Origin of the sequence: Pseudoalteromonas sp. OF5H-5 (genome assembly GCF_021530695.1) — a bacterium.
GTDB lineage: Bacteria > Pseudomonadota > Gammaproteobacteria > Enterobacterales > Alteromonadaceae > Pseudoalteromonas.
In genome coordinates this window covers 173,014-230,684 of record NZ_JAKGBF010000007.1, presented here as the reverse complement: position 1 = coordinate 230,684, position 57,671 = coordinate 173,014, and the positions used below count along the sequence as shown (strand labels likewise).

Here is a 57,671-nt window from a genome sequence, read left to right as displayed (position 1 = left end):
CGAATAACGTTGATTTTGCAGCGCTTGCTGAGCAAAAAGTGAACTTAGTCGTTATTCGGAGCGAAATGAATTACAAAGACTCGTTACGCCCAGGTGATGAGTTTTATGTTGAAGTCGCACTCGAACGTGAAAGCAGAGTAAAGTTCGCATTTAAGCAAAAAGTAATAAGAGCGCATGACGATAAGCTAATGCTTGATGCGGTGGTAACAGGGACTTCGGTGAATGAGCGCGGTAGACCGTTTTTACCAGACGCTATTACGCACTTATTTGAAGAGCAGCAATTTGTGAAATAGTTGGTGTTAAAATATTCAGGTAAGACAATTTTACAGAATTTTACTGCAATTTTTGTGTCTTGAAACGTTATAATAAACTTAGGGCATAAAATAGATGGTTTACCATGAAATTCATCAGCATAATCGGCGCAATAATGGCGCTAAGTGGATGTATATCGACAGGGAAGGTAGACACGGAAGCGCTTAAGTATTCCGCTTGGCAGTTACAGAGTATAAATGGTCAACATATTACGCAGTTACAATCAGACGCTGGACTTGGTGAAAAGCCTATTGATATTCGTTTTATCGATGCACTGCAGGTCAACGGTTTTGCGGGTTGTAATCGCTTTTTTGGCGAAGGCGAAATTGTCGAAGGGCAGCTAAAAGTTAAAAACTTAGGCATGACGCGTAAATACTGTGGTGAAGAAATCGCTCAGGTTGAATCACAGCTTATCAACCAATTACAAATTGGTGTATTGCTTGAAGTAAATGCTAATAAGTTGACCTTGAAAGGAAAACCTCAGTTTAGTTTTATTAAACAATAAGCTGAAAATAAGAATTCCAGTGTCAGTGCTTGCGAGCTTTCGTGTTAGCAAGTAGACTGGCGCTAATTCGTTACTTGTCGGAGTGCCTTGAGTTTTTGCAGCAAATTTGTGTGCAGATATTCGGGCTGAGATCGCATTTTGCGGGATCCGTGGACCTGATCAGGTTAATGCCTGCGTAGGGAACAAGACAGCAAACGCGTTGCGTTTGTCTGTAGCAATAGTGGTTTATTGCTATCCACCTTACCCGAGGACTATCCTCGTCTCTCTCCTTTTGGAGATCTGACAAGACACCTTTGTATGAAAATAAGAGGGACGTCATGTCAAACAATAGTAGCAAGCTAAGTCGTCGTGAAGCGCGAGCAGCCGCGGCAGAATTTATCCATAACCTTAAAGGCCAACCTTTTCCAAACTCACATAAAGTTTATGTGGAGGGAGAACAAGCAGGCGTACGCGTTGGTATGCGTGAAATCACGCTAAGTGATTCGTTTGTTGGTGGCACCGAAGAAAATCCGGTATTTGAATCAAACGATCCCATTCGTGTTTATGATACTTCAGGTCCATACACAGATCCTGAAGTGCCGGTTGACGTTCGTGTTGGTCTTCCTAAATTTAGAGAGCAGTGGATAGTTGAGCGCGATGATACCGAAATGCTAGAGTCGGTGACGTCACAGTTTTCTCAGCAGCGTATGGCGGATGAAGGGCTTGACCATATTCGCTTTGAACATTTACCTAAAATTCGCCGTGCTAAGGCGGGTAAAAATGTCACGCAAATGCACTACGCCCGTCAAGGCATAGTGACGCCTGAAATGGAATATGTAGCGATCCGTGAAAATATGGGACGCGCTAAGTTGCGTGAAGAATTGCTCGCGCAGCAACATAAAGGCCAATCGTTTGGAGCCAGTATTCCTGAGTTTATTACGCCTGAATTTGTGCGTGATGAAATTGCCCGTGGTCGTGCTGTACTGCCAAACAATATTAATCACCCTGAGACCGAGCCGATGATCATCGGACGTAACTTCCTAGTAAAAGTTAACGCCAATATCGGTAACTCATCAGTGACTTCTTCTATCGAAGAAGAAGTAGAAAAAATGGTATGGTCGACCCGTTGGGGTGCAGATACCGTAATGGATCTGTCGACAGGGCGCTACATTCATGAAACCCGCGAGTGGGTGGTACGTAACTCTCCAGTGCCTATCGGTACGGTTCCAATCTATCAGGCACTAGAAAAAGTAAATGGTGTTGCTGAAGATCTAACGTGGGAGATCTTCCGCGATACCTTGATTGAGCAAGCTGAGCAAGGCGTGGATTACTTTACTATCCACGCGGGAGTACTACTGCGTTACGTGCCGATGACGGCAAAACGCGTGACGGGTATTGTGTCTCGCGGTGGTTCAATTATGGCGAAGTGGTGTTTAGCGCATCATAAAGAAAACTTCCTCTACACGCACTTTGAAGACATCTGTGAAATCTTAAAGCAATACGATGTTTGTTTCTCGTTAGGTGATGGCTTGCGTCCGGGTTCTATTGCCGATGCCAATGACGAAGCACAATTTAGTGAACTGCGTACCCTTGGTGAGTTGACTAAGCTTGCGTGGAAACACGATGTTCAGGTCTTTATTGAAGGCCCAGGACACGTGCCGATGCATATGATCAAAGAGAATATGGAAGAGCAGCTAAAGCACTGCGATGAAGCACCGTTTTACACGCTTGGCCCACTCACAACTGATATCGCTCCGGGTTATGATCACTTCACTTCAGGGATCGGTGCGGCGCAAATTGCGTGGTATGGCTGTGCGATGCTGTGCTATGTGACACCAAAAGAACACTTAGGCTTACCGAATAAAGAAGATGTAAAAGAAGGTTTGATCACCTACAAAATCGCGGCGCATGCAGCGGATTTGGCGAAAGGCCATCCCGGTGCTCAAGTTCGTGACAATGCGCTGTCTAAAGCACGCTTTGAGTTCCGCTGGCACGATCAGTTTAATCTCGGTCTAGATCCAGAGCGTGCTCGTGAATATCACGATGAGACCTTGCCACAAGAGTCGGGCAAAGTCGCTCACTTCTGCTCTATGTGTGGTCCCAAATTCTGCTCGATGAAGATCACCCAAGATGTACGCGACTATGCGAAAGCGTTAGAAGCGCGAGGCATCGACCCTAATAATGTAGGCGAAGAGATCAGCATTAAAATGGTGGATGTTGAAGCCGAGATGAAAGCAAAATCGGAAGAGTTTAAGCAATCAGGCTCTGAGCTTTACCACAAAGCGATATGACCTATCCCATCATAGCCACCTTGATCCCCGTCGGGTGGCTAATTTTAGGAGTGTAGCTATGTCTACTCAAGCACGTGTTGCTATCTTGGGTTTTGGCTTAACTGGGCGCATCGCTGCATTGATGCTCGCTGAGCGTTATCAAATCAGCGTGTTTGAACAAGCAAAGCAAGGTACGGAGAGCTCAGCAGGTAGTGTGGCGGCGGCCATGTTAGCGCCCTTGGCTGAGTCTGTGATATGCGATGAAGCGTTGGCGCTGCAAGGGCTGGAGTCCATGAAACTTTGGCCACAACTACTGGCGAAACTGGAAAACCCGGTATTTTTCCAGCAGCAAGGCTCTCTTATTGTGGCACATGGTCAAGACCGTGGTGATTTAGTGAGTTTTCAGCAGCGCTTAAAACCGTTAAAAGATCATAGCGCGGAAGTGGTAAATGGTACTCGGATCGCGCAATTGGAACCAGAGCTTGGCGGTGTCTTCCATCAAGGCTTGTATTTACCTTGCGAAGGCCAGCTTGATAATCAGGCGTTTTATCAAAGTAGTGCGGCAACATTGACGAAGCAAGGTGTAGAGATTAACTACGGTGTTCATTGTGACGAAGCGCAAAAGGCGCAGCTTAGTCAAGCGTATGACTGGGTGATTGATTGTCGCGGTCTTGGTGCGAAAGCAACGTGTAATGGGCTTCGTGGCGTGCGTGGCGAAGTGGCGAGAATTTATGCCCCAGAAGTGACCTTGACTCGACCTGTGCGCTTGATGCACCCAAGATACCCCATTTACATTGCGCCAAAACCAGATCATCAGTTTGTTATTGGTGCGACGGAAATTGAGTCGCAAGATAATGGTGAGATAACGGTACGTTCTACACTCGAATTACTCTCTGCTGCTTATTCGGTTCATCGTGGGTTTGCCGAAGCGCGAGTATTGTCTTTATTAGCAGGACTTAGACCTGCGTTTAAAGATAATCACCCCAAAATTGAACAACAAGGTAATGTGATCAGTATCAATGGTCTATACAGACACGGTTATTTGCTGGCACCGCTTATCGTGAAACAAGCACTATCTAAGGAGTTATTATGAAAGTCGAATTTAATGGCGAAACGATTAATATCAACCGCGAGCAAAATATTCAGGAATTTATTGAAGCCAGAGGTGCCAAACCGCCTTTTGCCGTCGCGCTTAATGGTACTTTTGTTTCCCGTACGGAGTTGCCAAGCGTGACATTGAGCGATGGTGATAAGATTGAGCTTTTATCGCCAATTCAAGGGGGATAAACATGCAGTCTTTGACTGATACTAAGCTCACTATTTATGGTGAACAATTTACTAGCCGCATGTTAATTGGCTCGGCACTTTATCCTTCTCCGGAGGTAATGCAGGCAGCCATCGCCACCTCGGGTGCTGAGATTGTTACTGTGTCGCTGAGACGCCAGCAAACTAAGCAGGCGGGTGATGACTTTTGGTCGCTTATCAAAGAGATGGGACTACGAGTCTTACCAAACACGGCTGGCTGCCATAGCGTAAAAGAAGCGGTGACCTTGGCGCAGATGTGCCGGGAAGTGTTTGCCACGGATTGGATTAAACTTGAACTTATTGGTGATGAATATAACTTACAGCCAGACCCAATTGCATTGCTCGAAGCCACCGAAATTTTGCTAAAAGACGGTTTTAAGGTATTGCCCTATTGTACTGATGATTTGGTGCTGTGTCAGCGTTTGGATGCGCTGGGATGCGAGGTTTTAATGCCTTGGGGCGCGCCAATTGGTACGGGAAAAGGGCTGTTAAATCCATATAACCTGCAAACCATTCGCACACGTTTGCCCCATCAAACCTTGATTGTTGACGCGGGACTCGGTTTGCCGTCTCATGCTTGCCAAGCACTTGAGCTGGGTTATGATGCCGTATTATTAAATTCGGCAGTGGCAGGGGCGGGCTGTCCTATCACCATGGCAAAAGCGTTTGAAGCCAGCACGGTTGCAGGGCGTCTGTCTTATTTGGCAAAAGCAATGCCACAAAAAGAGGTGGCATCACCTTCTACGCCAACCTTAGGCATGCCTTTTTGGCACACAAACTAACTTGAATTGCGGATAACTATATAAGGAGTTCTCTTTGTCACATATCGTTTGGAGTATTGCGGGTTCTGATTCTGGCGGCGGCGCTGGTATTCAAGCGGATATCAAAGCAACGCAGAGCTTTAATGTTCATTGTTGTACCGTAGTAACTGCGTTGACGGCGCAAAATAGTTTAGGGGTGGAGGCGTTAAACCCGGTTTCGACCACGGTTATCGAATCTCAGCTGACGGCGCTTTCGCAAGATATGCCTGCAACGGTGATAAAGATTGGCATGCTCGCCAATGTTCAGCAGATCCAACTAATTGCTGAACACCTCGTTCATTACAAAGCAACGTGGGCAAAACCGCCGCTTGTGGTTTATGACCCAGTAGCTATCGCGACGAGCGGGGATGCATTAACCGAAGAAGACACGGTGGATGCGTTAAAAACCCATTTATTACCGCTGGTGGATATCATTACACCCAATACACACGAAACTCAGCTGCTGACAGGCGTGTATTTGATAGGTCCTGATGCGGTAAAAGAGGCTGCTGCCAAATTGCGTGAATTTGGTGCAAAGTCGGTGATCATTAAAGGCGGTCATTGGGATTACCCAAAAGGCTACTGCATTGATTATGGCTTAGCGGGAGATACCGAGTATTGGCTTGGCAATGAGAAAATTCAAACACCGCACAGCCATGGTACTGGATGTAGTTTATCGTCAGTGATCGCGGCATGTATGGCCAAGGAGTATCCATTTAAAGATGCTTTTATTCTCGCTAAAGCATACATCAATGCAGGGCTAAAAGCGGCGATACGTTATGGCGAAGGTGTGGGGCCTGTTGCGCATACGAGTTTCCCAATTGATCTCAATGATTACCCACAAGTGATAGAGGCGGGCTCTTGGCTTGCTGATGAACTAGAGTTTGCATTACCTGAGGAATTTAATTTTGCCGCAGGCTTTGCCAACATTGACGACCCTATTGGGCTTTATGCCGTGGTAAACAGCGCTGATTGGGTGGAAAAATGCCTCGCTGTTGGGGTTGATACGGTGCAGCTGAGAATTAAAGATCCAGAGCAAGCTAATCTCGAAGCTGAAATACAAACCGCCATTGCACTTGGACAAAAATACGATGCGAAGGTGTTTATTAACGACTACTGGCAGTTAGCGATTAAACACGGCGCTTATGGAATTCATTTGGGCCAAGAGGATATCGATAAAGCTAATCTTGTTGCCATCCAAGAGGCAGGGCTGCGCTTAGGTATTTCGACCCATGGTTTTTATGAAATGCTCCGGGCACATAATTATCGCCCAAGTTATTTGGCTTTTGGTGCTATCTACCCAACCACGACTAAAGACATGACCGGCCAAATCCAAGGGCTGGAAAAGCTGACACATTTTGTACTTTTGATGCAAAGCAGCTATCCAACCGTCGCTATTGGAGGCATTGATCTTAGTCGCGTGCCTGAAGTGGCTGCAACTGGCGTATCTAGTATCGCGGTTGTTAGAGCTATCACAGAAGCCCAAGACCCAGAGCAAGCTGTACTTGAATTAAAGCAAGCTATGGCGCGGCATGACTGAACTCAATGACAAAGAGCGGCTAAGGTATAGTCGCCATTTGCTGTTAAAAGAGGTTGGTGAGCAAGGCCAACTCGCATTGAAACAGGCGCATGTGGCTGTGATTGGCTGCGGTGGGTTGGGAAGTCCCGCGTTGTTTTACTTAGCGGCGAGTGGCATTGGTAAGCTTACTTTTGTTGATGACGACGACGTGGAATTGTCTAACTTACAAAGGCAAATTCTGTATAAGGTGAACCACCTTGGTCAGCAAAAAGCCAAAGCAGCAGGAAAGGTGCTGGCAAGTCTTAATAACGAGATCACACTAGTACCAATAAATGCGAGATTGACTGATAAGAACGTCGCCGAGTTACTCCGTGATGCCGATATTGTCTTGGATTGCAGCGATAACTTTACTACCCGTTATTTGCTCAATAGTTATTGTCATCAAGTGAGCAAGGTGTTGATCGCTGGCGCCGCGATTGCCACACAAGGCCAACTCATGTGCTTTGATTTTAGGGCTGAGTCACCTTGTTATGCTTGCGTTTTCCCTGAGGGTTCGCAAACACCAGTGGAGAGTTGTGACAACTTTGGCGTCATTAGTCCATTACTGGGTGTGATCGGCGCGCAGCAAGCTTTATTGACCATAAACGTGCTACTTGGACATCACCAAGGGAGCGTATTTTGTACGCTAGATGGTATGAGTTTGCAGCAAAAGCAGTATGGGCTCAGTAAAAACCCCGAGTGTGAATGTTGTGGCTTGAGATAGTTTCAAGCCACTAATACAGTAGTCTACTCTGCTATTTTTGCGAAAGGGGTACCCATGCGTGTGACGGTCTCTGGGTTTTGACCATCTAAGAACTCTGCCTTATTTGCCCCCCACGCTAAAATCACGGTAGAGCCAAGTTTAAAGCGACCCATCTCTTCGCCTTTTTTCAGCGTTATCGCGTTGTCACCTTCTGCTGGATATGTCCAAGTAAAGACATCTCTTCCGGCCGGTGGTGTCACTGTACCGGCCCAAATCGTCTCAATGCTAGCAACGATAGTTGCACCAACCAATACCATAGAAAGCGGGCCAATTTCAGTGTCAAAAATAGCAACAACTCGCTCGTTACGAGCAAATAAATTAGGCACATTTTGCGCAGTAAGTGGATTTACTGAGAATAAGTCGCCCGGTACATAAATCATTTTACGAAGTGTGCCATCAACCGGCATGTGGATACGGTGATAATCCTTCGGTGCTAGATAAATCGTTGCAAACTTACCACCAACATAAGGTGCAACGTCTTCTTCTTTACCGCCTAGCAGCGTCTGTAAGCTGTAGTTGTGACCCTTAGCTTGGATAATTTGACCATCGACGACATCACCAAGTTGGCTGATTGCACCATCAACTGGGTGGGCAAGGATATCGCTATCTTCTGCCAAAGGACGGATCCCCGGCTTCAGTGGACGGGTAAAAAACTCGTTAAAGGTTTTGTAGTGAGCTGGATCTTCGTGCAATGCCTCGCTCATGTCGATTTTATATTGTTTGATAAACAGCTTAATTAGCTTTGTGGTTAAGGCGCCAGCTTCTGCTGCGGCAAGCTTACCAACCAAACGAGAAACCGCATGTTTAGGTAATGCATATTGCATGGCAATTTTTAGTTTATCCAAATTCACTTTTAACAGTTCCTAATTATTAGTCTTGTCACTTTCGGTTTTTGTATTGCGAAGTGACTATAGGGCTCAAGTCATTGAGCCAATTTAGCAAATATTATCAGACTCTCGGCGCGCGCGCACCTGCGCGGCCATCAGCCATAGATTCTAAAATACGATGGTAACTTTCAAAACGTAATTCGCTGATTTTACCTTCATCTACGGCTTCACGAAGTAAACATCCCGGATCGTTCAGGTGTTTACAGTCTCTAAAGCGGCAGCCGCCAATAAATTCCCTAAATTCTTTAAAGCACCAAGTGACGCGTTCCACGTCTAAGTGCCATAGGCCGAACTCACGGATCCCTGGGCTGTCGATCAGGTTTCCACCGGACGGCAAGTGGTGTAAGCGCGATACTGTGGTTGTATGTTGCCCTAAGCCGCTATTTTCGGAGACTTCTTTGGTGAGAATATCTGCATTGGGCAGTACCGTATTGACCAACGTTGATTTGCCAACCCCTGATTGACCAACAAAAATATTATTTTTGTCCTCAAGCATGTGTTTTAACTCGTCAATGCCTTCGCCTGATTTTGTACTGACTAACAGTACGCGATAGCCAAGCTCACGATATATATCTAAGACTTCATCAATATATTCGAGGCTTTCTTGGTCAAGCAAATCAATTTTATTGAGTAATAAAATCGGCTCTATCCCCATATCCTCACAAGCGACTAAGTAGCGATCGATGATTTGAGGGGTAAATTCCGGCACAACGGCCGACACCATCAATATTTGGTCAATATTCGCAGCGACAACTTTCACACCGTCATAAAAATCTGGACGAGTGAGTTGCGTGCGCCTTTCATGCACAGCCTCAATTACGCCGGCTAAGTCACCATCACTGACCTTGGCACGACGAAAAATGACTTCATCACCGCAAACTAAGCTTGTTACGGTACGACGGATATTGCAACGCAAAACCTCTTGGTCTGTGGTTTCTATATCCGCATGTTGGCCGAAGCGGCTGATCACCACTGCGGCTTCTGTTGGCCCTAAGTTGTCGTTTTGCCATGAAACATCAGATACTTCTGTCTCTTTCGCTTTATCGATTCGCTTCTGATGATTGGCTCTAATCCGACGGGATTGGCCCTTACTGAGTTTCTTTTTCTTTGCCATGTTTATAATCTGTTTAAGCTTTGGCGTGCAGAGCGTTCAAATTTAGGCTATAAATCAATAAAACGCCGCGCATGGTAAAAAAAGCTTTAGGTCGAGTGTTTAAACTAATATGATATATCTAATTGCATTGGATCTAAAGGAAAGTACCGCTAAGGTAAAGTATGACTTTTCATGAATCAAACTTGATCTGGCTCGATCTAGAGATGACGGGGCTAGAACCGAAAACAGATAAAATCTTAGAAATCGCGACGGTGATCACAGATGGTGATCTCAATGTTTTAGCTGAAGGTCCAGTAGTGGCAATTCATCAAAGTGATGAGCTGTTGGACAATATGGATGAGTGGTGCACCAATCAACATGGTCGCTCAGGTCTGACTGCTCGCTGTAAGGCGAGTAAGTTCACGGAAGCAGATGCAGTTAAGCAAACACTAGATTTCCTTAAAGAGTGGGTGCCGCCAGGTGCTTCTCCAATGTGTGGTAACTCTATTGGTCAAGACCGTAGATTCCTCAACAAATACATGCCAGAGCTAGAAGCTTATTTCCACTATCGCAATTTGGACGTCAGTACGATAAAAGAACTTGCGAGACGCTGGAAGCCTGAGCTACTAGGTGAGATCAAAAAGAAAAGCTCTCACTTAGCACTGGATGATATCAAAGACTCCATCATGGAGCTGAAAGTTTACCAAGAAAAATTCTTCAAAGTTTAAAAAACACTTGCAAAGCAAATTTTATCTTGTAGAATCCTGCCCCGCTTGAGATGACAAGCCTTGCGGGGTTTCTTGAGCATTATTAAAGCAGTATAAGCTCAGCTGTTATAGGTAAAACGCGACCTAGCGTAGTTACCGAACAATACAGAGCTAAATATTGTGATGCGGCACTAGCTCAGCTGCTACAGGTAAAGACGCGACCTAGCGTAGTTACCGACAAATCCAGAGCTAAATATGTGATGCGGCACTAGCTCAGCTGGTAGAGCGCGACCTTGCCAAGGTCGAGGTCACGAGTTCGAACCTCGTGTGCCGCTCCAAACACTTGCTTTAGGTGTATAAACTAAAAATGAAATGCGGCACTAGCTCAGCTGCTACAGGTAAGGACGCGACCTTGCGTTATTATCGACAACATAATGAGCTAAATATTGTGATGCGGCACTAGCTCAGCTGGTAGAGCGCGACCTTGCCAAGGTCGAGGTCACGAGTTCGAACCTCGTGTGCCGCTCCAAACACTTACTTTAGGTGTATAAACTAAAAATGAAATGCGGCACTAGCTCAGCTGCAGTAGGTAATCAACGCGACCTTGCGTAATTACCGACAATATAATGAGCTAAATATTGTGATGCGGCACTAGCTCAGCTGCTACAGGTAAGGACGCGACCTTGCGTTATTATCGACAACATAATGAGCTAACTATGGAATGCGGCACTAGCTCAGCTGCAGTAGGTAATCAACGCGACCCTGCGTAGTTACCGACAAATCCAGAGCTAAATATTGTGATGCGGCACTAGCTCAGCTGGTAGAGCGCGACCTTGCCAAGGTCGAGGTCACGAGTTCGAACCTCGTGTGCCGCTCCAAACACTTGCTTTAGGTGTATAAACTAAAAATGAAATGCGGCACTAGCTCAGCTGCTACAGGTAAGGACGCGACCTTGCGTAATTCCCGACAACATAATGAGCTAAATATTGTGATGCGGCACTAGCTCAGCTGCTAAAACGTTAGACGCGACCTCAAGGTTGCGCCCAGCGGAAAACTAAGAGCTATATCGGAATGCGGCACTAGCTCAGCTGGTAGAGCGCGACCTTGCCAAGGTCGAGGTCACGAGTTCGAACCTCGTGTGCCGCTCCAAACACTTACTTTAGGTGTATAAACTAAAAAATGTGATGCGGCACAGGCTCAGCTGCTACAGGTGAAGACGCGACCTAGCGTAGTTACCGACAAATCCAGAGCTAAATATGTGATGCGGCACTAGCTCAGCTGCAGTAGGTAATCAACGCGACCTTGCGTAATTACCGACAATATAATGAGCTAACTATGGAATGCGGCACTAGCTCAGCTGGTAGAGCGCGACCTTGCCAAGGTCGAGGTCACGAGTTCGAACCTCGTGTGCCGCTCCAACTCTCCTAAATATCCTTGTTTTTCAATCACTCTAAAAAAACCTTGCAGATATAGTCTTATTCCACCAACTTTTCATAACAAACTGATTGCTTAATTTTAATGCTACGCGTAAAATACGCGCTCTTTCGGCCTTACTATTATCGTTCCTTGCCTTACCCCGACTGGCCGAAACGGGACAAGGCTATACTAACCGTAAGGAATATCCATGCGTCATTACGAAATCGTATTCATGGTTCACCCAGACCAAAGTGAGCAAGTACCTGGTATGATCGAGCGTTATACTGGTGCTATCACTGAAGCTGGCGGTACTATTCACCGTCTAGAAGACTGGGGTCGTCGTCAACTGGCTTACCCAATCGAAAAGCTTCACAAAGCACACTATGTTCTATTGAACGTTGAAGCACCAACTGAAGTAATCAACGAGCTTGAAACTTCTTTCCGCTACAACGATGCAGTGCTTCGTAACCTAGTTATGCGTACTAAAAACGCGGTAACTGAAGCGTCTCCTCTTGCAAAAGAAGAGAAAAAAGAAGCAGCTTCTGCTTAATCGTTGTTGATTTCGGATTTGACTAACCTTTCGAGGTAATGGTGAGTAATCAGGTTGACCTGTATACCAATCAATATCTGCTTTCGGGCGTGATTTGTAAAACACCTAAATTTAGTCAAAGCCCAGCTGGGATCCCACATTGCATATTTGTACTTGAGCACAAATCAATGCAATTAGAGGCTGACCTAACTCGAAATGCCTACGTGCGTATTCAAGTGGTTGCCAGTGGAGAACAGTTCCGAAACCAAACTGAGCATTTATACGTTGGGCAAGCATTACAAGTTCGCGGTTTTATAAATCGCCACGAGAGCCGAAATGGCTTGAGTCAGCTGGTATTGCACGCACAACATATTGAAAGAATTAATTGAGGAAATTACTCATGGCACGTTATTTCAGACGTCGTAAGTTCTGCCGTTTTAAAGCGGAAGGCGTACAACAAATTGATTACAAAGATCTGGCTACTCTTAGAAACTACGTAACAGAAAGTGGCAAAATCGTACCTAGCCGTATCACAGGTACTAGCGCTAAATACCAGCGTCAGCTAGCAACTGCTATCAAGCGTGCTCGCTACCTAGCCCTTCTTCCATACACTGACTTACACAAGTAAGCAGCTGATTACTAGTTTTTAAAAGGTGTAGAGACATGCAAGTTATTCTACTAGACAAAATTGCAAACCTAGGTAGCCTAGGTGATCAGGTTAATGTTAAATCTGGCTTCGCACGTAACTTCTTATTCCCTAAGGGTAAAGCAGTTCCTGCAACTAAATCTAACATTGAAACTTTCGAAGCACGTCGCGCTGAGCTTGAAGCGAAAATCGCTGAAGAGCTAGTTGCTGCACAGGCACGCGCTGAAAAACTAGAAGCACTAGCTGAAGTAACTCTAGTTTCTAAAGCGGGTGACGAAGGTAAGCTATTCGGTTCTATCGGTACTCGCGATATTGCTGATGCTATCTCTGCAGTAGGTGTTGAGGTATCTAAGTCAGAAGTTCGTCTACCTCTTGGTACTATCCGTGAGACTGGCGAGTTCGATGTAGCTATCCAAGTACACTCTGACGTTACAGCTACGATCAAAGTAATCGTAATTGCTGAAGCTTAATTTTTAATTGAGCTTAAATTAAAAAAGCCGTGTATTTTTATGCACGGCTTTTTATTCACTTAATTTTCCTAAATGAACCCGAATTTCGGACAGTAAAAACCTAGTTAACAGATATTCTTAATGCTATTGGTTTTGTTGGTATCTAACTCTTAGGTTGAATTAAGTAACCCCTCGAAGAAAATCATAATAATAATCTTATTCATACCAATTTAAGGTGTGACATGGATGATCCTCTCGCTCAAAGTTTGCCTTATATCAAAAGGTAATACTGTTGTAATGTGGTGTAATAAGTTTCCTTTTTAGAAACTTTCGCTCCATGTTATGTTTACATATTATAGGTTAATCCTTTTCTTTGTCTTTTGTCTGTCATAAAGTGGAATAAAATGACAGCGCTATCAATTTAGTGGTGGAATAATTAAATGTCGGTAAATAAAGGTTTTACGCTTACAGAGCTATTAATTGCGGTTGCAATAGTGGCGATCACAGCCAGCGTGGCATATCCGTCATATGTGGAATACGTTCAGGATGGACGTCGTTCGCAAGCACAACAGCAAATGTTGGAAATGGCAGGTGTGATTGAGCGCATATATAGCCGTAATAGTGGCTACCCTGATGCGAGTTTACTTACAGACCTGCCTGAGTCTAAATTCTACACGTTTAAATATATTCCCACTGATAAACCAAATGGCGCAGTTGGGCAATACCGTAACTTGGGGTATCAATTTACAGCCACGCCAATAGCGGGAAAAGCACAAGCGGCTGACAGGTGTGGTGTACTAAGTATCAACCATCTTAGTGAACAGGGACCGAAGAACAATGACTGCTGGCAATAGATATTTAGGGTTTACCCTGCTTGAGCTGCTTATTTCCATGGCAATACTTGCAATTTTAGCTTCGATAGCTGCGCCAAGTTTTATAAAGCAAATTCAGCAAGACAGACTCACGACGCATGCTAATCAACTGCAGGCAGTATATCGCTTGGCCCGCAGTGAAGCGGTTCGACGAGAGCAGCAGGTGTCACTGGTCGTAGAGGACAGCGACTGGGTTGTGAAAACCAATGAAAATGGCCAATTGACCGAAGTAGGGCGGTTTTCTATTAAACATAGCTCGATAGAAGTGGCACTTGCCGACCAAGTTGTGCGTGAAAGTGGCGAAGTGCTGGCAACAAACAATATATTGATTACCGACAACATTGCCAATACTCAGGATTATCGTTTATGTGTGTTGGTCAGCGGTCAAAGTTGGTTAGCTGAGGCGGAACAAAATTGCAGTTAAGTAAGGGGTTTTCTCTCATTGAGGTCGTGGTGTCGATGTTGGTGGCTGGGTTAATGTTGCTTGGTTTGGCTGCGACGCAGCTTAAGTCATTACAGTTTGCCTCCAATAGCTTTCAATACACAATGGCGTTAATTCATGGTCAAAACGCAATTGAGAGAATATGGCCGTTGTTATGTGAATTGCAACATAACAACAATGATATGACGCTCGCCAATCCACTTATTCAACAGCTGCATCCTGCGGATAGTCGCTTTACGTTAGTGTTGCCTGCGACCTATAGCAATAACATGCAGCTTACGGTGAGCTGGGAAGATAAGCGAGTAAAAAACCCTGCTGAAAACCAAATTTCTTTAACTACCAGTTACCCAGAGGTTGCGGACACTTGTTCTCTGCCGGCAGGAGGGGGCTCATGAAACAGATAAATGGGTATACCTTACTGGAACTCATGGTTGCTATGGTTGTGGGGTTGGTATTGGTTATGGGGATTGCAACGTCGTACACGTCGATAAAAGAAACGGTGACGACAAGCCAGCAGCTTGCAACATCGCAAGAGATTGTTCGCTATACCAATCGAGTGATGATGCGCAGCATCAAGCAAACTCAGGAAGTCCCTACTGTGACGGCGACCGATATTACGATCCGCCAATTGGCAAGGGTCCCCGCTTGTGATGGCAGTGTCCCCATGGTTGACTACAGTGAGCGCTATTTTTTACAAGATGGGTATTTAGTGTGCGATCGCGGCACGGGTGATATCAATCTTTTGAAGGGGGTAACTGGACTCACATTTGCAACCGATGCCAGTGGTCAGTTAATTACAGTCACAATACAGGGTAGTAGTTTTCCGACACAATATGGTGCAGGCATACAGATGAATTTTTACGCTGGATTAGGTAGCTAATACAATGAAACAACAACAAGGTTTTACACTGGTTAAAGTGATGCTGCTCGGCGGCATGGCTAGCGTTGTGGTATTCGCTTCCCTCAAGGAAGGTGTTGTACAAGAAAGATTAAGTGGTAACTTCCAAAAAGACATTAATGCAAGATTAGTGGCTGAACAAGGGATCAGAGAATATCGTCAAAAGCTGGATGCGGCGTTAAGTGGCAATCCGCAAGACGTCAATGCGCTGATAAATGGTATAAACAAAACGGGTAGCGGTGCAGTTCCTGATTCGCAATATCAGATCTCGGTTAATGCCAATGGCAATGAGTTTGAAATCGAAAGCTTAGGTCAACGTCATGGTGAGCACGCGAACCATCGGCTAGTTGCGCGCTTTGAGTTGCAGCCAGCGGCGAAAGAGTCCATATTCCAAAATGCGGTTACTGGCTGTAAAGGGGTGAATCTATCTGGTAGTGGCTCTGTCGATAGCTATGACTCATCGAAAGGCACTTACGAAGAAACAAAAAGCCATGATGGTGATGTACACACTGTGGTAGGCGATGCAGATGTGGTGCTATCAGGCCACTCTCCGATTAAAGGTGATGTTGAAGCTTCTGGTGTGATTTACTTAAAAGGCTCTTCACCGATTTTGGGTGACGTTAGGTCAAATACCGGGGTAGATATTTCGCCGTCATCGAGTGGTATTCGAGTGGAAGGTAATGTCTATAGCCGCGGCTTTTTCACGCATAGAGGCGGAAAGATCCAAGGTTATGTACGTGCAATGGGTGACGCGAAAATGGAGTGGGGCGCTGAGATCCTCAACCAAAATGGCGATGCGTTCGATATTCAATATACTGGCAGCGGTCAATTTAAAGATACTGGCTTGCAAGTTCAAGATGGTGTGCATTACTCCGATGCTAAATTTAGAGTCGCAGACTTAGTGGTTGAACCGGTAAAAGTGTACGATCCAGATTCTCCCGACTATGACCCTGCAAAGCCAAATAAAGAATGTGATCCTTTGGCGTTGCCTTTTAATATGGATAGCATTATCGATCCTCGTAATCGATTCACTCCTCTAAATGTAGGCGCGCAACAAATCTTGCACTTTAAACCTAAACAGGCCGTGTACGAGCGTAATGGCTCAAGTGTGTATGTTGCAAAAGAGCACACCATTTATTTGTTCCAAGGGGTAGATCAGAATCTCGGCACAGCGACAGAAAAAACGCAGCTTGCGTTCCCTTTTAAAGGGTTGAAGTTAGGATCTGACGGAAAAATAAAGATCTCTGGTGGCGATGTGATTTGGTTGATTGATGGTGACCTCACATTAACCGGCGACACCCATATCTGGATAGAAAAAGAAAGTTCTTTGACCGTGTTCACTACCGGCAAAGTTTCTATTGGCGCAAGTGCTAAGGTTATTGCTGAGCAAGAAGGCTTAACCAAGAAGAGCAAACTGCCGGTATTTAGTGTGTATTCTTCATTTGATGGCCCTAATGGTTTTGTATTTAGCGGCGCATCGTCACTATATGCTGCTATTTATTCACCGTTGACTTCTATTCTGTTGAACGGCAGTGGGCAGTTGTACGGTACAGTTCGAGGGGCATCGATTACTGGTACCGGTGGTACAGGGATCCACTTTGATCAAGCATTAAAAAATGCAGGCATTGGCGTACAGCCGCCGGGACAAAAGCCGACATTGGTCTTTAAGGGCTGGCACTACAAACCGTACCAAGTTGCCGATGAGAGTGAAGCTAATACCAATTGAATTAATTCTCTAATCAATTTGAAGGGTGAAATAGCATATTAGCTTCGTTAAAAATTTCTCATTTAGAACAACTAAATAGCAAAATTTTTGCCTTGCCTATATGGATATAGGTACCTTAGCGGTAGCAGGACGCGAGAGCGGTGCTACTAAAGCTATTTCCCCGCTTCAAGATAGATCATTTACTTAATACAACTGGTATAAAAGCGCTGAGTAACTTTCCTGAGTGGAGCTTAGGCTCCACTTTTTGCTGCTAAATACAAAAAGTAAAATTTTTTCAAACCCCTTTAAACCATTTCTGATTTCTCCCGCGTCTAAATAAGTACTTTATAAAAAAGTAGAAATTGGCAATTGAGCGTTGGTGACTTTGTTTGTTCCATTCGATATGCGAAGATGAAGGAATCAACCCAAAGGAACAGACGCATGATAATTAATGCCAAAGAGGCATTTACACAAGAACAAACCGATGCGCTAGTGGCTAGGTGCCAGCAAGGGGATCAAAGTGCATTTCGCGAACTATTTGAGCAACATCATCGTCGCGTATATGCATTATGTCTTAGATTGCTCGCTGAGCCTGCTCATGCAGAAGATGCATGTCAGGAAGTTTTTGTGCAATTGTGGCAAAAGATAGACCAATTTAAAGGGCAATCACAATTTACGACTTGGCTTCATAGTGTGACCAGTAATATTGCTATCAGCTATCTTAGAAAGCAAAAAAACTGGTTACAAAAGGTCGTAAGCTTTGAGCAGTCCGGTCTGGATGAGCAAGGTGCTGAGCAGCTAGGAGAGCTAAATGGCTTAGATAAACTCATTGTCAGATTGCCAGAACGTGCCAGGTTGGTTTTCGTATTACATGCTGTCGAAGGGTATCGCCACGAGGAAATTGCCAATATGTTAAACATGGCCGTAGGGTCGAGTAAATCGCAATATCACCGAGCACGTAACTTATTACAGGAGTGGTACAACAATGACTAAACCATCTTTTGATGAATTTATGCATACCGCACTGAATGACGAACAGTCGCAGCCAAAGCCACAACGTGACTTATGGCAAGGCGTTGAGCGTGCAATCAATCAAGCACAACCGATGCAGCCGCCGAAGCAAAATAATTGGCAAAAGTTATCTGGTATTGCGGCGTGTACTATTGCGGGCTTACTTGCTTGGCAAGTCATTATGAATCAGCCCAAGCAAGACTCACTGGCTAACATTAGCGCTTTTTTTGAGCAGCAAAAGCAGTCTTTACTGGTTCAATATGAAACGCAGCCAGCGCTGACTTCTGATTGGCAGACACAATTGCAAGAGCTCGAGCAGGCGGAACAAGCGATTAAGTTGTCTTTAAAGCAAGATCCTGAGAATGCTGCGCTGTTAAAGATGTTAGCTCAGGTTTATCAGCAGCAACTCGACTTAATCAATAAGGTTCACCAACCTCGTTGGCAACAAATTTAGGAGAATTAGGATGAAAGCATTAATTATTGGCCTAGCGGCGCTACCAGCGATAGTGTTCGCCGGAGAATCTATCGATAAAGAACTGTCGGTTCCTGCAAATGGTAAAGTTGTCATCGAGAATCAGCGCGGTGACGTAACGATAAAAACATGGGATAAAAACGTTTTTAAAGTGACAGGCGAGTTAGACGATAAAGCCGAGGGTTATAAACTAGAAACCTCTGGTGAGGTAACTGAGTTTATCGTGAAGATGCCAAGACGCTATAAAAGTTGGGGCGGTGGTGATGGCTCTAAACTCACCATTTACATGCCTCGTAGTAGTGAATTAAATTTTGAAGGGGTGGTGGTTGATGTTGAAGCTGCTGATTTAACTGCGGGCGCCCGTATCAAAACGGTCAACGGCAATATTAAAGCGAGTAAAATCAGCGGTAAAATTGCATTAGAAACGGTAAATGGTGATATTGATAGTCGTGACTTAGATGGCAATATTCAGTTTGAAACCGTCAATGGGGACATTGAGGATATCGCTTCGAGCGGTAAGCTAAGATTTAACGCCGTTAATGGCGAAATTAAAACGCAAACTACCGCAACTGAGCTGCGCTTAGAAAACGTCAATGGCGAAGTCGAGTTGAAGATGGCAGAGTTAAAAGACTTACGCTTATCTACCGTTAACGGCGAAATAGCAGTATATGCAGCAAAGTTACTGGATAACGCCAATATAAATATGGACAGCGTTAGTGGCGATATTGAGCTTTATTTCCCTGCAGATGTATCAGCAAGGTTTGAAATCAACGCGCATTCAGGTGGCCATATCACCAATGAGCTAAGTTCAGATCAAGTTAAAAAAGCCAAATATGGCCCAGCTCGTTCACTCGAGTTTGTGCTTAACGGTGGTAATGCAGATGTAGAAATCGATACCGTTAGCGGCAATATTGAGCTAAAGCGTAACTAATAAGCGCTTTCATCAAATTAATAAGGCCAGAGTTTCCCCCAAACTCTGGCCTTTTGTTATTTGCACTTATGGGTAGACCAGATACAATAGAGGGCCTTCAATTTCTCAATGTTGTGATATGGCTAAACCAGATATACAAGTCGATACCTTAAAAGTTCCACCGCACTCAATTGAAGCTGAGCAATCTGTGCTCGGTGGCTTGATGCTAGATAATGAAGCCTTCGACCGTGTTGCGGAATTGGTGGTGTCTCATGACTTTTATACCAGAACCCACAAGCTGATCTTTGAAGCAATGGAAAAGCTGGTAGAGCTTAGTCAACCTATCGACCTAATCACGATTTCTGAGAATCTAGAAAAGAACAATCAGTTAGAAACCATAGGTGGTTTCTCCTATCTTGCTGAGATTGCTAAAAACACGCCTAGTGCTGCAAACATTGATGCATACGCGAGTATCGTCCGTGAGCGTGCGGTTGTTCGCGAAATGATTGGTGTGGCGAATGAAATAGCAGAGGCTGGCTTTAATCCTGAGGGACGAGATAGCCATGAGCTGTTAGATTTAGCTGAGAGCAAGGTATTTAAGATTGCTGAGCAGCGCACTAAAAGCACTGAAGGTCCGCAGAGTATTCACAGCATCCTAGAGAAAACCGTTGATAAAATTGAAGAACTTTACCAATCTCCACAAGATGGTGTTACCGGGGTAAGTACAGGCTACGGCGACTTAGACAAGATGACAGCAGGACTACAGCCTTCTGATTTGATCATTGTTGCAGCGCGTCCGTCGATGGGTAAAACCACATTTGCGATGAACTTGGCTGAGCATGCCGCGATGACGCAAGATAAGCCAGTACTGATCTACTCGCTAGAGATGCCTTCAGAACAGATCATGATGAGGATGCTCGCCTCACTCGGCCGTATCAACCAAACCAAGGTACGTACCGGTCAATTAGATGATGACGATTGGGCACGTTTGTCATCCACCATGGGCTTACTGATGGAAAAGGGCAAGATGTACATAGATGATGCATCCGGTCTTACGCCAACAGATGTGCGTTCACGCGCGAGACGAATTGCGCGCGATCACGGTGGGATCAGCATGATCATGGTGGACTACTTGCAGCTCATGCGCGTACCGAGCCTTTCGGACAACCGTACGCTTGAGATTGCTGAAATTTCTCGTTCATTAAAGGCACTAGCCAAAGAGCTGCAGTGTCCAGTTATCGCGCTTTCTCAGCTTAACCGTACGCTAGAACAACGTGCAGATAAACGCCCAGTAAACTCTGACTTACGTGAATCAGGCTCTATCGAGCAGGATGCCGACTTAATCATGTTTATTTATCGTGATGAAGTTTACAACGACGATAGCCTAGACAAAGGCACGGCCGAAATCATCATAGGTAAGCAACGTAACGGTCCGATCGGTAAGGTTAGGTTAACCTTCCAAGGTCAATACTCTCGATTCGATAACTATGCGGGTCCAGCAATGGACGACGAATATTAACTGTCAATTGAGTAGTGAAATGCGACTAGCAAGTGCTGAAATCGATTTAACCGCGCTGAGAGAAAACCTACAGCTAACGCAAAAACTGGCGCCAAAAAGTAAGATTATGGCGGTACTTAAGGCCAACGCTTATGGTCATGGTTTGGTTAAAATAGCTCAGCATTTGCAAGATGCGGATGCATTCGCTGTGGCGAGAGTTGATGAAGCGCTCGCGCTTAGAACAGGTGGCATCACTAAACCAATTGTCTTGTTAGAAGGTTTTTTTCATCCTTCTGATTTACCTATTTTACTTGCCAATAATTTGCAAACCATAGTGCATGACATTTCTCAGCTTGAAGCCATTGAGCGTGCTAATTTAGATGCACCGCTCACAGTGTGGCTAAAAGTAGATACCGGTATGCATCGTCTCGGCGTTGAGCCTGAAGAGTTTGAAGCGTTTTATGCTCGCCTTAAGCGATCAAAAAATGTTGCTGATAAAATCCACTTAATGACACACTTTGCTTGTGCCGATGATATCAAAGACAATAAAACCGAAGTACAACAAGTGTTATTTAAGTCTTTGATTGGTCAAAGTCACGCACCATTGTGTTTGGCAAACTCCGCGGGGATCATAGGTTGGCCTGAATCTCATGGCGACTGGATCCGTCCGGGCCTAATGCTTTATGGCGTTTCACCTATGCTTGCGCGTGTTGGCCAGCAACATGGATTAAAGCCCGTCATGCGCTTGACTACTAAAGTTATTGCCATCAAGCGGGTGAGAGCACATCAGGCGGTAGGTTATGGCGGACGTTGGCAATGTGAACAGGACACCTATCTTGCCGTTATTGGTGTTGGCTATGGAGACGGTTATCCCAGACACGCTAAAATTGGCACTCCGGTGGTTATTGGTAACCAGCGTTACGGTATAGTCGGCACCGTGTCTATGGATATGATCAGTGTGAATATTGGTGATAATTCTAATGGCATTCAAGTTGGTGAAGAAGTAGAAATGTGGGGACCAAACCTGCCCGTAGAAGAGATAGCGCAATGTGCAGATACGATTCCATATGAGCTGCTGTGTAACGTCACCCCAAGAGTAAGCTACGAATACATCGAAGGCTAAGCGCCTAGCCTTTTCTGTCACCTTGAAGTGTTGCGATAACGCGTCTTGCACCACCATGGTCACGATGCTCACCGAGATAAATACCTTGCCAAGTACCTAAACGCAGGCGGCCCTCAGAAATGGGAATGGTTACTTCACATCCTAAGGTGCTGGATTTGATATGTGCTGGCATATCGTCATCACCCTCATAGTCATGGCGGTAGTAGCTTTGCCTCTGTGGTACAAAATGATTAAAGTGGCTTTCCATATCCATACGTACCGTTGGATCGGCATTTTCGTTAATTGTTAGGCTGGCGGAGGTGTGTTGTATAAACAGGTGCAGCAGCCCTAGACGATAGTCATGTAGTTCAGGAAGCTGCGAGATAATCTCGTCGTCTACCAAGTGAAAGCCTCGCTTTCGAGGCTTCAAGATAATTTGTTTTTGAGTCCAACTCATAAAGTAACGTGTGTTTTTAACTGTTAGGCGAGTTTGTCGAAGCTGACTTCGATATTGGCATTACCGTCAGGAGAGGTGAATGGCATAATAAGTTTAGGACCATCACATTTATGAGTGATGGTATGGCCTGGGCCTGAAACGACAACCGGTGTTGCCATATCAAATTCGTAACCTTTTTCGCCGAGCAGGTTTTTAGCACCGCCAGTGACCATGTTGGTGATTTCACCAACCATATCAGTGACGTCTTCATTTATGGAGTCTGGGCGTTCACCAAGCATACGCTCCATAATGGTTAGCGCTAAGTTTTCTTCAAAGGTGATCGAAAATGACCCTTTTGTCTGTGGACCAACCATACCAATCAGACCCGATACATCACCTTGTGCGACTTCGTCTTTCTTCACTTTTGGCTTACCCGGCGTCAATTCTGTTTGCGCCATTGTAGCCAATACATTGATTAGAGATGATAAAAAGGGGTTGATGAACTCTACATTCATATGGACTTTCCCTTACGCTTTTTTAATAAATTAGTGTCGCTCTTAGTGATAAGTGTAGTGGGCTTTTTTACTCACTGCACTTAATCTTTACATTTTTCGCAACGGCCATGAGCCTCGATGGTTTGCTCTGTAACCACAAATCCGGTTTCCGCAGCTAGGCTGTTCAGTTCATGCGAAATCGTGTTTGAGTGTAACTCTTGAACGTTACCGCAACTATCGCAGATCAGTAACTGCACTGGATGTGTGTGGTCGAAGTGATGGCAAAGCATAAACGCATTAGTGCTTTCTATTTTATGGATAAAACCCAACTCAGAAAGAAAGTCTAAGGCACGATATACGGTAGCTGGTTTTGCAGCCGCTTCCGTCAACTTGAGCTCTTCAAGTAAGTCGTATGCGCCAACGCCACCTTGTTTAGAGGCGAGTAGTCTAAATACTTTTTCTCTAATAGGAGTAAATCGTGCACCACGGTTGTCACATACTTGCTTGGCTTTGCTAACTAGTAACTCTATATTCATGATTCAAAATCCTTACACTGCCTTGCAATACTAACATATTATTTTTATTAGTCTTGTGTTTACCCAGATTTATTATCTCAAGTGGATATTCGGGAGCGATGTTGCTTTTAAAGTTTGTTTTGCTTGCTAAGATGAGCGCTTAACTGGTTCGATCTTAGTATGGTAAAAGCTTTCAAATTGTGCTGCAGAAAGCGGCTTGCTGATCAGATATCCTTGACCAAAATCACACTCTAGCTGCTGCAATAAACGCAATTGCTCCAGTGTCTCCACGCCTTCGGCGACTACTTTCATCGATAAATTATGCGCCATGGCAATAATGGTTTTAACTAACGCTTTAGACTCGTGAGTGGTGAGCATATCGCTGATAAAACTGCGGTCTATTTTGAGTAAATCGAAGGGGTAATGACGGAGATAGTTCAGTGACGAATAGCCCGTACCAAAATCATCCAAAGATAATTTAAACCCTAACTGATGTAATTGGGTTAGGGTCTGTTTTACCTGTGCCTGTCCTGAGATCAGTACGCCTTCTGTGATCTCCAGCTCGATAAAGCGATTGGCAATCGGGATGTCTTTTACTAATAGCTCAATCTGTTTCAAAAGGTTTGGGTCTTTAAACTGCCTTGGTGATAAATTGATTGCGATGCGGATGTCGGAGTCTAAGTGTTGCTGCCATTGGTGTGCTTGGTTAATAGCCGTTGAGAGCACAAACAATCCGATGTCGATGATCAAACCGCTTTGTTCCGCAACGGGAATAAACTCCGCAGGAGAGACATTACCCAGTGTTTTACTGTGCCAGCGAAGTAAAGCTTCCGCGCCAAATACATCACTGTTTTCAATATAAAATTGAGGTTGGTAAAACACTTCTAACTCGTGTTCATTTAGTGCTACGCGCAGTGCTTCCTCAATTTCAATGCGTCGAGACAACTGTTGACTCATCTTTTGATTAAATAGACAGTAGTTGTTGCGACCATTACTTTTGGCATTGTACATTGCGGTATCAGCGCAGCTAAGTAACTCTTGGGGGGAGTTCGCGTCTAAAGGATAGATAGCAACGCCTATACTGACTGAAATATTAAAATCTTTATCGTCGACAATAATGGGATGGTGAAAAAGTTTGATGAGCATATCGGCAACTGAGGTAATGTCTGCAGTATGTTTAAATCCTCCCATCAACACAATAAACTCATCACCACTAAGACGTGACACGGTATCTTGCTCACGTAGCGATTGCTTGAGTCTTTCTCCCGAAGCGATGAGAATTTGATCCCCCGTTTCGTGTCCGAGTGAATCATTGATCCTTTTAAAATCATCTAAATCAATAAAAAACACCACCGCAAGCTCATCGTTGCGTTCGGCATCAAACAGTTGCTGCGCTAGCCGCTCCATCGCTAAAAAGCGATTTGGTAAATCGGTCAATGAGTCATAAAAAGCGTGATGTAAAATGACTTCTTCTTGACGCTTTTTCTCGGTGATATCTCGCACTGCAATAACCAATTGATCTGTTCCTGGAATAGGAGATAACCGAGCTTCAAATAGCTTCGCTTGATCAGCAATTGTCAGTGGATATTCTATTTGGGTTAATTGGTGGCGCTGATTGGCAGACTTGATGGCTTGGCTAAAGTGTTTAGCTGCGTGGGAGGGCAATACTTCCGACATTTTCTTGTTGATAAATTGCTCAGGCGACATATACAAGTCGTCTGATTTTCCGGTATGGCATTCTAAGATAGTGCCATCCGTATTGATTATAAAGAAAATATCCGGTAATGCCTCAAAAACACTATTAATAAGTGCGTGACGGCGCTGTAATTCTTGGGTGCTTTGTAATTGTTGTTGCCAGTTTTTTTCTAACGTTTGTGCCATGACATTGAATTGCTTGGCAAGGACTCCAAGCTCGCCATGTCCCACAATGTCGGCTCTACTGCTCAAAGACTTTGTGGATAATGCATTGCCTACTTGGATCAGTCTTTTGATCGGTTTATGAATGAAGTAATGGGTAAAGCTTAGTAGCGCGATAATGATGAGTATCAAAAACACCGCTAAAATACTCGCCTTCGTTATCAACTGTTGCTTTAACGAAAGAAAAACGGTGCTTACGTCATAAATAGCAATCAGCCTAACTAAATCAGCGGACTCAGCGACGGGCACTTTAGGAGAAATGGGAATAGCTGCGAGAAAGTGCTGCTGATTAGGGTCAAATGCCACAGTGAGGTCAAGTGTGCGTAGTGTTGCTGTCACTTGCGCCTGACTGATAACTTGATTAAATACTTGCAGTCCAACCGCTGAGTGTTGGCTTTCGTTGAGGAGCGTTTCTCCTTGAATAAGGAAGAGCGCTTTATATTTACCGTCAGAATAATAATCCTCGAGAGTCAGACTTATCTGATTATCGTTGCCCTCCACAAATTCAGTGAAAAGATGTCTACCTAAATGCGTAAAGTTTTGTCTCAGCCTAGCCTCATAGCTTTCGAGCAGCATGTCTCGCTGGTTAACATATGAAATGGAGATAATAAAAGACGAGATCACCAAGCCACAGAGTACCGTGCCCCAAGTCAATGTTTGTTTTAAGTTTATAGAAATAACCCGATTACTCATAAATAACCAATTCAATTACCCTGATCTCGATTAGGTTTATTTTTTCTGCACAGCACTTCAACATTTAAGTGTAGTCCAGCTGCAAAAGCTTGTATTAGATTTGAGGGAAAACTCTTGTGGCAGAGCGAGTGCTATGGCGATGGTGTCTTGAGTTTTCGCATTAGGTCCAATCTCGTTTTCTTTCGCTTTGACCGCAAATGAATTGCTGTAAGCGAATTGGCTTTTTATATTGGTTAAAAAGAAAACAACAAAAGAGAAAAATAATGAATAAGGTCGTTAAGTGCACACTGGTTAGTATGCTATGTGCTTCTGTAAGCTCAGCGGCTCTCGCATATGACAGGATCACGGGAAAAGCTTTTGCTAGCCGTTCAGAGGTTATTGCAACTCAGGGTATGGCTGCAACTTCTCAACCACTGGCAACCCAAGTCGCAATAGAGGTATTGAAGCAAGGCGGAAACGCCATAGATGCTGCAATTGCAGCTAATGCCATGCTTGGCCTAGTGGAGCCTACAGGTTGCGGTATCGGTGGCGACTTATTTGCTATTGTGTGGGACGCGAAGCAACAAAAGTTATTTGGTCTCAATGCTTCAGGGCGCTCACCAAAAAGCCTTTCGCTAGCAAAGTTACAGCAGCAAGGAGATACGATTCCAAGTTATGGGCCGCTTCCTGTTTCTGTGCCCGGTGCGGTCGATGGTTGGTTTGAACTGCACAAAAAATTTGGCAAACTGCCAATGAAACAGTTACTTCAACCCAGTATCGACTACGCTAGAAGCGGCTTTCCAGTTTCGGAGTTGATTGCTTATTACATGCAGCGCTCGGTGTCAGCTCGTGAGCAATATTCCGGATTTAAAGAAGTATTTATGCCTGAGGGTGAAATGCCTAAAAAGGGAGAGATATTTAAGAATCCGGCACTCGCTAATACCTATGAGTTACTTGCAGAAAAAGGCCGCGATGCCTTTTATAAAGGCAAAATTGCTAAAGAAATCGACCGTTACATGAAAGCCAATGGTGGATACTTAAGTTACCAAGACTTGGCTGAGCACCACAGTGAATGGGTTGACCCCGTAAGTGCTGATTATCGCGGCTACACGTTATGGGAACTACCTCCCAATGGTCAGGGCATTGCCGCCCAGCAAATTCTCAATATTTTAGAGGGCTATGATATCAAGGCTATGGGATTCGACAGCCCTGAGTATATTCACACCTTTGTTGAAGCAAAAAAACTTGCCTTTGCAGATAGGGCAAAATACTACGCCGATCCAGACTTTAATGAGATACCAGTCGCAACGCTTATTTCGCAAGAATATGCTGATAAAAGACGTGCATTGATTGATCCAAATAAAGCAGCTAAACGCGATCATGCAGGTCCTGTAGAAGGGGATACCATTTATCTCACGACTGCTGATAAAGAAGGGAATATGGTGTCGCTGATCCAAAGTAATTTCCGTGGTATGGGCTCGGGTATGACTCCAGCTAAGCTTGGCTTTGTCTTGCAAAATAGAGGCGAGCTATTTGCGTTAGATAAAAACCACTACAACGGTTATGCGCCGGGAAAAAGACCATTTCACACCATTATTCCTGCCTTTGTCACAAAAGATGGTAAACCATGGATGAGTTATGGCGTGATGGGAGGTGCGACTCAACCGCAAATGCATGCGCAGATCCTCATTAACATGATTGATTTTGGTATGAATCTACAAGAAGCGGGCGATGTGCCTCGAATTCTGCATAGTGGTTCATCGCAGCCAACCGGTGAAATCATGACGGATGGAGGGTATGTCAGTCTCGAGTCTGGTTTTTCCATGGAAACCCGTAGAGAGCTGATAAAAAAGGGTCACAAATTACAAGAAGCAGTTGGTCCTTATGGCGGTTATCAAGCGATTATGCGAGATGGTAAAACTGGAGTGTACTATGGTGCATCCGAAACAAGAAAGGATGGCCAAGCAGCAGGTTACTAAAAGCCTGATTGGGTAGTGAAATCCACACGAATTGTAACAGTTAAAGCACTTCGCTTTTTGTTATCTTGATGTAATATTATTGTCGTTAAACGGAAATTTAAGGAACAATAACATGACAAAAATAATAACAAAGCGAAGTGCCTTGTCGACACTCGTTGCGGCGCTTTTAACTACGCAGAGTTGGGTAGTATTTGCTGACACCATTATCAATAATGTTTACTCAGAAAAGGGCTTAGCTGGTACGCTAAGCCAAGAAAAAATCGACGAGCAAAACTATACAGCCAAAATTGAGTTTGGCTGGAACAACCGTCGGATCTTAATTGATGAAACCTTAAAGTTGAATGAAAAAGGGTTACCCATCAATTTTAGTCTTAAAGGACGTTCTGCTTTTGGCTCCACAATTGATGAAACGTTTAGTTATAACAGAGGCATTGCGCAGTGGAAAAGTGTCAATGAATCAGGCATTAAAGCTGACGCGACACTCGATTTCTACGTACCGTCTAATAACCACCTTGCACTAGATAACGCGACGATGCGTTATGTTCTAAAAAATAATAAATACGAATTAGATGTTTACCCTCAGGGTAAAATGCTTATCGAAAAAATGAAGACGATGAAGTTGGGGGAACAAACCGTTCATCTATTAGTAACGAGTGGCCTTAGTCTTACCCCTAATTTTGCATGGTATGACGACGATGGTAACTATTTCGCGCAAAGTTGGGGGCCAATGTATGTCTTGCGCGACGGCTACACCAAAGCACAGTTCGAAGAACTTGAGACTATCCAAAAACAAGCCGAACAGCAACATCTAGAAAACCTCGCTAACAAGCTGACACATGATGTCCCTGCATTACTGATTGAAAATGTTGCTGTCTTTGATGGTGAGCAGAAAAAACTGCTGAAAAACCATGATGTATTGATTAAAGATGGCAAGATTGTCGAAATCGCTAAACATATTAAAAAGCAAAATGGCGTGGTTAGCCTTGATGGAAAAGGGAAAACCTTGATCCCTGGGCTTTGGGATATGCACGGTCATTTATCAAAAGAGAACGGTATTTTAAATATTGCGAACGGTGTTACCAGCGTTAGGGACATGGGTAACGAGCACGACAATATTATGGAAATTGAAGCGCTCTTTAACACCAATCAGGTGCTGGGCTCGCGTGTATATCGTGCTGGCTTTATGGATAAATTCAGCGAAAACTCAGCAGGCTTAAGTGTGAAGTCATTGGAAGAAGCGCTCGAGACGGTCGATTTCTTTGCCGATAATGGCTATGTTCAAGTGAAGCTCTATTCTTCTATCGATCCGAACTGGGTAAAGCCTATTTCTGAACGTGCACATAGCCGTGGATTGAGGCTTAGCGGTCACGTGCCCGCGTTTATGACGGCAGAGCAAGCCATTGAAAATGGCTATGACGAGATTCAGCACATTAATATGCTATTCCTTAATTTCCTTGCTGGTGAAGAAGTGGATACCAGAACACAAAAACGGTTTTCACTGATGGGAGAGCAAGCCTCTGGCTTATCACTTGATAGTCCAGAGATGAATGCATTCATCAAGCTACTAAGTGATAAGCGCATCGTTGTGGATCCTACCGTATCAACATTCAGAAGCTTATTGATGGCAGAAGATCAAAAGATCAATCCGGAATTTGCTGCTATTTCAGAGCATATGCCAATTGCATTCGCTCGCGGTTTAAAAGGGGCTGAGATGCATGTTGATGAACAGTTTAAACTGAGCTATCAAGAGTCAGGTGAAGCAATGCAAAAAATGCTGAAAAAGCTCTATGATGCTGGTGTTCCAATGGTACCTGGAACGGATAATATTGCAGGCTTTACCTTGATCCGTGAGCTAGCACTTTACGTTGATGCGGGCATTCCTGCGGCCGATGTGCTGAATATGGCAACGCTTGAGAGTGCTAAATTGATGGGGGTTGCACATCAAACCGGTTCAATTGCCAAAGGCAAAGTGGCAGATCTAGTGTTGATCGATGGCGATCCACTTAAGGATATAACAGCACTGCAAAAAGCGACATTGGTGATCAAAGGTGAGCAAGCATTTAAGCCTGCTGAAATTTACCAAGCGATTGGAGTGAAGCCGTTCACTACCTCGCCTTCGCTAAAGTAATATTAAGCACATCACAAAAGTAATAGTTTGATGCTATAAAACCAGTGCAAAAAATATAACACTTGCACTGGTTTTATTTTCGTTACCTCGATATCAGACTAAATTGTATTTCTGAGTTTTATCAAAAGTGTTTCTAAAACAGAGGTTTGTTTAAAAAACAAACAAAATGTTCTGGCTTTCCTGTTACTACCTAATAAAAAATTCCTAAAAACGGTTTGGTGTAATCTTGTGTAATGGATAAATTTACTTTTTTGTTAATAAAGCGGTTTATTTATCAGTTTCTTGTGCTAGCCTTTTTCAGTACAGATCACGAGTCGTTGATGTGAAGCCATGCAAATTGTGTGTGTTTTACCAGCTTCGGTATGGTCTTTTTTATAACTCTATTTGAGACTTTGATGTCGTCACCCTCGCGTACAAGGATGGTAAAAAAGTTGCCATATTCAAGCGTTAAAGTGACAGTGAGTGATTACAGCAATGTTGTATATATGCTGCAAGCAAATAGCAAAAGGTGCTGTTGATTAACTTGGCTCGCGGTTTTAGCGGTTAGTTAACCTTTATAGATATACCCTACAAACGTTTTCCTACTTAAGTGGGTACTGTGTTTGTTGCGGTTAAGTAATTGATTGGTTTTTTACAACGTTACTGATGGTTAACTGTCGCAAGCCAAATTGATACTGCTCGCGCTGTTGCCAAAGGAATCCCAACCAAGTTATGGGGATGGCATGAATACAAATATTGTTACTATACTCGCGAGTTTAGCGCGTACTCGATCTCAAGATATTGCCTATCAATATTTTTACGATGAGGCATTACCAAGTAAAACCATTTCCTACCAAGAACTGCATGAGCGTGCAGCCTCTATTGCTGAGACATTGAGTGAATATTTTGAACCGGGTGACAGAGCATTATTACTGTACAACTCTGGATTTGAATTTATAGAAGCTTTTTTTGCGTGTTTATACGCCGGGATAATTGCGGTACCGGTTTATCCACCTAAAAAGAATCAAAATGTTGATCGTCTGCGCGCCATCATCGAAGACGCAGGTGCCAAAGGTGCACTTACCAGTGAAAAGATCAATGAAATCGCCAAGCCATTGCTTGATTCTGAGCCAAGTCTAGCGCAGTTAGCACTATTTACTACCGATAACATTGCACTTAAATCAACCACTCAACAGTGGCCTCGTGCACAAATCCGTGGTGAGCAACTGGCATTTTTGCAATATACCTCAGGCTCGACGGGCACACCTAAAGGCGTAATGGTAACTCACGACAATATTCTTGATAATCAGGCGCTAATGAAAGAAGCGTTTGGTCATGACAGCAACTCTTCGATTGTAAGTTGGTTGCCTCATTTCCATGATATGGGACTGATTTTTGGCATAATGCACCCAATCTATATCGGTGCGACAGCGGCGCTGATGAATCCGGCTTATTTCCTGCAAAAACCACTACGTTGGCTAAAACTGCTTTCACAAACCAAAGCATTAACGTCAAGTGCGCCAAACTTTGCCTATGATCTGTGTGTGGACACCGTCAAAGATGAAGACCTTAAAGACTTAGATTTGTCCCATTGGCGCTCAGCACTAAATGGCGCGGAACCAGTGCGTGCCAGCACGTTAGAGCGCTTTTATCAAAAGTTTAGAGTGTGTGGCTTACAAAGAGAGAGTATCGCACCTTGTTACGGCATGGCAGAAACCACTTTATTTGCAACTGGTGGACGTCTTCTAGAAAAGCCAAAGATATTACGTATTGATGCAGCCAAGCTACAGCAGGGCATAGCCGAACAAGTCGCAGATGAAGATACAGTAGATGCGTTTTATGCATTAGATGTGGCTGATGAACAGCAACCTTATTACGCCGTATCTTCTGGCGTGAGTTGGGGCGAGCATTGTATTGCGATTGTTAACCCTGAGTCTTTTGAAGCATGCAATGATGGTGAAACCGGAGAAATTTGGGTAACTGGTCCAAGTGTAGCAAAGGGGTATTGGAATAACCCAGCGGCAACTGAGGCTACATTTCATGCCAGAATTAAAGGTGCTGACGAGCGGGCTTATCTCCGTACTGGTGATTTAGGCTTTATCCAGCGTGGGGAATTGTTCGTTACAGGACGCGCCAAAGACGTGCTTATCTTCCGCGGTAAAAACTACTACCCGCAAGATATAGAGCTTACAGTTACACAAGCAAGCGATAGCTTAGAGCAAAATGGCGGCGCAGCGTTTTCGGTCGCCGCTAATGGTGATGAAGAGCGTTTGGTGATAGTACAACAGGTAAAGCGTACTGCACTAAGAAAGTTAAATGCTGAGCAGGTATTACAGCAGATAACCGCTGCGATCGTTGAGCACCACGGCATTACGCCCTATGACATCGTATTGATAAAACCCGGTCGCATTCATAAAACATCGAGCGGTAAAATTCAGCGCCAAGAGAATAAGCGCAGTTATTTAGCCGATAACTTTGAAGTAATTGCGCGCGCCCGTGAAGCTGCTGTACCACAGCAAGCTGAGGCACCATCGTCCTCATCGTCACTACAACAAATTCAGCGGTTATTACAAGATTTAGTCGCACAAGAAATAGATAAGCCCGCGCGTAGTTTGGATATCGACGCGCCATTCTTGGCATTAGGTGTGGATTCGATGAAAGCGGTGCGGATCTCAGGGGAATTAATGGAAGTACACGAGCTAGATCTTGAGCCTACGGTACTTTACGAATATCCCTCAATTCGCGAACTAGCCCAGTATTTAAGTCAGTTTAGTACGCTTACTCAAGCCCTAGGACAGACAGAGCTTAACGAGTCGAAAGGCGCCACTGAGCAAGCGAATAAGACGCAGCCTACTCGTCGAGCTGAAGATATTGCAGATACAGATATTGCCGTGATTGGCATGGCCTGTCGTTATCCTTCAGCAAATGGACTCGATGCATTTTGGCAGCTGTTATGTCAGCAAGGTGATGGGATCACCGCGCCAGATCCTAAGCGCCAGCAGCTTTGCCCGAATCTTGAAGCCGACCGTCTCGGTGGTTATTTAGAGAACGTCGATGAGTTTGACGCTGCATTATTTGGCATCTCGCCACTCGAAGCTAAGCATATCGACCCACAACATAGATTACTGCTCCAAACGACTTATCACGCTATACAGCATGCCGGTTACCAACCCGCCACGCTCGCAGGTAGCAATATTGTCGTGTATGTCGGTATATCGCAAAATGATTACTTTTTATTGTCGCAACAACAGCAAAAAAGTACCGCATATTTAGGTACGGGTACAGCGCTGAGCATTGCTGCAAACCGCATTTCTTATAGCTTTAATTTTACCGGCCCGAGTGTGGCGATTGATACTGCGTGCTCGTCATCGCTGGTGGCGCTACATCATGCAATTCAAGCACTAAGAAATGGAGAAACGAACGCGGCGTTGGTGGCGGGCGTTAATCTTATTCTGAGCGATGATGTGACTAAGGCCTGTGAAAACGCACAAATGTTGGCAGCAGACGGCCATTGCAAAACCTTTTCACAGGCAGCGGATGGCTATGTGCGAAGTGAAGGAGTTGGGGTGGTGATGCTAAAGCCGCTACAACAAGCCATGGCAGACAACGACCCGATTGTTGGTGTACTCAAAGGCAGTGCAATTAATCAAGACGGCCGCAGCAATGGCATTACCGCGCCAAATAGTGCCGCGCAACAGGCTGTGATCAATGCCGCCCTTGATAATGCCAAGATGCAGGCGGGAGATATCCACTATGTGGAAACCCATGGCACGGGTACGGAGCTTGGCGATCCTATCGAGATCACAGCATTAAACCGCACGTATGGAGAACATCATAGTCGTCATGATCCGGTTATTCTCGGTGCGGTAAAAGCGAATATTGGTCACCTTGAATCCGGTGCGGGTATTGCTGGGCTTATCAAAACGCTACTGTGTTTACAGCATGGGCAAATTCCTGCGCAGCGTTACAGTGAGGTGTTAAACCCGCATATTCCATGGCAAAAACTCCCATTTATGGTGCCGCAAAACATGCAGACATGGTCTGTACAACAAGGGGGGATAAGAGCCGCTGGATTAAGCTCTTTTGGTTTTGGTGGTACTAATGCACATGTGATCTGCGCACAAGCGCCTGTGCCTAAACCAGAAATGCAAGCTGAAGTAACACCGCCTTTGTTTTATCTATTGCCTCTCGCTGCTAAATCTAAAGCTGCATTGCAGAAACTTGCTGGTCACTATAGTGAACGATTGTCGAGTCTGACTCCTCAAGCATTTGATGACTTCTGCGCACAAAATGCCGAGCAAGTGCCGCTTAAAGGTGTGCATAAAACGTTTAGTGGTGTGAGTAGAGAAGCACTTATTTCGCAACTGAATAGTCCCATTATTGCTGAACAGTCCTCGGCAAATACTGCACCAGAAGTTGCGTTTTTGTTCACCGGACAAGGTTCACAATACCCCTTGATGGCCCTCTCTTTATATCAACACCACGCAGTGTTTCGCAGTCACTTAGATGACATTGACAGTCTGATTGGCGAGCGCTTTGGAGCACGCCTGTTGGATGTGTTATTCGATGAAAAGCATAGTGAACTGCTGGCACAAACCCGTTGGACGCAAGTGAGCTTGTTTGCCGTTGAATACAGTGTGGCAAACTTATTGATGCATTATGGGGTGAAGCCATCCCAGCTACTCAGTCATAGTGTTGGTGAGTATGCAGCGGCTTGTATTGCTGGCGTGTTCTCGCTTCGAGATGGTGTTGAGTTGATTGCAGCGCGTGGTCAACTAATGCATGAATTACCGATAAAAGGCAGCATGATCGCCGCAAGATGTGATGAAATAACCGCACGTAATTGCTTGAGTGAGATTCAGGAGCAAGTGGTTATCTCAGCCTTCCATGGTGAGGCTGGGGTAGTATTCTCCGGTGCTGATGAAGCAATCACAGCCCTCAGTGACGTGCTTGCAGCACAGCAAATTAAAGTAAAAGCGCTGCATACGGCAAACGCTTTCCACTCTCCATTGATGGCCCCCATGCTAGAGGCCTTTAGGGAAGTCGCTGAACAGGTTAGATTCCAACAGCCTCGGCTGCCTTTTGTTTCATCCATGACGGGGCAAGTGGAGTCTACACTTATCGCTACGGCCGAGTATTGGGTTGAACAAATTAAGGCACCGGTTCGCTTTGTTGACTGTGTAACTGCGCTTGAGTCACTTGAGCATGGCTTAGCGATTGAGCTTGGTCCCAAACCTATTTTGAGTGGCTTACTACAAGAAAACAGCAATAACAAAGCGCTTAATTATGCCCATGTATTGCACCCCAAAGGCGATGATAGCAAGAGGTTCGTCGAGTGTTTGGGCACATACCTCGATTTAGGCGGGCCGCTCGAATGGCAACAGGTGTATGGCAGTCGTCCGAGCGTTAGAGTGGGCTTGCCGCAATATCCATTTGATTGCAGCTCATACTGGATTTTTGGTACTGAACAATCACAGCCCGAAGCTCTGACAGTGGTGAATGCGAGTGACCGTGATGCACAAATTCGCAGCTTTGTGCTCAATACCCTAGCGGGGTTATTGTCGATGCCCGCTGATGCCATCCAAACCAACCTCCCTTTGCTAGAAATGGGGGTTGATTCGTTGATGATCATGCAGGCTGTTAGAGTGTACGAGCGGGAATTCGGTTTAGAGTTTAGTGTTCGTCAATTTTATCAAGAGCTCAGCGATGTCGATAAGTTAGTGGCCTATATTCAAAGCCATAGTGACTATCTCAAAGCGCCGCAAGGTTCACAACAAGCTGGCAGTTTGCCATCACCTGCATCGGTGACGACTGATACGCCAAAAGGTAGTGTAGTAGAGGCTGACAACCACACGCTTGTCGCTATCTATCAGGCGCAATTGCAGGCGGCAAGCACAGTGACCAGCGCTGAAGCGAGAGCTGCGTTAGAAGCTGTGGTGGGACAGCAGTTACGCCATATTCAGGGCGCGAAAGTTGAAAACAGTGCAGTCACCTCGACAGCAACCTTGGTATCAAAGCCCCAGCCAAGCAGAGCCCAATCTGTATTACCAGGCGCGCAACAAAAACAAGTGCAGCGTGCCAATAGCAGCCCGGCCATACGCCAACACCTTGCTGCATTGAGTGATGCTTACATTGCGAAAACGCACAGTTCAAAAGCGCTAGTGAGCAAATATCGCGCACGCCTTGCGGATTGCCGAGCATCGGCGGGTTTTAGACTGTCGAGCAAAGAGCTACTTTATCCGGTGTTTTCTAAGCGTTGTGAGGGCGCATATATTTGGGATATCGATGATAATCGCTATATTGATATCACCATGGATTTTGGTACTAACTTATTTGGTCATAATCCTGACTTTATCAAAGCAGCACTGGCGCAACAGCTTGAAGCCGGGATGCAACTGGGGCTTGCAAGTCCTGATGCGCCTGAGGTTGCTGCACTTATCTGTGAGCTGACTGGGCTTGAGCGGGCATCGTTTTGTAACTCTGGTACAGAGGCGGTCATGACGGCGCTACGTTTGGCAAGAACGGTGACCAAACGCGATAAAATTGTTCAGTTCTCAGGCGCGTACCATGGTCACTATGATGGTACTTTAGCAACTGAGTCGCCAGAGCAAGGCGTAGAGGCAATGTGTGCTGGAGTGCGTTATGGCGCAATCGCCGATAATCTCGTTTTACCTTATGGTGATGATGAAGCGCTTGAGACCATTACCCGAGAGGCGCAACATATTGCTGCGGTGATTGTTGAACCGGTACAAAGCCGTCATCCTGAAAATCAGCCTTGGGCGTTTTTACGTAAACTACGTAGGCTTACCGAAGCGCATGGTATTGCCCTCATTTTTGACGAAATGATCACTGGCTTTAGAGCACATCCCGGTGGTGTTCAAGGTTTGCTTGGCATTAAGGCCGATATGGCAACCTACGGCAAAATCGTCGGTGGTGGTATGCCTATTGGTGTGGTCGCGGGGGCCGCTACCTACCTTGATGCCATTGACGGTGGCAATTGGCAATACGGAGATGATTCCTACCCTCTGACCGATACCACCTTCTTTGCCGGGACTTTCTGCAAACATCCAATGACTATGGCGAGCGCCAAAGCGGTGTTGCAAGCTATTCAGTCGCAAGGTCCAACGTTACAACAAGGGATCAACGACAAAACCGCGGCATTTAAAGCACATCTCAATGCGTTTTTTGAAACCCATGATGTACCGATTCGAATAGAAGCGTTTGCCTCATTATTCCGTTTTCGCTTTTCGCAAAATCTTGATGTGTTCTTTTATGAAATGCTAGAGCGCGGTGTGTTTATCTGGGAAGGGCGAAACTGCTTTTTCAGTGCCGCCCATACAGATGAAGACATTGCAGCGGTGATAAACGCAGTTGAAGCCAGTGTACTTAGCTTAAAACGTGCGGGCTACTTTGGTGAAACGAGTCAAAGTGATGACGATGCTGCATTTCCACTTAGCCATAGCCAGCAGCAGCTATTAGCGATGGCGTTGACCTCAAGTGATGGAGCGAGTGCATATCAACTACAAGCGATATTAAAGCTCTCCGGCAAGCTCGATTTACCGCGGCTGCAACAAGCCGTTACCGCGGTCTGCCGCGACTTCCCAATCTTGCGTTTTGGTGTCGATAGTGACCGCTTAATGCAATATTGCCGAGTGGAAAAAGCCGAGTTGCATGTTGAGCCATGGAGTGAGGACGACCAAGTAACATTGCAAGCGCGGTTATCCGCGCTGCGTTATCAACCATTTGACTTTGCAAAAGACCCACTTTGTAGAGTGACGCTGTTGAGTGATGGCAAAGCGCAGCACTATCTAAGTGTTGTAGCCCATCATGTGATCTGCGATGGGCTTTCACTACAAATAGTGCTGGCAGCAATCGCTGAGCGCTACAATCAAGATGCAAAACAAAATGAGGTGGCAAGCCGAGCTGTCTCCTTTAGTCACTATGTTGATAGCTTGCAGGCATATTCGCATTCACCGGAAGCTGCAAAAAACCAAGCTTTTTGGCATCAGTGCTTAGCGAGTTCAACACCACTTGAGCTGCCAAAATCAACGACGGTGAGCGTGGCTTCATACCAAGTTAATCAGCTCACATTACCCATTTCATCGAGTGCAATCCGAAACACTGAGACCCTTGCTCAATCTTTGCGTTGTGGGCAATTTGCAACCATGCTTGCACTTTATTGCTTGTGGCTACACAAGTTAAGCGGTCAGGCGGTAATAAGTGTAGGTGTGCCGGTATCAGATAGGCAACGACTGGCGTCGCAGTTTGAGCCTGAGTTGCTCGACCAAGCGTTACTGGGTTATTGCACCAATATCTTGCCCATTGTGGTTGACATGACTAGCATTAGCACTATCGGTGAGCTGGTACAGCGGGTGCAAAATACTTTACTTGATGCCTTTGATCACCAAACCCACCCGTATGCAAGCCTTGCCGATGACCAGCTAATTCTACCTAGCACTTTGTTTAATCTAGATAAAGTCACCACTTTGCCGAACTTTAATGACCTAGAAGTTGAAGTACAGCCAAGTGTCGCTAAATTTGGCCAATTTGAACTGACGACAAATATGACCTGTGTTGCGGGGCAGTGGTCCCTGTTAGTGGAATATCACACAGCAAAATTTGATACTGAATTAATGACCCAGTACGTGGCTAAGTTTGTCCATTTGCTGTCGCAGGTTCAAGGCAATACACCGATAGGGGCTCAAAATGAGCTGATACAAAGTAGTGATGATGTGTATCGATTGGTTGAGTTACCGCTACAGCAAGAGAAATCGGTTAAGGTCGCGACGAGTTTCGTTGAAACTTGGCAGCACAATGTGTCGCGTTGCAGCGCACGTACGGCACTGGTAACGGATGATGTGAGTCTCAGTTATGAGGCACTAGATTCGCGTGTTAACCAACTCGCTCACTACTTGATGAAGCAGCAGGTAACGCCCAATAGTATCGTGGCGGTGGCATTACCACGCAGGGCGGAGCTGTTGATAGCACTCATGGCGGTGATGAAAGCTGGAGCGGCATTTTTACCACTCGATCTCACCTTTCCTGACGAGCGCATCGCGCATATCTTAGAGGATGCCAAAGCGAGTGTTGTGCTATGTGATGCCAGCAGTGCAGAGTCTGCGTTATTCAATCATGGTCGTTTCAAACGAGTCTGTATGGATAGCGATGCCGAAGTCATTGCCAAAAGTTCGACTCGCAGCCCAAGCTTGCTAATTCAAGCTCAGCAGCGTGCTTACGTGATTTATACCTCTGGTTCCACGGGGTTACCCAAGGGCGTTGAAGTCAATCACGGGGCATTTGCTAATCTGCTTGCGTCTATGTGTCGTGAGCCGGGGCTGGTGGCAAATGACCGTTTATTGGCTATCACCACAGTAGCGTTTGATATTGCCTTGCTAGAGTTGTTTGGGCCATTACTCGTTGGTGCGTCGGTGGTGCTGGCAAGTGATGAAAGTATTAGCGATCCTGCTGTGCTTGGCGCGCTTATTGAACAGCAGCAGATCACAGTGATGCAGGCAACGCCAACGCTATGGCAATTAGTGTTAAATGCGGCGCCAGCATGCACTTCTGGCATAAAAGTATGGAGTGGCGGTGAGCCTTTACCTCAGGCACTGGCCGCGCAGTTACTTAGTCACAGTAAAGCGGTTTATAACTTATACGGGCCAACCGAAACCACGATTTGGTCGGCGGTGGCACATATCGACAATGCCGCAGAGATAACCATTGGTAAAGCGATACAAAATACTAGCTTATTTGTGCTCCCAACAGAGTGCCATGGTGAAGGGCTGCCTTTACCCGACGGCGTATGGGGCGAGTTATACATTGGTGGCAGTGGTGTTGCTATGGGTTATTTACATCAAGCGGAGCTGACCGAGCAGCGTTTTATCAATCATCAATTTACAACTTCCATTAGCCGCCGCTTATACAAGACGGGAGACAAAGCGAGGCGTTTAGCTGATGGCCGCTTTGAAGTAAAAGGACGCTTAGATAATCAAATTAAACTCCATGGTCATCGTATAGAGCTTGGCGATATTAGCCATCACCTAGGGCGGATACTCAATACTAGTGAAGTCGATGTTTGCGTACAAACGCTAGAAACTGGCCCATGTCTGTGTGGTTATATGATTGATGATGGTGAGCTATCAACCGAGTGGTCTTCGCCTCGGCTGCGCCAAGCGCTCGGTGAATGGTTACCAAGTTACATGGTGCCTGAGCATTTTGTTTGGTTAAGTCAATGGCCGATGACACCAAATGGTAAGCGCGACCGAAAAGCACTACCAATGCCTGCTATTGAGCCAGTATCAGAAATATGCACGTTGGCTCCTCGCACTGAAACAGAAAAACAGCTGCATCAACATTATATAGCGCTTCTCCCTGTTGAGCAGTTGGGCGTCACAGCACGTTTTGTGGATAGCGGCGGCAATTCGGTGATTGGTATGCAGTTGGTATCGAGACTCAACCGAGCTTTCAATATTAAATTGACCATTGGCGACATCTTTGAGCACGCCTGTATTGCAGAGCTTGCTGAGTGTATCGAAGCGCTAAAACAAGCTCATGATGCTATTTCGGTGGAGACGCAGACTCCAAACGTAGAGAAAGTCAGTGATATTGTAAGCGACCGAGATTTGAGTGCTGCGCTAAGTGATAAATCTATGACGGAGATGGACTTGTAATGATGGAAAACTTTGCAATAAAACAGTGGTTAGATGAGCTTGACCGTCAACAGATTTATGTTTATTTACAGCAAGATAAATTAAAACTTAGAACACCGCTTGGGCAGGTGCCAGAGGGTATTCTGGATAAGATAAAGGCGCACAAAACTGCGCTTATCACCTACCTTCAGGGGCAACAAAAGCAATCTGCTGCGCTCTCGGCAGCACAGCAAAGAATGTGGTTTATTGATAAATATGAAGGGGGCACTGCGGCATACAACATGGCTGGGCTAGTTAAATTATCGCAGCCATTTTCAGTCACGGATATTGAACAAGCGTTGAGCCGCTTGATAGCTAAGTACGATATTTTGAGAGCACGATTTATCACGGTTGAAGGGAAGGTGGTGCAGCAAATTGAACCTGCTGAGGCGATGAAAATTGCTGTGATGACCGTGGATGAAGAAGTGCTACCCAATCAGCTACCAGAGTCGATTAAAGAGGCTGTGGGGTATCAGTTTGATCTTGCCAACGAGTCGCTGCTGCAAGTGACGGCTTTAGTGAGTAACTCTCACACTGCTTGCCGCTGGTTACTCGTTAACATGCATCATATTATTAGTGATGGCTGGAGCGTGACTATATTTATCAACGCACTGCTGTATGAGCTATCGGAGGCGTGTGTTGAGCTTCCCGATTTACAGTATGTTGACTATGTGCACTGGGAGCAGCAATTAAGACAATCCCCAGACTATCAACAACAATTGGCTTATTGGACTGAGCAGTTAGAGGCATTTACACCGTTTGAATTGTCCACCAGCTATCCAAGAAAAAAAGAAAAGCGGTACCAAGGTGACACGGTTCGTTGTTCGTTTAACGCAGAACAAATACAACGATTAGATAAAGCTTGCCACAGCGATGGCGTAACACATTTTACCGCCTTGCTGGGCGTGTTTTACATCTTGCTTTATCGCTACAGTGAGCAAGCCGATATTACCTTAGGGGTGCCGATTGCAAATCGTCAGCAAAGCGAGTTTGAAGCTATGCTTGGCTGCTTTATTAATACCTTGCCACTGCGTATGCAGATAAACGGACATCACTCCATGAGTGAGGCGATTAAGGCGCTGCAATACAAAGTATTGCAAGGGCTTAGTAATCAAAACGCTGCCGTGGAAGACATCATTGAAGCGCTAGAGCTACCCAAATCCGCCGCGCATTCCGCCTTGTTTCAAGTGTTATTTAACTACAATGGTGTAGCCAGTAGTAAGGTGTCGGTAAATAACCAATTAGAAGCCGAGTTAATTGCCCTAGATAATGGCACAGCGAAATTTGACTTAACCCTATCTGTTGATGATACAGATGATGCCCTTGTGTGTGACTTTGTTTATGCAACAGGGCTTTATGACCATGCGCTTATTCAGCAATTTGCCGATGATTATTTGGCACTCGTCCAGTGCTATTGTGCTAAAGAGGCGCTGCCGATTGACGACTTGGTGCTCAAATCAACGAACTTACCGACAAAGGCGGCAAATATCAATCACAACATCAGCCAGCCGATGCTTGTGCCGCAAGCAATCAGAAGTATAGCGCAAACTCAAGGTGAGGCGATTGCAGTGGTTGTGCCAAGCACCAATGGCGAAGCATCGCGGGCCCTAACGTATCAGCAGCTACAATCTCAAAGCCTACAAATTGCCAACAACTTAGATGTTCCAGCGTCAATCATTGCGCTGATAACAACGGGCGATATGAGTGACATTGTCACTATGCTTGGCGTAATGCAAAGTGGCCGTGCGTATTTACCTATTGATGGCAATATGCCCACTGCCAGAGCGCTACAAATGCTAGCGCAAGCTGAGTGTAATACGGTGGTGGTAAGTGTCGAAACGCCACTTTGCCAAGCGCTACGAGAAGCTGACATCAGAGTGCTTACATATAGTGAGCTGAGCCAAAACAAAGGAGCGCCGCAGCAAACTTATTCACCAAGTTTTGATGATAGCGCGTATGTGTTGTTTACTTCTGGTTCTACTGGTGTGCCCAAAGGGGTTGAGATCAGCCATGGCGCGCTGAGTCACTATTGCAGCAGCATCGCGGCGAGATTGAGTTACAACCAAGATACGCGAGCGGGCGTGGTCACAGGACTTGCCACGGATTTATGCTTAACGGCTGTGTATCCGGTGCTTACTCATGGCGGCACTGTGGTACTCACCCTTGCAAACCAAGCGCCAGAACCGACTGAAATTGCAGCCAAGTTAGTGGCTGAGCAAGTTAACTTGATAAAATTAACCCCTTCTTTTGCCGCGGTGCTGTTGCCTCAATTTGCTGAGCAAAAGCCCGCTATTTCGCAGTGGGTGTTAGGTGGAGAAGCATTAGGTGAGCAGCTTGTTGATAGCATTCGCGCGCTGACGCCAGCAGCGCGTATTTTCAACCATTATGGTCCGACGGAGGCTTGTGTTGGAGTGGTTTGTCATGAAGTCACAGACAGCAGGCTAACCGGCCACAGTTATCCGATCGGTGCGCCTTTGGCACATGTCACCACCTGCGTATTCAACAAACAGGGGAAGCCAACACCCGCTGGCATGCCTGGAGAGCTCTATATTGGCGGGCCGAGCCTCGCCAAAGGATATATAAATGCGCCTTCAGAGACCGCTGCTCAGTTTACAAGCGTCTTGCAAAATAGCGGTCAACGCACGCGTTTTTACCGCAGTGGTGATAGCGTTAGGCTGAATGTGAGCGGCGAGCTTGAATTTCTCGGTCGAATTGACAAACAAGCGAAAATTCGCGGTTACCGCGTTGATCTCAATGAAATAGAAGCTGCACTGTTAGCGCTTGATGAGGTATCGCAGGCAGCAGTCGTGGTGCGCAAGCTCGGCAAGCAAGATGCTTTGGTTGCTTTTGTGGTAAGTGGTGGTGGCAGCCAGTGCGCAGCAACCAATCTGCGCGAGGTGATCCGCCAAGGCTTGAAGCGTCGCTTGCCTGAGCCGATAATCCCAAGCTGGATAGAGCTTTGCCAACACTTACCCATCCTGAGTAATGGCAAGGTAGACCGCCAACAATTACAGTCTTTGGCATTAACTTCTCAAAGCCAAAGTAGTGAGGTGACAAGTGCGTTGCAGCGACAGTTAATCACACTCTATCAAACCTTAACGGGCGCACCAGAAGTGGGGCTGCACGATAGCTTTTTCAGCATCGGTGGTCACTCTTTATTGGCAATGCAATTACTCAATGAACTAAGAGCCCAGCTCTCGGTGGAGGTGAGCTTAAAGCAACTGTTTGCCAATCCTAGCGTATTTGAACTAAGCGAGATACTGGCTAACTCTCAGTCTCAATCTTCATTACCAAGTCTACAACCTGCGCCACCACAGCCCAATTATCCTTTGTCATTTGCACAGCGGCGCTTGTGGTTTGTAGACCAACTGCAAGGGCACAGCAACCAGTATAACCTACAGGGCATATTTCAATTGCAAGGCAAACTGAATACCAAGGCCTTAGAGCACGCCTTTATTGCTGTGATTAAGCAACATCCAGTCTTGGCGTTTAATTATCATCAAAATGAGCAAGGAGAACCGCACCAAAGCATTAACCTTGATGCTCGATTTACCTTGATTAAGCACGACTGGACAGATAAATCCGCTGAGCAACAAGCACATGCGTTAGAGCAGGCCATCGCAGAAGATTACGCAACCAGCTTCGATTTAAGCCGTGATTTAATGCTGCGCGCCAGTCTTTATCAACAAGAGGCGATGCAGGCTACCCTTGTGATCACCTTACATCATATCGCTGCCGATGGTTGGTCTATTGCGTGTTTGAGCGAAGCGTTAGAGCAGGCATACAAAGCTGCTCTCAGCGGCGAAACCTTATCTCTACAAGAGGTGCATTACGTTGATTATGTAATGTGGCAACAGCAGCTGGAACAGGGGGCGTTATGGCAACAGGAGCTCGACTATTGGCGTATGCAATTACAAGGTCTGCCCAAGGCTCATGAATTACCGCTAGATTGTAGCAGAGAAGCAAAAACCTCTTTGCGTGGCGCCTTAGTGATTGAGCCTATACCTGCGGCGCTGGTCAGTGCACTTCGAGCGTATCAAACTCGTTCAGGGCAAACCTTATTTGTGTTACTGCAAACGCTATTTTCATTGTGGTTAAGCCGCTTTTCTCAACAGCGCGACGTGGTTGTTGGTACGCCGGTATCAGGACGTCACCTCAAAGCATTTGAAAATATGATTGGTAACTTTATCAATACTTTAGTGCTTAGGAGCGAATGGAGTGAAGACACCAGTTTTACCCAAGCGCTACAGCAAACCCAAGGCTTACTCAACGACGCATTGCAACATCAACATATTCCCTTCGATGTGTTAGTGGATGAGCTAGACATTGAACGCTCAAGCGCCCAGCATCCGCTGCATCAAATCGTGTTTCGGGTAAATAACCAGGTAAATGAAAACCTTAGGCTAGAACAATTGGAAGTGACGCCCTGCCAAAGTAAAGTACGCGGTGGCAAATTAGATTTAGAAGTCGCAGTGATAGACGAGGGCGATGTACTCACCGTTGAATGGCTTTATGACAACAATTTGTGGCAAGAAGCGAGTGTGGTTAGTTTCCATCAGCAGTTTTGTTATGTGTTATCGCAGTGTCTTGCAGAGCCAAATACTCCGTTGTCAGCATTGTCATTGTGGCCCGCTGAGCAGCAGTTAGCGCTATTAAAACAGCAGCAAAGTGTTGCGGTAGAAGTGACAGAGCAACAGCCATGGGTGGCTCAGTTTAGTCAGGCGGCTCTTCAGACTCCACTACAGACTGCGGTGCGCATGGGGGAGTTTACTTGTAGTTATCTCACCTTAGAAAAATGCGCGAACCAACTTGCTAATAGCTTATTAGAAATGGCATTTGCCGATCAAAGTCGCATTGCTATTTTACTGCCGTCTTCGAGTTACATGGTGGCCGCGGTGCTGGCAATATTAAAAGCGCGCCATACCTATGTGCCCATTCATCATGACACGCCAACCGATACCTTAGCCTACATCATGAATGATGCAGACATCGTATTGACGCTGGCGCTAAGTGAAGATGCCGAGCGCTTGATTGAAGCCGGTAGTGACTTTTTGTTGCTTGATGATTTGTTCGAAGCCGAGGGGAACTTTGCGTTTTACGATACCAGTTTGTTGGTAGATGAAGATGCATCTGCATTTAACCAAACCGAGCTTGCCTATGTTATTTATACCTCAGGTTCAACCGGGCAGCCAAAAGGGGTGCCCATTAGTCATGGCAACCTCAATAATTATCTGCGCTTTGCGTGTCAGCGCTATCTGCCACAATCCGGTGATATAACCAAGGCAGTACTCAGTACACCGCTGGCGTTTGATGCGACGGTGACCGCCTTAGTGCCTATCTTAATGCGAGGTGGTGAGCTTGAGTTGCTTCCCATGGGCGTCGAATTGTTGCCCGCCTTACAAACGCAGATTTTTGCAGCTAACGAAGCCAAGTTATTCAAGTTAACACCGGCGCACCTACGCGCAGTATTTGCATTAAGTGACGCACAAACTCGCAGTAATATCGCCCACCGATTTGTGGTTGGGGGTGAAGGGCTGAGTGCAGCTTTGGTTGATAAGCTGATGGACAAGCTCCCTAACGCCCAGTGGATAAACGAATATGGCCCAACAGAGGCAACAGTCGGCTGTAGTATCTATGCTGTAAGCCGTGAGTCGCGCCACTTGTTAGCGGGCCTCGAAGAAGTGCCTATTGGCCATGCTATCGATAATATGACACTTGCGGTGGTTGACGAGTTTGGCGAGCTGGCTTTACCCAATATGCCCGGAGAGCTTTGGCTAGCGGGAGATGGGGTGTGTGAAGGCTATATTAATCTCGCGAGTGTGACGCAAACACGCTTTGTTGAGCAAGCAGTGCCTGCGTCTGGTACTTCAAGCTTGCGTTGGTATCGCAGTGGCGACAAGGCAAAGTGGCAGGCGAATGCGCGCGGTGAGGCAGACTATCTTTGTTATTTAGGGCGGTTAGACGAGCAAGTAAAACTGCGAGGCTACCGTATTTCTCTTGTGGCAATCGCCCATCAAATCGACGCGTTGGTGCAAGTAAAAAGCTGCGCTGTGAGTGTTGATGAAGCACAAGAAAGCCTAGTGGCTCATGTGGTTTTAAATGGTGAGGCTAAGCTCACACTCGTGCAGTTGCGCCAAGCTTTATCGCAGTCGTTGCCCAGTTACATGTTACCTGCCGCGCTGGATATCGTTGCTGATCTTCCACTGACTGCAAACGGAAAAGTAGACAAGCAAGCATTACAGCTTGCCTATCAGGCACAGGCGAAAAGCCAAGAGGTCGCCGAGGTAATTGATGGATCTAAGCTCACAGAGATACAGCGTTATTTACTTGAGTTATATCGTGAGCTATTACCGAGCCCTGTACAGAGTATTAATGATAGTTTTTTTGACTTAGGTGGGCATTCGCTGCTCGCCATAAAAGTGATCAGCCGAGTGCGCAGTGAGCAGCGGCGAGATATCACCTTGCCACAACTTTTTGATGCGCCAAGTATTGCAGCGTTTGCTGAAGTGATAACCGCAAGTTCGATGATTGCGCACAGCAATACCATTGAGCCGGTATCAAGAGCTCAAGCGTTACCTCTGTCTTTTGCTCAGCAGCGTTTGTGGTTAATCGATCAGTTACATGAGCAAAGTCTGCAATACCATATGCCAGCGAGCTATTGGTGTGAAGGAGCCTTAGATATTGACGCTTTAACACAAGCGTTAAGCGCGATTGTTGCACGTCATGAAGTACTCCGTACGGTCATCGTTCCTGCAAGTGGTGATCACGGTGCTGTGCAGCAAGTTCGTGCCCAAGTAGCTTGTCCTGTGGAATTAGTAGATTTGTCTGGGCTGAATACCGCCGAGCAACAGCAGCGTTGGCAAACATTACAGCAGCAATCGCTCAGCAAGCCTTTTGATTTATGCCAAGACACTATGCTGCGCGTTATCTGTGTACAGTTTAGTCACAACCAATTTGGACTCTTGTTTAACATGCATCACATAGCCAGCGATGGTTGGTCGATGGCGCTGCTTGCCAAAGAATTTGTGGCGTTTTATCGGCACTTTAGTGAAGCGCCAGCGTATTCGTTGCCAGAGCAATACGCTAAACCGCTAGCGGTGCAGTATGCAGACTTTGCTTACTGGCAGCAGCAACAGCAAGATAGCTATCAGGCAGATCTTTCTTATTGGCAAACTCAGTTACAGCAGTGTCCTGTTGTTCATGAATTACCGCTGGACTTTGAGCGACCACAAGTTCAGTCCCTTGATGGTGAATGCATTCGTCATACTCTTACAACGTCGCAAGTTGAGGCGATAAAAGCGCATTGCCAAGCACAAGGGGTGACTTTGTATATGTGGTTGCAAAGTGCCTTTTCGCTGTTGATGCTTCGTCTAAGTCAAACGCAGGATATTGTCGTTGGTTCGCCCATTGCAGGACGTGAGGTGAAAGAGTTAGAGGGGTTACTGGGGTGCTTTGTGAACACCTTGGCTATTCGCGCTCGCAAAGTGGGGTCGCCTTCATTTAACGACTGGCTAAGTGAACAAAAACAGGTGATCTTGTCGGCTTTTGCCCATCAGAATCTACCCTTTGAGCAGCTTGTTGATGCCATTAATCCACCGCGCAGCTTAGCGCATTCGCCCGTATTACAAATACTCTTTGCACTACAAAATAACGAACAAAGTAACTTCAAGCTACCTTACCTAAAAATCGAGCAACAGCTTGATCTTAAGCCTGCAATGAAGTTCGACTTAGAAGTCAATGCACAAGAATCGGGCAGTGAGATCACGGTGCAGTGGAATTATGCCAAAGCCTTGTTTAAACACACTAGCGTACAGGCGATGGTTGATGCTTTTGTGACGTTAATTGACGCGGCGCTGACAAGCCCTGAGCAAAGTGTGAATACCTTACCATTAGTTGATAGCAAAGTACTCAGCGAGTTAGGGTTTGCCACGCAAGCGCAGCCGCAATCTCCTTGGTTTATCAGCGATAAAATACGGGACTTTGCTCAGCATAGTGCACAGCAAAATGCTGTACGAGATATGGTTGGCAAGCGGTTAAGTTTTGGCGAACTGGAGCTACAAAGTAACAAGCTAGCGCGTTACTTGATTGAGCAAGGCGTAACGGCAAGGTCGCAGGTCGCAATAAGCTTAGCGCCAAGCTGTGAGCAAGTTGTGGCACTGTTGGCAACCTTAAAAGTTGGGGCCGTGTATGTGCCGCTTGACCCAAATGCACCGAGTCAGCGTCAGCACTATATATTGCGTGACAGTAAAGCGACTTGCCTTATCACCACCTCAGAACTACTTCCTAACAGCGCAGAGCTTAGCTGCCGTTTGGTGTTAATGGACACCGCACAGCATTGGCAGAACATGCCTGTAGAAGCACTTGCGCCGTTAAGTGATATTGATGCTCCGGCTTATATAATCTATACCTCAGGCACCACAGGGCAACCCAAAGGCGTGGTGGTTAGTCACCGTAATCTACACCTTTACCTTGAGCATGTTAGTCACAGTTATCTCCAAGGCGATATACACGAGAGCGTTGTCAGCACGCCTTTAGCGTTTGATGCGACTGTAACGAGCTTATGGGGAGCGCTGGTTAATGGTCTTAGTGTAGTACTGCTAAGCGATGGTGAGCAATTAATCACAGAGCTTAGCACGTGTTTAGCGCGTGATGAGGCGCTGCTGTTCAAATTGACTCCAGCCCACTTACAAGGCGTGCTGGCACGATTACAACCGAGCAATGCTGCGCACCACATTGTGGTGGGGGGAGAAGCCCTATCTAGCAGCGTGGTTGCTCAAGTTGGGGCACTGATGCCACAGGCTCATTTTTATAACGAATATGGCCCAACAGAAGCAACAGTCGGGTGCTGTGTGTATCGCTGTAATGGCCAAGATGCGGTTTCGCTTGCGCAGCAATCGCAGCGCTGTGTGCCAATCGGTAGCGCCATTCAAGGCACTCATTTGGTGGTGCTGGATCAGCATCAACAGCCGGTGCCGATGGGCATGCCCGGTGAGCTATACATTGCAGGCGATAATGTGGCTCAGGCGTATTTTGGGTTGCCTGAGCTCAGCGCCAGTAAATTTGTGTCATTGTCTTTGAACAATGACACACAGCGCTATTATCAGACGGGCGACCAAGTGCGCTGGCTGCTAGATGAAGAGGGCTGCCCTAGTGTGCTGCAGTTTATTGGTCGTCGAGACAACCAAGTTAAACTGCGTGGCTATCGCATCGAACTTGAAGAAATTGCGGCACAGCTTGAGCAACTAGATGCAGTGCAACAAGCACATGTGTTACTTAACGAAAGTAAAGATAACTTACTAGCCTGTGTGGTGCTAACTACACCATCGCACAGTGAGGCCATCTGTGAGCTTGAACAGGCGCTACACACTCAGATATTAGCCTCGTTAGCAGAGGTCCTACCAAGTTACATGTTGCCTTACAAGCTGTATGCACTGGCTGCTATGCCGCTCACCAATAACGGCAAAGTAGACGCAGGAGCGCTTGCACAACTGGTGCAATCGCAACAGGCGCAAGTGCTTACGGCACCTTTAGCTCCTATGACTGAACTACAAACGCTGCTGGCAGAAATTTTTGCTCAAGTGCTCAATACTCAAGTCCGAGATATTAACAGTAACTTCTTTGAATTAGGGGGGCACTCTTTATCAGCAAGCCAAGCGGTTGCCTTAATTGAACAGGCGCTTGAGGTGCCCATTACCTTAAAAATATTGTTCGAGCGGCCAAGCGTAAGCGCACTTGCAACTTGGTGTGAGATCCATCGTGCAGCCAAAGCGGCAGACGAAAACGGTCAGTCTGAGGAGATGTTTTTGTGATGAATGAACAGCAAAGACAGATAGAGGCATTGATCGCAGAAGCATTAGCTGCTGGCGTGACCTTGTATGAAAAAAACGGTGGCTTGGCATTTAAGCAAACCGCAGGGTTTCCTCCACAGTTAAAACAGCAGGTGGTTGAGTATAAATCAGAGATCATTGCTTACTTTCAGCAGCAAAGCCGTGATGTGGCAAAATCTTCACCGCACATTATCGCGCAGCCAAATGTGGGGAAGGACTTACCGCTGAGTTTTGCACAGGAAGGGCTGTGGTTTATTGAGCAACTGCAAGGTAGCAAGCAGTATTATATGCCCGCCGAGTTTTTGTTACGCGGCAAGCTTAATATTCAAGCAATGCGCAGCGCTGTACAAGATGTGGTGCAGCGCCACGAAATACTGCGCGCTAGGTTTGTAAAAAATGAACAAGATGGCCAACCCCAGCTGCAAATAACGGATGATATTAGTGCGCCGTTCGAGTGGCTTGATGCCAGTGTAGCACCTGAGGAAACAAGGCAAGCCTACATAGCTTCCCGCATCGCGGCCCATCAGAACAAGCCTTTTGACTTGGCTCATGATTGTTTGCTTCGCGTGCTGGTGGTAAGTAATGGCGATGAGCATCACCTTGCTTTTAATATGCACCATATTGTCTCTGACGGGGCGTCAATGGCGCTACTTGCACAAGAGATAGAGGCTGGCTATTGCAAACACATAGGCGCATCTTATACACCGCTTGCAACTATGCAGGTGCAATATAGTGATTTTAGTCAGTGGCAGCGAGCACAGCTAACGCCAGATCGCATCGAGGCACCACTGGCGCAACTAAAACAGCAATTTGGCGAATTAGCGCCGTTGCAGTCATTGCCTTGTGATTTTGTCCGTCCTGCGGTGCAGTCGTTAACGGGGAAAGTATATCGCCAAGCGCTTGATGCGTCGTTATTTGCGGCGATCTCGACACAGGCGAAGTCGCTCCAGCTCACACCCTTTATGTGGCTGCTCAATACCTTTATGTTGTTTATCGCAAGGCTTACGCAATCGCAGCAGGTGGTTGTAGGCACGCCAGAACTTGGCCGTCATCACTCCGAATTAACGCCACTAATCGGTTTGTTTGTTAATACCTTAGTGATGCATGCAAAGCTCGAAAGTGATATGCCATTTAGCCAATGGTTGCAGCAACAAAAAGCCCTTAACCTAGCGGCGTTTGAATATCGCGATATTCCTTTTGATAAAGTGGTGGAAGCGGTTGGTGCTCCAAGAGATTTAAGTCACCATCCGCTAGTGCAAATATTATTTACACTGGAAACCCGTGATGAGCGTGCTTTTACGCTTCCGGGATTATCGGTTCAAGAAGTGCAAAAACAACAGGCGGATAGCATAGCGGTAAAATGCGACTTAGAACTCAATGCCGTAGTTGATGAGCAGGCACTTTATTTACATTGGAAGTTTGATAGCCATCTTTACACAGAAGAAACCATCAAACATTGGGCGGATTGTTTCCATACGCTGCTTCAAGCTTGTGTTACAGCCCCTCATACCGCCGTTGGTGAACTTGCGTTACTGAGTCAAAAACAGCAACAAGCATTAATAACGGGCGCTCAATGCCAAGCGGCAACTTGGCCTAAGCAAGACACCATCACCAGTTTATTTACGCGCTACGTCGAGCGCTTTGCCACACGTACTGCCGTGCAAGATAGCACGACTATGCTGAATTATCGTGAGCTTAACGATCGAGTCAATGCGCTGGCGGTAATGCTGTTACAGAAAGGCGTCACGCCACGGACCATGTTGGTGGTGAGTGTATCACGCAGCGTTGAGATGATAGTGACCTTGCTGGCAGTGCTTAGAGTGGGTGCTGCCTACGTGCCAGTAGATCCCGACTACCCGCAAGAACGCATTGAGTATATTTTGGGAGATGTGCAAAGCCCATGGCTACTTTGTGACAACGCTACCCAGGCACTGTTTAGTCAACTTTCATATCAGCTAATTAATGTGTCACAGGCAGAACATCAGGCTAGCCGCGAAGCCCTCAAGCAGCTTGATGCTATTCAGATTGAGCCGCAAGACTTGGCGTATATGATCTATACCTCTGGCACCACAGGGAGACCAAAAGGCGTACAAATTGAGCATCGTCATGTGGTGCGCTTACTTCATGTAGAGCCCAACTTATTCGATTTTAATGAGCAAGATGTTTGGACCTTATTTCATTCCTTCTGCTTTGATTTCTCTGTGTGGGAGATGTATGGCGCGTTACTCTTTGGTGGTCATCTTGTGGTTGTGGATAAAGCGACTGCGCAAGACACTCAAGCTTTTGCTCAGTTGTTGGTTGATGCCCAGGTTACGGTCTTAAATCAAACACCAAGTGCGTTTTACGCGCTACAAGCCACGCTACTCAATGACAGTCAGTTGGCGAGCCGGTGTGCAGTGCGGTACGTGATTTTTGGTGGTGAAGCGTTGCAGCCAAGTAAGCTACAGCCTTGGGCACAGCACTTACCAAGTTGCCAGTTAATCAATATGTATGGCATTACCGAAACCACAGTACATGTTACGTTTAAGGCGCTGAAGCCTGCGGATCTGACGCTTGGCACCAGTAATATAGGTCGTGCTATTCCGACCACCAGCTGCTATGTGCTTGATGACGAGCAAAGGCTCTTGCCGCAAGGTGCCGTGGGCGAGTTGTACGTAGGGGGCGAGGGGGTTTGTCGGGGGTATTGGCAACGTGACGAGCTAAACGCCACTCGCTTTATTCAAAACCCATTTAGTGAAGCGTCCGAGCAGCGGCTATATCGCTCGGGCGATCTCGTGCGCTTAATGGCCAGCGGAGAGCTGAGCTATGTTGGCCGAATTGACGACCAGGTAAAAGTTCGGGGTTATCGCATTGAATTAGGCGAAATTGAAAACCAGTTGCGCCATCATCCCGAAGTGGCTGAGGTCACTGTGCTGTTAAATCGGCAAGACCCAGAAAATGTCTGGATCTGCGCCTTTGTGGTGTTACACAAACAGGTCGAGTTCGACGACATCACTTTGGTCATGCAGCAGTTTTTAAAACAAAATTTACCTGACCATATGTTGCCTGCCAAAGTGCAAGCGGTGGCAGCCATGCCACTGACCAGCAATGGCAAAGTAGATAAAAAAGCACTATTGCAGCAACTTGATACAAGCTTTAACGAAAACACTTATGAAGCACCGATTGGCAAGCTTGAAACCCAATTTGCAAGCTATTTTGCCGGGATACTGCAGCGCGAGTCGGTTGGTCGCTATGACGACTTTTTTAGACTCGGCGGACACTCGCTACTTGCTGCAAAACTGGCAAATCATATTCGCAAGACGCTGCACATTGAGTTACCGCTGCAAGCGATTTTTACGCACCCTACGGTGCAAGGTTTAGCGGCAGCACTTGAAAAGCAAGACGCGCAGCTAAGTGCTATTGCTGTGGTGGATAAAACCAATGGCGTGGTGTTGTCTTTTGCTCAGCAGCGTTTATGGACATTAGATCAAATGCAGCAGGGCAGCCAGCAATATCAAATTCAAGCGTTATTGGCGTTTTCAGGGGAGCTTGATCTGAGCGCATTCGAGCAAAGTTGGCAAAAAGTGCTGTCACGGCATCAGGTGTTGCATTCGGCTATCACAAACACTGATGATGGGCCTAAACAGTACCTTGTGGCTTTGCCTGAGCATTTTGTTACGCTCATTGACGTCTCCACACAATCACCGCTTTGGCAAACTGTGGTTTGGCAGCGCGCGGTACGAGAAGACCAAGCGCAGGGTTTTGATCTTAGTAAAGATCTAATGATCCGCGCAACCCTAGTTCGCTTTTCATCAGACTACCATCGTCTTATCGTCAATATGCACCATATTGCTAGTGATGCTCAGTCTATTGAAGTATTAATGCGAGAGCTCACACAGTTTTATGCCCATTACACCCAAGGCTGTGAACTTGCCCATGACTTGATTGCGCCACCCGAGGTGCAATACGCGGATTATGCCCATTGGCATCGAGCACAGTGCCAAGGCGCGCAGCAAAGTGCAGACATGGCATTTTGGTCTGCGCACCTTGACGATGCGCCGCCACTGCATCAATTACCGCTCGATACGCCTCGTGGGCAGGCCGTGAACAATAGCGCGCAAGCATTTAATGAACAGCTAAGCGTAGAGACATGGCAACGGCTGCAACAGTTTTGTCAGCGTTTGGGAATAACCCCGTTTATTTGGTTGCATAGCGCGTATGCGGTGGTGCTTGCTAAGTTTAGCCAAGTGGATGATATTGTGATTGGTGCGCCATTTTCAGGGCGGCATCACCCACAAGTGGAGCAGTTGATTGGCTTTTTCGTCAATGTCTTGCCAATTCGCGTGAAGGTCGATTGGCAGCAGAGTTTCAGTCAGCTACTCGATATACAAAGAGAGCAGATTGAGCAAGTACATCAACATCAATCACTTCCCTTTGAGCAGCTCATTGACCATCTTGGTGTTAGCCGAGAGCTAAGTCACCAAAGTGTTTTCCAGTTGAGTTTTGCGTTTAATCCCGAGCCACAGCACACACCAGAGTTTGTGGGGCTCAGCACGGAAGTTTTAGCGTCGGAAAACGCGCGTGCCAAGTTTGATCTAGAGCTCAGCGCAACAGTAAATGGGCAAGGGTTGAGATTGCACTGGCTATACAACAGTGGATTATTTGAAAGAGAAACCGTAGCTAGCATTGCAGAGTGTTTTAATGCCGTGATAGTGCAATTACTCGCGCAACCTGAGTGCCCGCTTGCGGATATAAAACTTTGCAAGGAGCAGCCGCTAGAGAATCATGCGATTTCAGGCAAATCAGCGCCGGAACATTTTGAGCAGTCAGTGCTTGAGCAAATTGAGCGACATATGGCAGAGCCTGCGCAGGCCGAGCGAGTTGCGGTAATTGACACAAACTCAAATCAAACCTTGAGTTATGGTGAGCTTAATGAAAGAGCCAAGGCATTGGCGGCGCTGTTATTAAGTGAGGGGTTACAACCTGAACAACCTGTGCTTGTTGCGATGACGGGTAGCGCAGATCTCATTGTGGCGATGTTGGCTGTGTTAAAAGCGGGTGGATGTTATGTACCTGTTGACCCTCATTACCCTCAAGCGCGAGTCAATTACATCGCTAAAGACAGCAGCGCTGCGCTGGTTTTAACAAAGTGTGAGTTTGCCGCTCGCTTTGAGGCAGCAGAGTTAGATGATAATCACCTTGAGGCTGAATATCGCTCGCCACATGTTATGTGTGTTGATGACGCTAACGTGCAAACGCGCCTTATGGCAATACCATTACCTCAGCAGTTTCCAGAAGGTAAAGCGGAGCAGCTAGCCTATGTGATTTATACCTCTGGCACGACTGGTAATCCTAAAGGCGTGATGATAGCCCACCAAGGGTTGGCGAATTTATGTGGTTGGCACCGACGAGCTTTTGCGGTGGATAATCATAGCGTTGCGAGTCAAACCGCCAACCCCGCCTTTGACGCGGCAACATGGGAAATTTGGCCTTATCTATGTGCTGGCGCGAGCCTCGTGTGTGTGACAAAAGCGGTGCTACAGTCACCGGCCGAATTAACAGCCTGTTTCAATACACACCAAGTCACGCATAGTTTTATTGCAACGCCAATCGCTCAAGCGCTGCTCACTGAGTCTTTGTTTAACCCGCAAAGCTTGCGCTATTTATTGGTTGGCGGCGATAAACTCGGTGCGCTTCAAGCAAAAGAATACGGATTTACCTTAGTCAATAACTATGGACCCACCGAAGCCTCGGTGGTCGCGACTTCAGGTGTGGTTGAGTTTGACGGAAAGGTGCCAGATATCGGCTTGCCCGTCGACAATAGCCAGCTATTTATTTTAGACCCACAATTGCGTGCTGTGCCTCAGGGGATGATTGGGGAGTTATACGTAACAGGGGCAGGACTTGCCAGAGGATATTTACATCAACCACAGCTTAGTGCTGAGCGTTTTGTTGAGCTACAAGTCTCTCCATCGCAAACGGTACGAGCCTATAAAACGGGAGATTTGGTTCGCCTGCTTAGCAGCGGCCGTATCGCCTATATGGGTCGTAACGATGGACAAGTAAAACTGCGAGGGTATCGTATTGAGTTGGCCGAAATTGAACAGCAAATTGGGCTGCTATCGAGCGTACAAGAATGCGCAGTTCAGATAACCACAAGTGCGTCAGGGCAGCCACAGTTGCAGGCATTTGTGGTGGCAAACACTGAGCCTCAAGTGCTTCAAGCCCAGCTAAAGGAAAGACTACCAAGTTATATGGTGCCAGAGCATTTTGTTATGCTCGCAAGGCTACCTTTGACACCGCATGGCAAGGTTGACCATCGTGCCTTGGCAACACTTGGTAAAACTCAACAGACTATCACAGTAACCGAGCCGAGCGCGGTCACACCACAGGCTAACAGCATCGTAGCCCAGTTACTGGCGATTTATCGGCAGGTATTAAATACACCATCGATGACCGCTGAAGATGACTATTTTGCTTTAGGCGGCGACTCTATTTTGAGTATTCAAATCGCAAGTAAAGCCAAAGCACTCAAGTTACCTGTTAGTGCTACCGACGTGTTTACCTACCCCAGTGTTTCGGCACTTGCAGCAAGACTTGCCCAGCAAGATATTCACCTGACTATGGGTAAAGAAAGGCAGCCATTGGTTGGTCAACTCGATAAATTACCAATTCAGCATTGGTTTTTCGCCCAACAATTTGCCAAACCCAGTCATTGGGATCAAAGCGTGTTGGTGAGTGTAGATAAATCCGTCACACCAGCGCAGCTCAAGCAAGTGATAGGGTACTTGATAGCTCAGCACGATGCGCTACGTTTGGTGGTTGCGGATGAAAATACCCTATTTGTACGTGATGGCATTGATATTAAAAAGGTATTTACGGCGCATACGCTTGAGCGTGACGCATGGCAAGCTGAGCTGAGCGAGTT

Annotated in this window: 34 protein-coding genes, 5 tRNA genes and 1 riboswitch (2 of these 40 only partly in view); of the genes, 33 read left to right on the top strand and 6 right to left on the bottom strand. The window is 46.2% G+C overall.

Annotated features, from left to right (window positions below; all coding sequences use genetic code 11):
- From L1271_RS12580 to L1271_RS12545, 8 genes are all read left to right on the top strand, one after another.
- A protein-coding gene (locus tag L1271_RS12580; RefSeq protein WP_010607081.1) for an acyl-CoA thioesterase crosses the window boundary here: on the top strand, positions 1–293 show its 3' portion. Its footprint begins 115 nt before the window's first position; only the last 293 of its 408 coding nucleotides appear in the window; the start codon falls outside the window, past its left edge; its stop codon occupies positions 291–293.
- Positions 294–397: 104 nt separating this feature from the next.
- The gene (locus tag L1271_RS12575) at positions 398–817 is read left to right on the top strand and encodes an META domain-containing protein (protein ID WP_010607082.1); all 420 of its coding nucleotides are present in this window, start codon (positions 398–400) and stop codon (positions 815–817) included.
- A 68-nt stretch (positions 818–885) separates the two neighbouring features.
- A riboswitch (TPP riboswitch) is annotated at positions 886–1,016 on the top strand.
- Positions 1,017–1,134: 118 nt separating this feature from the next.
- Positions 1,135–3,087: a phosphomethylpyrimidine synthase ThiC gene (gene thiC / locus L1271_RS12570; protein WP_235367990.1), complete on the top strand. Its 1,953-nt coding sequence runs from the start codon at positions 1,135–1,137 to the stop codon at positions 3,085–3,087.
- 58 nt (positions 3,088–3,145) lie between these two features.
- Entirely contained in the window at positions 3,146–4,159 is a 1,014-nt protein-coding gene (locus L1271_RS12565) for an FAD-dependent oxidoreductase (protein ID WP_235367989.1), read from the top strand.
- Positions 4,156–4,353, top strand: coding sequence for a sulfur carrier protein ThiS (thiS, locus tag L1271_RS12560; RefSeq protein ID WP_010368823.1), 198 nt, complete (start codon positions 4,156–4,158; stop codon positions 4,351–4,353). Before L1271_RS12565 ends, thiS begins: the two co-directional genes overlap by 4 nt.
- Before the next feature lie 2 nt (positions 4,354–4,355).
- Complete coding sequence (locus L1271_RS12555) at positions 4,356–5,153, top strand: thiazole synthase (RefSeq protein WP_102057619.1); 798 nt, start codon at positions 4,356–4,358, stop codon at positions 5,151–5,153.
- Between the two features lie 34 nt (positions 5,154–5,187).
- Complete coding sequence (thiE, locus tag L1271_RS12550; protein WP_235367988.1) at positions 5,188–6,711, top strand: thiamine phosphate synthase; 1,524 nt, start codon at positions 5,188–5,190, stop codon at positions 6,709–6,711.
- The gene (locus L1271_RS12545; RefSeq protein WP_235367987.1) at positions 6,704–7,453 is read left to right on the top strand and encodes a HesA/MoeB/ThiF family protein; all 750 of its coding nucleotides are present in this window, start codon (positions 6,704–6,706) and stop codon (positions 7,451–7,453) included. Before thiE ends, L1271_RS12545 begins: the two co-directional genes overlap by 8 nt.
- A gap of 23 nt (positions 7,454–7,476) precedes the next feature.
- On the opposite strand, the gene asd is transcribed toward L1271_RS12545, so the two are convergent.
- Together asd and rsgA are read right to left on the bottom strand one after the other, a co-directional pair.
- Entirely contained in the window at positions 7,477–8,343 is an 867-nt protein-coding gene (asd, locus tag L1271_RS12540; RefSeq protein ID WP_045965938.1) for an archaetidylserine decarboxylase, read from the bottom strand.
- Positions 8,344–8,440: 97 nt separating this feature from the next.
- Positions 8,441–9,493, bottom strand: coding sequence for a small ribosomal subunit biogenesis GTPase RsgA (rsgA, locus tag L1271_RS12535; RefSeq protein ID WP_010607089.1), 1,053 nt, complete (start codon positions 9,491–9,493; stop codon positions 8,441–8,443).
- A gap of 161 nt (positions 9,494–9,654) precedes the next feature.
- Here rsgA and orn point away from each other — a divergent pair, with 161 nt between their 5' ends.
- The 20 genes from orn to alr all read left to right on the top strand — a co-directional run bounded on the left by orn (position 9,655) and on the right by alr (position 22,150).
- Positions 9,655–10,200 carry an oligoribonuclease gene (orn, locus tag L1271_RS12530; protein WP_010607090.1) on the top strand — a complete coding sequence of 182 codons (546 nt, stop codon included), beginning with the start codon at positions 9,655–9,657 and terminating at the stop codon, positions 10,198–10,200.
- Positions 10,201–10,441: 241 nt separating this feature from the next.
- A tRNA-Gly gene (locus tag L1271_RS12525) sits at positions 10,442–10,517 on the top strand.
- Between the two features lie 115 nt (positions 10,518–10,632).
- A tRNA-Gly gene (locus tag L1271_RS12520) sits at positions 10,633–10,708 on the top strand.
- 273 nt (positions 10,709–10,981) lie between these two features.
- A tRNA-Gly gene (locus L1271_RS12515) sits at positions 10,982–11,057 on the top strand.
- Positions 11,058–11,252: 195 nt separating this feature from the next.
- A tRNA-Gly gene (locus tag L1271_RS12510) sits at positions 11,253–11,328 on the top strand.
- Between the two features lie 193 nt (positions 11,329–11,521).
- Positions 11,522–11,597 (top strand) — tRNA-Gly (locus L1271_RS12505).
- Between the two features lie 206 nt (positions 11,598–11,803).
- Positions 11,804–12,145 carry a 30S ribosomal protein S6 gene (gene rpsF / locus L1271_RS12500; RefSeq protein WP_010368810.1) on the top strand — a complete coding sequence of 114 codons (342 nt, stop codon included), beginning with the start codon at positions 11,804–11,806 and terminating at the stop codon, positions 12,143–12,145.
- Between the two features lie 38 nt (positions 12,146–12,183).
- Positions 12,184–12,513, top strand: a complete 330-nt coding sequence (gene priB / locus L1271_RS12495) for a primosomal replication protein N (RefSeq protein WP_010368809.1) — start codon at positions 12,184–12,186, stop codon at positions 12,511–12,513.
- Between the two features lie 11 nt (positions 12,514–12,524).
- Positions 12,525–12,752, top strand: coding sequence for a 30S ribosomal protein S18 (rpsR, locus tag L1271_RS12490; RefSeq protein WP_002962753.1), 228 nt, complete (start codon positions 12,525–12,527; stop codon positions 12,750–12,752).
- Positions 12,753–12,787: 35 nt separating this feature from the next.
- Complete coding sequence (rplI, locus tag L1271_RS12485) at positions 12,788–13,240, top strand: 50S ribosomal protein L9 (protein WP_010368808.1); 453 nt, start codon at positions 12,788–12,790, stop codon at positions 13,238–13,240.
- A 419-nt stretch (positions 13,241–13,659) separates the two neighbouring features.
- Positions 13,660–14,073, top strand: coding sequence for a type IV pilin protein (locus L1271_RS12480; RefSeq protein ID WP_102057614.1), 414 nt, complete (start codon positions 13,660–13,662; stop codon positions 14,071–14,073).
- Positions 14,057–14,515 (top strand): GspH/FimT family pseudopilin, encoded by a 459-nt coding sequence (locus L1271_RS12475; protein ID WP_010607092.1) that lies wholly within the window; start codon positions 14,057–14,059, stop codon positions 14,513–14,515. Before L1271_RS12480 ends, L1271_RS12475 begins: the two co-directional genes overlap by 17 nt.
- Positions 14,506–14,928 carry a type IV pilus modification PilV family protein gene (locus L1271_RS12470; RefSeq protein ID WP_235367986.1) on the top strand — a complete coding sequence of 141 codons (423 nt, stop codon included), beginning with the start codon at positions 14,506–14,508 and terminating at the stop codon, positions 14,926–14,928. Before L1271_RS12475 ends, L1271_RS12470 begins: the two co-directional genes overlap by 10 nt.
- Positions 14,925–15,413 (top strand): PilW family protein, encoded by a 489-nt coding sequence (locus L1271_RS12465; protein ID WP_235367985.1) that lies wholly within the window; start codon positions 14,925–14,927, stop codon positions 15,411–15,413. Before L1271_RS12470 ends, L1271_RS12465 begins: the two co-directional genes overlap by 4 nt.
- Before the next feature lie 4 nt (positions 15,414–15,417).
- Positions 15,418–17,157 (top strand): polymer-forming cytoskeletal protein, encoded by a 1,740-nt coding sequence (locus tag L1271_RS12460; RefSeq protein ID WP_235367984.1) that lies wholly within the window; start codon positions 15,418–15,420, stop codon positions 17,155–17,157.
- Between the two features lie 420 nt (positions 17,158–17,577).
- The gene (locus L1271_RS12455; RefSeq protein ID WP_010607096.1) at positions 17,578–18,129 is read left to right on the top strand and encodes an RNA polymerase sigma factor; all 552 of its coding nucleotides are present in this window, start codon (positions 17,578–17,580) and stop codon (positions 18,127–18,129) included.
- On the top strand, positions 18,122–18,601 hold the full coding sequence (locus L1271_RS12450; RefSeq protein WP_010607097.1) for a hypothetical protein: 480 nt from the start codon (positions 18,122–18,124) through the stop codon (positions 18,599–18,601). The genes L1271_RS12455 and L1271_RS12450 overlap by 8 nt, the downstream gene beginning before the upstream one ends.
- A gap of 10 nt (positions 18,602–18,611) precedes the next feature.
- Entirely contained in the window at positions 18,612–19,550 is a 939-nt protein-coding gene (locus tag L1271_RS12445) for a DUF4097 family beta strand repeat-containing protein (RefSeq protein ID WP_102057612.1), read from the top strand.
- Between the two features lie 118 nt (positions 19,551–19,668).
- Entirely contained in the window at positions 19,669–21,048 is a 1,380-nt protein-coding gene (gene dnaB, locus L1271_RS12440; RefSeq protein WP_010368799.1) for a replicative DNA helicase, read from the top strand.
- 19 nt (positions 21,049–21,067) lie between these two features.
- Positions 21,068–22,150 carry an alanine racemase gene (gene alr / locus L1271_RS12435; RefSeq protein WP_235367983.1) on the top strand — a complete coding sequence of 361 codons (1,083 nt, stop codon included), beginning with the start codon at positions 21,068–21,070 and terminating at the stop codon, positions 22,148–22,150.
- A gap of 4 nt (positions 22,151–22,154) precedes the next feature.
- Here alr and L1271_RS12430 read toward each other — a convergent pair whose 3' ends face one another.
- From L1271_RS12430 to L1271_RS12415, 4 genes are all read right to left on the bottom strand, one after another.
- Positions 22,155–22,586, bottom strand: a complete 432-nt coding sequence (locus tag L1271_RS12430; protein WP_235367982.1) for a secondary thiamine-phosphate synthase enzyme YjbQ — start codon at positions 22,584–22,586, stop codon at positions 22,155–22,157.
- Positions 22,587–22,609: 23 nt separating this feature from the next.
- Positions 22,610–23,080 carry a chemotaxis protein CheX gene (locus L1271_RS12425; protein WP_010607100.1) on the bottom strand — a complete coding sequence of 157 codons (471 nt, stop codon included), beginning with the start codon at positions 23,078–23,080 and terminating at the stop codon, positions 22,610–22,612.
- Between the two features lie 80 nt (positions 23,081–23,160).
- Positions 23,161–23,595 (bottom strand): zinc uptake transcriptional repressor Zur, encoded by a 435-nt coding sequence (zur, locus tag L1271_RS12420; RefSeq protein WP_010368795.1) that lies wholly within the window; start codon positions 23,593–23,595, stop codon positions 23,161–23,163.
- Between the two features lie 126 nt (positions 23,596–23,721).
- Complete coding sequence (locus L1271_RS12415; protein ID WP_233525186.1) at positions 23,722–26,184, bottom strand: EAL domain-containing protein; 2,463 nt, start codon at positions 26,182–26,184, stop codon at positions 23,722–23,724.
- A gap of 263 nt (positions 26,185–26,447) precedes the next feature.
- On the opposite strand from L1271_RS12415, the gene ggt reads away from it, so the two are divergent.
- The 5 genes from ggt to L1271_RS12390 all read left to right on the top strand — a co-directional run.
- Positions 26,448–28,142, top strand: a complete 1,695-nt coding sequence (gene ggt, locus L1271_RS12410) for a gamma-glutamyltransferase (RefSeq protein ID WP_235367981.1) — start codon at positions 26,448–26,450, stop codon at positions 28,140–28,142.
- A 112-nt stretch (positions 28,143–28,254) separates the two neighbouring features.
- Positions 28,255–30,270: an amidohydrolase family protein gene (locus tag L1271_RS12405; protein WP_235367980.1), complete on the top strand. Its 2,016-nt coding sequence runs from the start codon at positions 28,255–28,257 to the stop codon at positions 30,268–30,270.
- Between the two features lie 722 nt (positions 30,271–30,992).
- Positions 30,993–40,919 carry a non-ribosomal peptide synthetase/type I polyketide synthase gene (locus L1271_RS12400; RefSeq protein WP_235367979.1) on the top strand — a complete coding sequence of 3,309 codons (9,927 nt, stop codon included), beginning with the start codon at positions 30,993–30,995 and terminating at the stop codon, positions 40,917–40,919.
- The gene (locus L1271_RS12395) at positions 40,919–50,746 is read left to right on the top strand and encodes a non-ribosomal peptide synthetase (protein ID WP_235367978.1); all 9,828 of its coding nucleotides are present in this window, start codon (positions 40,919–40,921) and stop codon (positions 50,744–50,746) included. Before L1271_RS12400 ends, L1271_RS12395 begins: the two co-directional genes overlap by 1 nt.
- On the top strand, positions 50,746–57,671 hold the 5' portion of the coding sequence (locus L1271_RS12390; protein ID WP_235367977.1) for a non-ribosomal peptide synthetase. Its footprint extends 5,131 nt past the window's final position; 6,926 of the gene's 12,057 nt are visible here — the first part of the coding sequence; it begins with the start codon at positions 50,746–50,748; its stop codon lies off the right edge, out of view. The genes L1271_RS12395 and L1271_RS12390 overlap by 1 nt, the downstream gene beginning before the upstream one ends.

What these genes read in the sequence shown, in the direction of transcription:
- L1271_RS12575 (WP_010607082.1), top strand. Translation starts at nt 398, where the DNA reads ATGAAATTCATCAGCATAATCGGCGCAATAATGGCGCTAAGTGGATGT.
- thiC (WP_235367990.1), top strand. Translation starts at nt 1,135, where the DNA reads ATGTCAAACAATAGTAGCAAGCTAAGTCGTCGTGAAGCGCGAGCAGCC.
- L1271_RS12565 (WP_235367989.1), top strand. Translation starts at nt 3,146, where the DNA reads ATGTCTACTCAAGCACGTGTTGCTATCTTGGGTTTTGGCTTAACTGGG.
- thiS (WP_010368823.1), top strand. Translation starts at nt 4,156, where the DNA reads ATGAAAGTCGAATTTAATGGCGAAACGATTAATATCAACCGCGAGCAA.
- L1271_RS12555 (WP_102057619.1), top strand. Translation starts at nt 4,356, where the DNA reads ATGCAGTCTTTGACTGATACTAAGCTCACTATTTATGGTGAACAATTT.
- L1271_RS12545 (WP_235367987.1), top strand. Translation starts at nt 6,704, where the DNA reads ATGACTGAACTCAATGACAAAGAGCGGCTAAGGTATAGTCGCCATTTG.
- rsgA (WP_010607089.1), bottom strand. Translation starts at nt 9,493, where the DNA reads ATGGCAAAGAAAAAGAAACTCAGTAAGGGCCAATCCCGTCGGATTAGA.
- orn (WP_010607090.1), top strand. Translation starts at nt 9,655, where the DNA reads ATGACTTTTCATGAATCAAACTTGATCTGGCTCGATCTAGAGATGACG.
- rpsF (WP_010368810.1), top strand. Translation starts at nt 11,804, where the DNA reads ATGCGTCATTACGAAATCGTATTCATGGTTCACCCAGACCAAAGTGAG.
- priB (WP_010368809.1), top strand. Translation starts at nt 12,184, where the DNA reads ATGGTGAGTAATCAGGTTGACCTGTATACCAATCAATATCTGCTTTCG.
- rpsR (WP_002962753.1), top strand. Translation starts at nt 12,525, where the DNA reads ATGGCACGTTATTTCAGACGTCGTAAGTTCTGCCGTTTTAAAGCGGAA.
- rplI (WP_010368808.1), top strand. Translation starts at nt 12,788, where the DNA reads ATGCAAGTTATTCTACTAGACAAAATTGCAAACCTAGGTAGCCTAGGT.
- L1271_RS12480 (WP_102057614.1), top strand. Translation starts at nt 13,660, where the DNA reads ATGTCGGTAAATAAAGGTTTTACGCTTACAGAGCTATTAATTGCGGTT.
- L1271_RS12475 (WP_010607092.1), top strand. Translation starts at nt 14,057, where the DNA reads ATGACTGCTGGCAATAGATATTTAGGGTTTACCCTGCTTGAGCTGCTT.
- L1271_RS12465 (WP_235367985.1), top strand. Translation starts at nt 14,925, where the DNA reads ATGAAACAGATAAATGGGTATACCTTACTGGAACTCATGGTTGCTATG.
- L1271_RS12460 (WP_235367984.1), top strand. Translation starts at nt 15,418, where the DNA reads ATGAAACAACAACAAGGTTTTACACTGGTTAAAGTGATGCTGCTCGGC.
- L1271_RS12455 (WP_010607096.1), top strand. Translation starts at nt 17,578, where the DNA reads ATGATAATTAATGCCAAAGAGGCATTTACACAAGAACAAACCGATGCG.
- L1271_RS12450 (WP_010607097.1), top strand. Translation starts at nt 18,122, where the DNA reads ATGACTAAACCATCTTTTGATGAATTTATGCATACCGCACTGAATGAC.
- L1271_RS12445 (WP_102057612.1), top strand. Translation starts at nt 18,612, where the DNA reads ATGAAAGCATTAATTATTGGCCTAGCGGCGCTACCAGCGATAGTGTTC.
- dnaB (WP_010368799.1), top strand. Translation starts at nt 19,669, where the DNA reads ATGGCTAAACCAGATATACAAGTCGATACCTTAAAAGTTCCACCGCAC.
- alr (WP_235367983.1), top strand. Translation starts at nt 21,068, where the DNA reads ATGCGACTAGCAAGTGCTGAAATCGATTTAACCGCGCTGAGAGAAAAC.
- L1271_RS12430 (WP_235367982.1), bottom strand. Translation starts at nt 22,586, where the DNA reads ATGAGTTGGACTCAAAAACAAATTATCTTGAAGCCTCGAAAGCGAGGC.
- L1271_RS12425 (WP_010607100.1), bottom strand. Translation starts at nt 23,080, where the DNA reads ATGAATGTAGAGTTCATCAACCCCTTTTTATCATCTCTAATCAATGTA.
- zur (WP_010368795.1), bottom strand. Translation starts at nt 23,595, where the DNA reads ATGAATATAGAGTTACTAGTTAGCAAAGCCAAGCAAGTATGTGACAAC.
- L1271_RS12415 (WP_233525186.1), bottom strand. Translation starts at nt 26,184, where the DNA reads ATGAGTAATCGGGTTATTTCTATAAACTTAAAACAAACATTGACTTGG.
- ggt (WP_235367981.1), top strand. Translation starts at nt 26,448, where the DNA reads ATGAATAAGGTCGTTAAGTGCACACTGGTTAGTATGCTATGTGCTTCT.
- L1271_RS12405 (WP_235367980.1), top strand. Translation starts at nt 28,255, where the DNA reads ATGACAAAAATAATAACAAAGCGAAGTGCCTTGTCGACACTCGTTGCG.
- L1271_RS12400 (WP_235367979.1), top strand. Translation starts at nt 30,993, where the DNA reads ATGAATACAAATATTGTTACTATACTCGCGAGTTTAGCGCGTACTCGA.
- L1271_RS12395 (WP_235367978.1), top strand. Translation starts at nt 40,919, where the DNA reads ATGATGGAAAACTTTGCAATAAAACAGTGGTTAGATGAGCTTGACCGT.